Here is a 56,115-nt window from a genome sequence, read left to right as displayed (position 1 = left end):
CCGGGCGACCGGTTCGATGATGCGCAGGTTGGCCTGGTGCAGGACGACGGCGGCCAGGTCCTCCGGGGTGAGGCCCGCCCTCTCGCACACCTTGCGGGCGATGGGCGGCAGCTGGGTCGTGGCCCAGCGGTAGACGGACTGGCCCTCCTGCGCGAAGCGCGGCGGTGTCCCCTCGATGCGGACGGCGTCCCCCATGGCGGGGACCGACCCCCAGAGCACCGGGCCGATGCCGGGGCGCTCCGTACCGGGCGGGTCGGCGACGACGACGGCGGCACCGGCACCGTCCCCCATCAGCACGCAGCTGGAACGATCCGTCCAGTCGACGATGTCGCCCATCTTGTCGGCGCCGATGACCAGGGCGCGGGTGGCGGCTCCGGCCCGCAGCGCGTGGTCGGCGGTGGCGAGGGCGTGGGTGAAGCCGGAGCAGACCACGTTGATGTCCATGACCGCGGGCGCCTCCATGCCGAGCCGGGCGGCGACCCGGGCCGACATGCTCGGGGAGCGGTCGATCGCGGTGGACGTGGCGACCAGCACCAGGTCGATGTCGGACGGCTGGAGCCCGGCCGAGGCGAGGGCCTTGGCCGCCGCGTGCGCGGCCAGCTCGTCCACCGGTTCGTCGGGGCCGCCGATGTGGCGGGTCCTGATGCCGACGCGGCTGGTGATCCACTCGTCACTGGTGTCGACCATGGCCGCCAGGTCATGGTTGGTGAGCACCTTGGCGGGCTGGTAGTGGCCGAGCGCCACGACACGTGAGCCGGTCATAAACAAAGGTCCCCTCGCTCCATCTGTCAGGAACCAACCAGTCTTGGTCGCTACCGCCCGGTACGGGGGCAGGTGATCCCACAGGAATACCGGCCCCGGCTTGGAGGGCTCGTCAGCAGCCCCCGGTGGCCCGGGACCCGGCCATGCGGTTGCGACGCCGTACAGCCGGTGCAGGACAATGGCAGCGTCGGGGCGCACCGAGGCCCCCTCACCTAGAGAAATCAGGTCCAACGTTCATGGGACGGGTCACCGAGCGCCGCCGCACCATCCGCATCCGGGACGGAGCAGTCTCCACGCGTCCCGACACCCTCGTCGCCGAGGAGCCCCTGGAGATCCGGCTGAACGGGAAGCCGCTCGCCATCACGATGCGCACCCCGGGCGACGACTTCGCACTGGCGGCGGGCTTCCTGGTCAGCGAGGGCGTGATCGGCGGCCAGGGCGATGTGGCGTCGATCGTGTACTGCGCGGGCGCGACCGCCGACGGGGTCAACACGTACAACGTGGTGGACGTGCGGCTCGCGCCGGAGGTCGAGGTCCCCGACATCACGCTGGAACGCAACGTCTACACCACGTCGTCCTGCGGGCTGTGCGGCAAGGCCAGCCTGGACGCCGTCCGCACCACGACCCGGCACCCCGTCGCCGACGCTCCCCCGCTGCTGCTGGCCCCCGCGCTGCTGGCCGGGCTGCCCGACCGGCTGCGGGCCGCCCAGCGGGTCTTCGACCGGACCGGGGGCCTGCACGCGGCGGCGCTGTTCTCGGAGACCGGCGAGCTGATGGACGTACGGGAGGACGTCGGGCGGCACAACGCGGTCGACAAGCTGGTGGGCCGGGCGCTGACGGACGGGCGGCTGCCGCTGTCCCGGTCGGTCCTGCTGGTGTCGGGGCGGGCCTCGTTCGAGCTGGCGCAGAAGGCGGTGATGGCCGGGATCCCGGTGCTGGCGGCCGTCTCGGCGCCCTCGTCCCTCGCCGTCGACCTGGCCGCCGAAACGGGCCTGACCCTGGTCGGCTTCCTGCGGGGGCCCTCGATGAACGTGTACGCGGGAGAGCACCGCATCGCGCTGGACGCGGGTCAGCCCACGGATACGGCCTCCGGCGACGCCTCCACCTGAGCGTCGCGGGCGCGCCGCTTGGCGATCACCGCGCACACCATCAGCTGCATCTGGTGGAAGAGCATCAGCGGCAGCACCGCCAGGCTCGCCTGGGCGCCGAACAGGACGCTGGCCATGGGCAGCCCGGAGGCCAGGCTCTTCTTGGACCCGGCGAACTGGATCGCGACGCGGTCCGCCCGGCCGAAGCCGAGGCGCTTCGCGCCGTGCCAGGTCACCGTGAGCATCAGGGCGAGCAGGACCGCCTCGGCGCCGAGGAGCGCGCCGAGCCGGGCCGGGGTCACCTGGTGCCAGACGCCGGCGACCATGCCCTCGCTGAACGCGGTGTAGACCACGAGCAGGATCGAGCCCCGGTCGACCAGGCCGAGGACCTTGCGGTGGCGGGCGACGAAGCCTCCGATGCGGCGGCGCAGCAGCTGGCCCGCGACGAACGGCAGCAGCAGCTGGACGCCGATCTTCAGCAGGGCGTCACCGGAGAACCCGCCCCCGCTGCCGCCGAGCAGCGCGGCGGCGAGGAGCGGGGTGAGGAAGATCCCGGCGATCGAGGAGAAGGACCCCGCGCAGATCGCGGCGGGGACGTTGCCCCGGGCGATCGAGGTGAAGGCGATCGAGGACTGGATGGTCGAGGGGACGAGGCACAGGAAGAGGAAGCCGCTCTGCAACTGCGGCGACAGGACGTACGGCACCAGGCCCGCGCTCGCCAGGCCCAGCAGCGGGAAGACGACGAAGGTGCAGGCCAGGACCGTCAGGTGGAGCCGCCAGTGGCGCAGCCCCTCCAGCGCCTCGGCCGTGGACAGGCGCGCCCCGTACAGGAAGAAGAGGAGCGCGACCGCACCCGTGGAGGCCTGGCCTGCCACCTCGGCGGCCGGGCCCGAGGCCGGCAGCAGCACCGCGAGGACGACGGTGCCGATCAGCGCCGCTATGTACGGGTCGACCGGCAGCCAGGACGGCGGCTGCGGGATGCGGCGGCGGCTCATCTGCTCCACGTTTTCTCTCGATCAGGGCCGGGCAGCCCTCGGGGCGTGCCCGGGAACCATCCTGCTCGGACGCCCTCCGATCGGGAAACCCGTACACCGCTCTGACTGTCATCACGATCCGCGATAGCCTGCCGGCCATGTACGACCCCGCACAGCTGCGTACCTTTCTGGCCGTCGCCCAGACCCTGTCCTTCACCGCCGCCGCCCGCCGGCTCGGGGTGCGGCAGTCCACGGTCAGCCAGCATGTGCGGCGGCTGGAGGACGCGACCGGGCGGCAGCTGTTCGCCCGGGACACCCACCGCGTCGATCTCACGGCGGACGGCGAGGCGATGCTCGGCTTCGCCCGGACCATCCTGGAGGCGCACGAGCGGGCGTCGGCTTACTTCACCGGGACGCGGCTGCGCGGGCGGCTGCGGTTCGGCGCCTCGGAGGACTTCGTGCAGACCCGGCTGCCGGAGATCCTCCAGACGTTCCGGCGCGACCATCCGGAGGTCGAGCTGGAGCTCACCGTGGAGCTGTCCGGGACCCTGCACCGGCAGCTGGAGGCGGGCCGACTGGACCTGGTGCTGGCCAAGCGGCGGGCCGGGGACACCCACGGGCAGCTGGTCTGGCAGGACGCCCTGGTCTGGATCGGCGCTCCGGGGCTCCGGCTCGACCCGGACCGCCCGGTGCCGCTGGTCGTCTTCCCGCCGCCGGGCATCACACGGGCCCGGGCGCTTGAGGTGCTGGAGGAGCAGGGCCGCTCCTGGCGGATCGCGTGCACGAGCGGCAGCCTCAGCGGCCTGGTGGCGGCCGCCCACGCGGGGCTCGGCGTGATGGCGCACACCCGGGGCCTGGTGCCGCCGGGCCTGGAAGCGGTGCCGGTCCGGGCGGGCCTGCCGGAGCTGGGCGCGGTGGACTTCGTGCTGCTGCACGGCAGGCGCCGGGGCGGTGCGCAGCAGGCGGCGGACGCGCTGGCGACGGCGATCCTGGCGGGCGGTGACCGGCTGATCCGCGGAGTTCGTGGGCGTGAGCCGGCATGACCGGGGACCGCGAGGGGGAGAATGCCCGGGACGCGACCGCCGGTGCCGGGTATGGCCGATCCCACCGGACCGGCCATACCGGGGCAGAGCCGCCCACACCGGCAGTGATCGCGGCGTACAGATTCGGTGGAGATTCCCGCGCGAGCCGCTTACCCCGCGGTCCCAAGCGCGCCCGAGCCTTGCCCATCTGGCCGGATTTCGGCCCCTGACCTGTGCATATACCAAGCGGTACGGCCCCTTCCGGCCCCTCCCGCGCCGACGCCCGTTGGGGTAGCGTCGCGGCGCTGTGCGGAGCACCCCAAGGAGCAGGTCATTGCGCGAATTCACGGTCCCACCCATGACGGCCGCGCCCCTCGTGGGCGGCCTCGCCGACGTCGTGTTCGACCACGCCGACGAGGAGCCGCACCGGGTCGCGCTCGGCCGCAAGGACGCGGCCGGAAACTGGCAGGACGTGACGTCGGCCGCGTTCCGTGACGAGGTGCTCGCACTGGCCAAGGGGCTGATCGCGCACGGAGTGCGGTTCGGCGACCGGGTCGCCCTGATGTCGCGTACGCGCTACGAGTGGACCCTGTTCGACTTCGCGCTGTGGGCGGTGGGCGCCCAGTCGGTGCCGGTCTATCCGACGTCGTCGGCCGAGCAGGTGCTGTGGATGCTGCACGACGCCGAAGTGTCGGCGGTGATGGTGGAGCACGAGGACCACGCGATGACGGTGGCCTCGGTGATCGACCGGCTGCCGCAGCTGAAGCGGCTGTGGCAGCTGGACGCGGGCGCGGTGGCGGAGCTGGTCGAGGCGGGTGCGCACGTCGAGGACGAGGTGGTGCACCGGCACCGGCGGGCGGTGACCCCGGAGTCGGTGGCCACCGTCATCTACACCTCGGGCACCACGGGGCGCCCCAAGGGCTGCGTCCTCACCCACGCCAATTTCATGTTCGAGGCGGACACCATGGCCTCGCGCTGGGAGTCGGTGTTCCACTCCAGACCGGGCGACGAGGCGGTGACGCTGCTCTTCCTGCCGCTGGCGCACGTCTTCGGCCGGATGGTGGAGGTCACCGCGATCCGGGGCCGGGTCAAGCTGGGGCACCAGCCGGAGCTGTCGGCCAAGGCGCTGATGCCGGACCTGGTCTCCTTCCGGCCGACGTTCATCCTGGCGGTCCCGTACATCTTCGAGAAGGTCTTCAACGCGGCCCGGCGCAAGGCGGAGGCGGAGGGCAGGGCGGGGCCGTTCGACAAGGCCGTGGACATCGCGGTGAAGTACGCGGAGGCGATGGAGGCCCGGGCCTTCGGCACCGGCCCGGGGCCCTCGGCCGGACTGCGGATGCAGCACCAGTTCTTCGACAAGGTCGTGTACAAGAAGGTCCGCGAGGCGATGGGCGGCCGCATCCGGCACGCCATGTCGGGCGGCTCGGGCATGGAGCGCGGCCTCGGCCTGTTCTTCGCGGGCGCCGGAGTGACGGTGTACGAGGGCTACGGGCTGACCGAGACGACCGCCGCGGCCACCGCCAATCCCCCGGAGCGGACCCGGTACGGCACGGTCGGGCAGCCGATCCCCGGCAGCACGGTGCACATCGCGGAGGACGGGGAGGTGTGGGTGCACGGGAACCATGTGTTCGGCGGGTATCTCGGCGACCCGAAGGCGACCGACGCGGTGCTCCACGACGGCTGGCTGGCCACCGGGGACCTGGGGGCGCTGGACGAGGACGGCTATCTGACGATCACCGGGCGGAAGAAGGAGATCCTGGTGACGTCCGGCGGTAAGAGCGTGTCCCCGGCAGCCCTGGAGGAGCGGGTCCGGGCGCATCCGCTGGTGGCGCAGTGCATCGTCGTCGGCAACGACCGGCCCTATGTGGCGGCGCTGGTCACCGTCGACCAGGAGGCCGTGGAGCACTGGCTGGCGATGCAGGGGCGGCAGCAGCTGGCCCCGGGCGAGCTGGTGCGCGACCCGGACCTGGAGATGGAGGTGCGCCGCGCGGTGGTGGCGGCGAACACCGCGGTCTCGCAGGCGGAGTCCATCCGTACGTTCCGCATCCTGGCGCACCAGTTCAGCGAGCAGCACGGGCTGCTCACCCCGTCGCTGAAGCTGAAGCGCAAGGCGATCGAGGCGGCGTACGAGTCCGAGGTGGACGCGCTGTACCGCTGAGCGGGAGCGGATCGGGGCGGCCGGGAATGCGTGGGCGTCCTTGATCGTTGACCCTGGGAAGTCCCACCCCTCAACGTAAGGATCCTCAGCTCGTGAGCCAGGTCCCCTCCCTCACCCTCAACAACGGCGTCGAGATGCCCCAGCTCGGGTTCGGAGTCTGGCAGGTGCCGGACGACGAGGCGACGAAGGCGGTCGCCACCGCCATCGAGTCCGGGTACCGCAGCATCGACACCGCCGCGATCTACCAGAACGAGGCGGGCACGGGCAAGGCCATCGCCGCCTCAGGTGTCGCACGCGACGAGCTGTTCGTGACCACCAAGCTGTGGAACAGCGAGCAGGGCTACGACTCGACGCTGCGCGCCTTCGACGCCTCGCTGGAGAAGCTGGGCCTCGACTACGTCGACCTGTATCTGATCCACTGGCCGGTGCCGGCCAAGGACGCGTACGTCGACACCTACCGGGCGTTCGAGAAGATCTACGCCGACGGCCGCGCCAAGGCCATCGGTGTGTCGAACTTCCTCCCGGAGCACCTGGAGCGGCTGCTCGGCGAGACCTCCGTGGTCCCGGTGCTCAACCAGATCGAGCTGCACCCGCAGCTCCAGCAGGCCGAGTCCCGCGCCCTGCACGCCAAGCACGGCATCCTCACCGAGGCGTGGTCGCCGCTCGGTTCCGGCAAGGGCCTGCTGGAGGTCCCGACGGTCCTCGCGGTCGCCCGCAAGCACGGCCGCACGCCCGCCCAGGCGGTGCTGCGCTGGCACCTCCAGACGGGGAACGTCGTGATCCCGAAGTCCGTGACGCCGTCGCGGATCGCGGAGAACATCGACGTGTTCGACTTCGAGCTGGACGCCGACGACCTGGCCGCCTTCGCGGCGCTGGACGAGGGCAAGCGGCTCGGCCCGAACCCGGGCGAGTTCAACCTCGGCGCCTGACCGCCCCGGCTCCACGGAACCGCCGCCCCCGCTCGTACGCGAGCCGGGGCGGCGGTTCCGCTGTCGCACGGGGACGGGTCAGGCGTCGCGCCGGCCCAGGTGGAGGGTGCGGGCCAGGAGCAGGAAGGCGTCCGGGCGGCGGTGCAGCGATGCCGCGTCCGCGGGGTCGAGGAGCCGGTCGAGCACGGCGTTGTCCTCGGCGTCGAGGTGGTCCCGCAGCCCGTCACGGCGGCGGGTGAAGTCCGCGACGACCTGTTCGCGGGCCGCGTCGCCGAGGGGCGCGGGCAGGTCGAGCAGGAAGCTGCGGGTGCCCTGCGGGGTGAGGCCGGCCGCGCCGAACAGGGCCGCCCAGTCCTCGACCTCGCGCCGGGCGTCGGGCAGCTCGGCACGCATCTCCTGGAAGAGCTCCGCCTCGGCGGCCTCCATCCGGGCTTCGATCCCGGGCCTCCCGAAGCCCAGGTCGCGCGGGAGCTGCCGGGCCTGGAGCCCGCCCTCGACCAGGGCGACGGTGCCGCCGGGGCGCAGCAGCGCGCCGAATCCGGCGAGCACGGCGCGCTGGTCACCCATGTGGTGCAGGGTGTTCCCGGCCCAGATCAGGTCGGCCTCGCCCAGGGCGGACAGCTCTTCGGGGAGGGTGGCGTGCAGGGTGGTGACGCGGCCGTCGAGCCCGAGCCGCCGCGCCCGGTCCCGGGTGCGCTCCAGGAGGGCGGGGGTGCCGTCGACGGCGACGACCTCGGCGTCCGGGAAGACCTCGGCGAGCAGGCAGGCGACCACCCCGGGGCCGGCGCCGACATCGAGGACCCGGCGGACCTTCGGGGCGGTGGGCAGGGCGGCGATCCAGCGGGCCGCCTCGGTGTACTGCGCGCTGCTGAGCTCGGCGTTGCGCTCCAGGAGCGGGGCCATGACGTCCCAGTCGGGTTCGGACCCGCCGTGGTGGTGCCCGTGCGCGGAAGGCTCGTGGTGCAGGCCCTGGTGGCCCTCGTCGTGGTGGCCGTGGCCGGAGTGGTTGCTCATGGCACCAGGGTCACCACGCCCCGCCGTTCAGGCAAACATCCTTGCCGTTCCGGCAAGCCGTTCGGCTGGGCTACCCGCGCCGGAAGGCCAGCAGCCGGTACTCCGGGTCGGCGCGCCGTCGCTCCTGGTCCGGCAGGGAGGCCAGACTCCGGACGAGCTGTTCGGCGGCGTCTCCCGGCAGGGCCAGGCGGGAGGTGTAGTAGCCCCGGCGGACCCCGCGTGCGGCGCTCACCGGCGACCGGCCCTGCCCGTGCCCGGTGAAGAACGCGTCCCCCGCCACTTCGAGGCCGCCCGCCGCCGCATGGGCGTCGGCCGGGGTCGGCGCCAGATACGGGGCGAACACCGCGTCGATGTCGCTGCCCACGTCGTGCGCGGCGTCCTTGTCGACGGTGGTGACGAACACCCCGCCCGGCCGCAGCACGCGGGCCGCCTCGGCCACCACCGCCCGGACCGCGCCCGGCTCGCGCAGCAGATGCAGCAGCCAGACGGCGGTGACCGCGTCGACCGCCGCGTCGGGCAGGGGCAGCCGGCGGGCGTCGGCGAGCACGACGGCACCGACGCGCTGCCGGGCGACGGCGGCCATGCCGTGCGCGGCGTCGGAGCCGGTGACCCGCAGCCCGGGCCGGCCCGCGGCGAGCCGCCCGGTGACCAGACCCGTACCGCAGCCGATGTCCAGCAGGGAGCGTGCCGCGTCAGGCACCAGACCGAGCACCGCGGCGGCCGCCGCCCCGGCACGCGGCAGCCCGCCACGCGTGGCGTCGTAGACCGCGGCCTCTTGGTTGTAATCGAGCATCGGGAGGCGACTCTAGGCCATGACCGCCGCTCCTGGGGGCAAACCAGAGGTCTGAACCACCGACGTATTGCCGTGTGGCCACGGTGGCCATAACGTGCGGTGATGGAGCTGGAGTTGCGCCATCTGCGAACCGTACGTGCCATCGCCGACACCGGCAGCCTGACCAAGGCCGCCACCGCGCTGGGCCTCGCGCAGCCGGCCCTCAGCGCACAGCTGCGGCGGATCGAGAAGGCGCTCGGCGGCCCGCTGTTCGACCGCGACCACACCGGGGCGCGGGCGACGCCCCTGGGCGAACTGGTCCTGGAGCGGGCGAGGGTCGTGCTGCCCGCCGTCAGCGAACTCCAGGAGGAGGCCGTCCGGTTCGCCAACGCGATGGGGACCATGGAGCGGTTCCGGCTGGGCGGCACGCACGGCCCGCTGCTCGGCGGCCTCGTGGACCGACTGGCCGCCGCGCACCCGACGGCGCCGGTGTCCACGTACACCTCCTGGTCGGTGGCCGAGATCGCCTCGCAACTGGTGGACGGTCGGCTCGACTTCGCGCTCATCGGTACCTGCGGCGAGAGCGCCCCGCCGGACGCGGAGCGGCTGGAGTGGCAGGTCGTCGGGGTCGATCCGGTCTTCGTCATGCTGCCGGAGACCCATCCGCTGTCCGGCCGGGGCGAGTTGGAGCTGTCCGAGCTGGCGGACGAGTGCTGGGCGGACGTGCCGGGCGACGGCTGCTTCGCCGACTGCTTCGTGGCGGCGTGCGCGCGGGCCGGCTTCCGCCCGGTGTCGGTGTACGAGACGGACACCTCGTCCGTCGTCCATCTCGTCCAGGTGGGGCGCGCGGTGGGGCTGTGCCGGGCGACGTTCCCGCCGACGCCGGGGGTGGTGACGGTCCCGGTCGCCGGGTCGCCGCTCAGCTGGCGCCATCTGCTGGGCTGGCATCCGCGCTCGGCCGCGGCGTCGGCGGCGGCCGGTGCGGTGAGCGGACACACCCGGGCGGCGTACGCCCAGGCGGTGGAGCGCAGCGAGAGCTACTCCCGCTGGCTCGCCACCCACCCCGGGTTCGGCGCCGCGGTCTGAGGACTACTCCGCCCCGTGGCCGGGTGCCACCGCGGCGACCCGGGCGGCGAGCCCGAGGTCCTTGTCGGTGACCTTGCCGCCCGCGTCGTGCGAGTTCACGGAGAGGGCGACCGTGTTGTAGCCGAGCGTCAGATCGCTGTGGTGGTTCAGCTCGTCCTGGATCGCCGCGACGTGCATCACGAGCGCGGCGGCGGCGACGTGCGAGGGCAACCGGTAGGTGCGGGTGATCCGGTCGCCCTCCAGGGACCAGCCGGGCAGCTCGCGCAGCCGGTTCTCGATCTCGTTCCGCGACAGCGGTGCGGCGGGCATGGGGCGGCTCCCTCACTGGTGGTCGATGCCGGTCGGCGGTGCCGGTGACGTTACGGTCTCGGTATGACAACTGTCGCGCTCGACACGGGGGTAGGGCCGCTGCTGCGCAGCTGGCGGGAGCGGCGCCGGGTCAGTCAGCTGGAGCTCGCGTTGCGGGCCGGCTCCTCGGCCCGGCACATCTCGTTCATCGAAACGGGGCGATCGCGTCCCAGCGAGGAGATGGTGCTGAGGCTCGCCGAGCACCTGGACGTTCCGGTGCGGGAGCGCAACGCCCTGCTGGTGATGGCGGGTTACGCCCCGCACTACACGGAGACGGCGCTCGACGACCCGGCGATGGGGGCGCTCCGGGACGGCCTCGACCGGCTGCTGCGGGGCTACGACCCGTATCCGGCGTTCGTCGTGGACGGGACCTACACCGTGGTGGCGGCCAACCAGGGGATGACCCGGCTGCTCGACGGCGTCCCGGAACACCTCCTGGCCCCGCCGCTGAACGCGATGCGGCTCACCCTGCACCCGGAGGGCCTGGCCCCGCGCATCCGGAACCTCCGCGAGTGGCGCGGGGACCTGCTGGCCCAGATGGAACGCCAGATCGCGCTGGTCCGTTCGCCGGAGCTGCGCGAGCTGTACGAGGAGGTGGCGGGCTACCCGCTGCCGGCGGGCCCGGGCGTCGACGAGGACTGGCAGCCGCCTTCCTCGTCGGTGCCGTTCGCCCTGCCGCTGGTCATCGAGCACGAGGGGCACGTGCTGTCGTTCGTCGCCTCGATCGCCACGTTCAACACGCCGATGGACGTGACGGTGGCGGAGCTGGCCATCGAGACGCTGCTCCCGGCCGACGCGGACACCGCCGCGTATCTGCGCTCGCTGGTGGTCTGAGGGCGGAGCGGGCCCGTGTCCGCCGGTACCGGTGACACGGGCCCGTGCGCGCTACACCCGCGCCCCGTTGTCGTGCGGGTCGCGGCGTCCGGCGCGCTGCCGGGCGCGCGGGGCCCGGGTGCGGGCGGGCGGCGGGACCTTGCTGGTGCGTTCCAGCAGCAGCGCGGCCGGTACGGCGGTCATCACCGAGGAGTATGTCCCCACGACGATGCCGACCAGCAGGGCGAGCGCGAAGTCCGCCAGCGAGTCGCCGCCGAGCACGGCGAGTGCGGTGAGGATGAACAACGCGCCCATCCCGGTGTTCACCGTCCGGGGCACGGTCTGCAGGACCGCCCGGTTCGCGACCTCCGCCAGGGGTTTGCGGCGGGCCTTCGTCCACAGCTCCCGGACCCGGTCGAAGACCACGACCGAGTCGTTGACCGAGTACCCGATGACGGTGAGGAGCGCGGCCAGGAAGATGCCGTCGACGGTGCGTCCCAGCCAGGCGAACACCCCGATCAGGATGATCACGTCGTGCACGAGCGCCCCGACGGAGGCGACGGCGAACGTCCAGCGGAACCGGACCGCCAGATAGGCCAGCTGCACGAGCACGGCGATGGCCAGGGCGATCAGGGCGTTGCGCCGCAGTTCGTCGCCGAGGCTGGGGCCGATGAGCTCGTCGCGGACCTTGATGGTCTCGCCGCCCTCGGCTGCCAGGGCGGCCCGCAGCGCGTGTTCGCCGTCGTTGTCGAGCTCCCCGGTGCGCACGGAGATGTCACCCGCACCGGCCGTGGTGACCTCAGCGCCCCCGAACCCGGCGTCCGCCAGGGCGGTTCGCGCGGTCTCGACGTCCACGGGGCGGCTGGTGGAGTACTCGACCAGCCGGCCGCCGGTGAACTCGACGCCCAGGTTCACCCCGCGCACCAGGATGCCCGCGACGGCCACCGCGACCAGGACGGCGGAGACCGTCAGCCAGCGGCGCGGGAAGCGCATCACCTGCGGGTCGCGCCGGGTGATCCAGGTCCGCACCCGGCCCGGGATCGCGATGCCGTTGACGCCCCGGTAGTCCGCGACGAACCGCGAGCGCGCCGCGATCTCGGTGAGGGCGCGGGCGATGACCAGCGCGGAGAACATCGACGCCAGGACACCGATGGCGAGCGTGACCCCGAAGCCCTTGACCGGTCCGGAGCCGAGGAAGAACAGCAGTCCGGCCGCGATGAGCGTCGTCACGTTGGAGTCGGCGACGGCGGTCCAGGCTCCCTTGAACCCGGCGGCGAGCGAGGCCCGCAAGCTCTTCCCGGGCCGGCCGGCGTACTCCTCCCGGGCCCGCTCGAAGACCAGGACGTTCGCGTCGACCGCCATGCCGATCGCCAGCACGAAACCGGCGAGCCCGGGCAGCGTCAGCGTGACGCCCAGGGCGACGAGGGCCGCGTACGAGATCACTCCGTACGCCGCGAGCGCCACGGCGGCGAGGGCGCCGAAGAGGCGGTAGATCACGATGATGAACAGGGCGGTGGCCGCCGCGCCGATCAGGGCGGCCCGCGCGCTGGCGTCGATGGCGGCGGCGCCGAGCGTCGGGCCGACCGTCCGCTGCTCCACGATCTCGACGGGCACGGGCAGGGCGCCGCCCTCGATCAGCAGGGCGAGTTCGCGGGCCTCGTCCGCGCTGAACGAGCCGGTGATCTGGGTGGAGCCGGAGGGCAGGCCCGAACCGCAGGAGACGGTCGGCGAGACCTGGGGCGAGGAGATCACCCGCTTGTCGAGCACGATGGCGACCCTGCGCCGCTCGTCCTGCACCGGGTGGCAGGCGGCCTCGCCGGTCAGCCGGGTCCAGTCCCGGCCGGCGTCCTTGTGGAAGTCGAGCGCCACGGTCCAGCCGGCCCCCTGCTGGGCGTCGAAGGACGCGGACGCCTCCTTCACGCCGGCGCCGGAGAACGCGGCGGGGCCGAGGGCCAGTTCGCGGCCCTGCTCGTCGGGCAGGGTCAGCCCCTTGCCGTCCTCGGCCGCTCCGCCCGGGCCCTGGACGGCGTGGAAGGTGAGCTGGGCGGTCTTGCCGATGACATCGGCGGCCTTGCGCGGGTCCTGGACGTCCGGGAGCTCCACGATGATCCGGTCCTCACCGGACCGGGTGAGGACCGGCTCCGTCACCCCGAGCGAGTCGATGCGCCGCCGCAGCACCTCCAGGGTGCGGTCGGTGCTCTCGCGGTCGGCCTTCGCGGTGTCGGAGTCCTCGGCCTGGAGCACCATGCGGGTGCCGCCCTGGAGATCCAGGCCGAGTCTGGGTGACATGGTCAGCGTGATGAGCACGGAGACGAGCAGCACGGCCGCAGCCAGAACCGCCCGCACCGTGGTGGCGCGCGTCATTGCGGGTTTCCTCCGAGGGGGCGCCGGGCACGCCCCTCACCCGGTCAGGACGGCGGGAACGGCACGGCGTTGATGGATTGCGGGACCGGCAGGCGGCCCCCGGGCCGGTGGGCACCGGCACCAGGGCCTGTATCGAGTTCCCCGTCGTCCGCCCGAAGGGCGGGCGCAGCGGCGGCTGGTGCGTGCGATCGCAAGGCGGAGGGTCGCCCCGATACTGGTTGTACCGGGGTGAACCCGACAACGCAGCGAGCGTGCGTGCCAGGCGTCGCCGGACAGGCGGGACTTTCGATACACGCCCTGGGAGGCCCGCGCACCCCCGGCAGCGCCACGCGCGGGCGCGGGACGGCGGAGGCGGGGGCGGTACGGACGGACCAGGGGACGGAACGGGGAAGCGGGGCCCGCGCGGGGCACGGCACGAGCCCGCCGGAGCCGGGCGGGGGCAGCTGGTGCGCGGTACGGGGGTGCTCGGCGGCGGCCCACGGCGTGGCGTCCGGGCCCCGGTCGACGGTGGCGGGCGGCGCAGCGGGCGGGGCGGTCGTGGACGCCCCGGCGGTCGCGTGTCGTACGGGGAGGCTGAGGGCGGCCGGTGCGGAGGCGGTGGGCGACGCGGAAAGGGCCGCCGCCGCCCGCGCAGGAAGGTCCGTCGCGCCCGCCGCAGGCGCCCCGGCCGCGCCGCCCACGAGGGCGAGCAGGGCGAGCAGCAGCGCGAGCAGGCACCGCCGCGCGGCGGACGACCGGCCCGGGTGCGCGTTCCCCGGGGGCGGCCCCGGGAGGGGGGTCACCGGGGGCGGCCGGGCAGGGCGGGCGCCGGGGCGTGGCGGAGGACGGAGCTGAGGACCCGTCCGGCTCCGCGCACGACCGTGGTCGCCGGGTCGTCCGTGCGCCGGACCGGGACGCCGAGGCGGACCGCTATCCGGTTGGTGACGTCGGGGCGCAGCGCACCGCCTCCGGCGAGCAGCGGGCCCCTGCGCAGGGCGCCGAGCAGCGCGCCGTGCGGGTCCTGCCGCCACATGGCCATGACCATGTCCAGGACGGCGCGGACGGCGGCGGTGGGCGGTTCGCCCGGCTCCAGGTCGCTGAGCCCGGTCTCGGCGAGGCGGGCGTCGCGCACCAGGCCGTCCACGAGCAGGGTCGCCTCGGTCAGCTCGGCACCGATGTCGAGGACGAGGAGGGGGCCGCCGTCGCCCGCCCCGGCGCACGCGGCGGCGGCGCGGGCGCTGTCCAGGACGATGACGTCGGAGGGGCCGAGCGCGCGCAGCAGGTCGCGGGCGGCGTCCCGGTGTCCGGGACCGGCGAGCACAGGGTGGCTGAGCACGATGACCGCGTCCTCGCGGCGCTCGCCCAGGGCCCGGTCGGCGATACGGGCCAGCATCCGGCCGCACGAGTCCGGGTCCACGATGCGGCCGCGCCGGACGGGCCGGCCGGAGCCGTGCTCACCGGTCCCGTGGACGGTGTCCGCGATGACGCCCTGGCCGGGAACCCAGGCCCGGGTGCGGGAGCTTCCGACGTCGAGGGCCAGCCCGCGGGTGGCGCCCCGGAAGTGCCGGTGGACGGAGCGGTCGTGCCGCCGTCCGTCGCGCAAAGAACGCATCGCCCCTCACCCCCGGCACGCAGCCGCGGCCGTACACACACCCAGTGACCCGCTGATCGCGAGGCATGGCCGAGCCCTCACTATGCAATAGGGAGGCAAAGAAAGCCACTCCCCGGCAAAATCGAAGGACCCGACCTGCCCCTCTTCACGACCCACCCCTCACGGCCCGCCCGCACGACCGGCAGCGCATGCCACGCGCACGCCCGGCGCGGTCACGCGCGTCATCCGCGTCACGCGTCGACCGGCAGGAACTCCGCGATCAGCTCCGCGAACTCCTCCGGCGTCGCGATCCGCACCCCCAGCTCCTCCGCCTTGGACCGCTTGGAGCCCGCCTTCTCACCGGCCACGAGCAGCGTCGTGCGCTTCGAGACGCTGGAGGAGGACTTGCCCCCGGCCCGTTCGACCAGCTCGTTCATCTGGTTGCGCGACAGCTTCTCCAGCGCGCCGGTCATGGCCCCGGTGACCACCACGGTCATCCCGGCCAGCGGAGCGCCCTCGGCGGCGGCCGCCTCCCCGTCGGCCTCCTCGCCCGGTGCGGGCGGCGGGGTCGCGCCCGGTTCGGTCATGTTCAGCCCGGCGGCGACCAGCTTGTCGATGAGCGGGGCGAGCTCGGCCAGCTCCGCGACCACACCGGCCGCCTTCTCCTTGCCGATGCCGTCGACCCGCTGCAACTCCTCCTCGTCGGCGGCCCTGATCCGGTCCATGTCCGCGAAGTAGCGGGCGATCCGGCGGGACATGGAGCGTCCGGTGCCGCGCACGCCGAGGGCACAGAAGACCCGGGAGAGCGGCTGCGAGCGTGCGGCGTCGATCGCGGCCAGCAGATTGTCGGTGCTGGTCTCCCCCATCCGGTCCAGCGTGAGCAGCTGTTCGCGCTCCAGCATGAACAGGTCGGCGAAGTCGGTGACGAGACCGGCGTCGACCAGCTGGACGACGCGGGTCGTGCCGAGCCCTTCGATGTCGAGCTGGTCGCGCCCGGCGGCGTACGAGACGGAGGCGACGAGACGGCAGTCGCGGCCCCGCACACAGCGCCAGCGCTGCTCGCTGCTGTCGATCTCCGAACCGCACTGGGGGCATGCCTCGGGGAAGTCGATGGGCTGTTCGTCGCCGGTGCGCAGATGGGCGACGGGCGCCTCGATGCGGGGGATGATGTCGCCCGCCTTGTAGACCATCACGTGGTCGCCGATGCGCAGGTCCCGGCGGGTGATGTCGGCCGGGTTGTGCAACGTGGCGTAACCGACCGTCGAGCCGTCGATCTCGACGGGCTCCAGCACGGCGCGCGGCGCGATGATGCCGGTGCGGCCCACGTTCCACTCGACGCCGAGGAGGCGGGTGACCTTCTCGACGGCGGGCAGCTTGTAGGCGATGGCCCAGCGCGGGGCGCGGGAACCGGAACCGGCGTCGCGCCGGTCGGCCGCCAGGTCCGCCTTGATGACGATGCCGTCGATCCCGAACGGCAACGCGGCCCGCAGCGCGGCGACTTCCTCGACCCGGGCCTGGACCTCCTCGACGGTGGCGGCGGTCAGCGGCGCGACCTCCGTGTCCGCGGCGGTGTGCACGCCGAGCTCCGCGACCCGGGCGAGCACCCGGCTGTGCTCCAGCTCGGCCAGCTCGGCGGCGGTATCGCCGGAGTCGGGCAGCGGCAGGGCACCGTATGCAAAGAACGTCATCTCCACTGTGTAGGCACGGTCCTTGGCGCGCAGGGTGCCCGCCGCGCCGTTGCGCGCGTTGGCGAAGGGGGCGCCGCCGTGCTCAGTGCGGACCGTGTTGGCCTGCTCGAACTGCTCGGTGGTCATCAGGATTTCGCCGCGTATCTCGATCGTGACCGGCTCCGCGAGCCGCGCGGGGAGGCCGACGACGGTCCCGATGGCGTGGGAGACGTCCTCACCGGCGGTCCCGTCGCCCCGGGTGATCAGCCGTTCCAGACGGCCCTCGCGGTACCGCGCGGCGACCGCGAGCCCGTCGAGCTTCGGCTCGACGCTCCACGCGGTGACGGGCCGTCCGATCCGGCGTTCCAGCGAGGCGGTCCAGGTGGCGAACTGCTCGGCCGAGAAGACGTTGTCGAGGGAGAGCATCGGCACCGTGTGAGGCACGTCGCCGACGGCCGCGCCGCCCGCCACCTTGCCGGTCGGCGAGGCAGCCAGCACCTCCTGCGGATGCTCGTCCTCGTACGCGGCGATGCCGCGCGCCAGGCGGTCGTAGGCGTCGTCGTCGAGCGTGCTCTCGCCCGTGGCGTAGTACGCGGCGGCGGCCTGTGCGGCCTCCTCGACGGCGGCGGCGTAGGAGGCATGGTCGGCGAGCACGACTGCTGAGTTCGTCATGGCCTCCATCCTGCCGCCCACCACTGACAACGCCCCGGCCGAAGCGGCCCGGAGAGCGCTCTCCTCGATCGCCCGCACGGGGTTCCGGTCAACGGATACCCAAGAGAGCGCTCTCCCGGCCTTCGCGGCCCGAACCACCCTCGCGAGGGCGGGAATCGAAGGTTCGCCGGCTGTATTGACATGCCCCTAACACGCTCCTACGTTCCCCGGCAGAGAGCGCTCTCTCGCCTGATCAGGCCGCCCATGATCAGGGCACAGCCCCCACCACTTCCCCGAAAAGGAGTGCCGTGCTCTTCTTCCGTCACCGACGCAGCGGCGAGGACAGCCACCGCGCGACCCCACCACCCCGGCGCTACCGCACCGCGGCGCTCGCCGCCGCCGCGCTCGCCCTGACCCTCCTTCAGGCCACCACCGGCAGCGCGTCCGCCGGGACGTCGGCCCCCGCCCCCAAGGCGGCGGCCGACGTGGTCCGGGTGGCCGAATTCCTCGCCGAGTGCCCGTACACCCACCGGGCGCCCGACGACCCGATCGTCTTCCCGGGCCTGCCCGGCGCCTCGCACATGCACAGCTTCTTCGGCAACGACTCCACGAACGGCCACTCCGACCTGGCCTCGCTGGAGAAGGCCAGGAGCACCTGCTCTCCCGACATCGACCTCTCGTCGTACTGGGTGCCGACCCTGTACGACGGGGACAAGGAGGTGGAGCCCACCGGCACCACGTTCTACTACCTGGGCGAGGGCGTCCGGGACGACGTCATCCGGCAGATCCAGCCCTTCCCCCGGGGTCTGAGGATCGTCGCGGGCAACGCCAAGGCGACCGGGCCGAACGACAACACCATCTCGCGCTGGTCCTGTCTGCACCACGGCGAGGTCAACCCGTCGCACGACTTCGTCAACTGCCCTTCCGACGGGATGCTGGAGTCGTACCTCGACTTCCCGCAGTGCTGGAACGGCAAGGACCTCGACTCGCCCGACCACAAGAGCCACATGTCGTACCCGGTCGACGGCGCGTGCCCGGCCACTCACCCGGTGCCGGTGCCCAAGCTCCGCCAGGTGCTGCGGTACCCGGTCAGCGGTGACCCGTCCAGGTTCCGCCTGGCGTCCGGTCCCGGCTACACGATGCACGGCGACTTCTTCAACGTGTGGCCCGAGGCGGAGATGGCGCAGCGCGTGCGCGACTGCATCAACGCCATCATCAAGTGCGGGGCCGACGGCACCCCCTGACGCGCGCCCCCGTCCCCACCCGCCCGTCCGGGGCCCCGCGCCCCGGACGGGCCTTCCCCCGAGGGAGCCCGCGATGAAGGCGGTCCGCCGCGCGGCGACGCTCACCCTGATTCTTCTCCTGGCCGGCTGCGGCACCCCGGCGGCCGATACGGAGACCGGTCCTCCGTCCGTCCCGTCCGCCACAGGCGCCCCCGCCGATCCGACGGACGCCGCCTGGGCGCAGCTGATGACCCCGATGAACGAGTCGGCCGTGGCGCTCCTCTCGCTCGCCGCCGACCGTGCCGACGACGCCTCGGTGCGGCGCTGGGCGGCGGAGCTGCGCACCTCGCAGGACGGTGAACTGGCCCGGCTGCGCCCGCTGCTGGCCCGGATGGGGCTGCCGGACACCAATGTGCACGAGGGCCACCGCATGCCGGGCATGGTGACGGCCGACGACCTGGCGCGGGCCCGCACGCTGAAGGGCTCGGCCTTCGACCGGTTCCTGGTGGACCGGATCGGCGGCCATCTGCGCCAGACCGCCCAGGTGTCGCGCTCCGAGACCGGGGCGGGCACCCGGCCGGACGCCAAGCGGCTCGCAGCCGCCCTGGTCTCCGCCCGCCGGGCCGAGATCGCCCGGCTGCCCGCCCTGCCCGGCGCTCCCGGCTGAGGGCCGGGTCAACGTAATCCCAAGGCGGCCAGGGCTGTTGCCCCACTTGTCGTACCACCCGGTATAAAGACTGCATGCCTGCCGACGCCCCGCCGCCCGCCCGCCCCGTGACCTTGGAGGACGTCGCAGGAGTGGCCGGGGTGTCACGGGCGACGGTGTCCCGGGTGATCAACGGGGCGACCACGGTGGACCCGGCGCTGCGGCGGACGGTGGAGGCGGCGGTGGACGCCACCGGTTACGTCCCCAACCGCGCGGCCCGGTCGCTGGTGACCCGGCGGACCGACTCGATCGCGCTGGTCGTCTCGGAGCGGGAGCGGCGCACCGTGCCCGAGCCGTTCGTCGGCCGGATGTTCTCCGATCCGTACTTCGGGCGGGTGGTGGCCGGTCTCCTGGAGGTGCTGCGCCCTGCGGGCATCCAGCTGGTCCTGATGCTGGCCGACGACCAGAAGTCCCGCGACCAGCTCCTTTCGTACCTGCGCCACGGGCACGTGGACGGGGTGGTGCTGATCTCGTCGCACGCGGAGGACCCGTTGCCGGGGCTGCTGCACGGGACCCGGCTGCCCGCCGTGCTCGCCGGCCAGCCGCGCCGGCCGACCCCGCTCACCTATGTGGAGGCGGACCAGCGGGCCGGGGCACGGCTGGCCGCCGACCATCTGGCCGCGCTGGGCCGCCGCCGCATCGGCACGGTGTCGGGCCCGCAGGACATGCCGGCCGGCCAGGCGCGGCTCTCCGGGTTCCTGGACGCAGCTGCGGCGCACGGCATCCGCGACGTGGTGACCGCCGAGGGCGACTTCACCCATGCCGGGGGCGCGGCGGCGATGCGGCGGCTGCTGGCGGAGCGTCCGGATCTGGACGCGGTGTTCATCGCGTCGGACCTGATGGCGCTCGGGGCCGTGCCAGTTCTGTTGCGGGCCGGGAAGGAGGTCCCGGACGACGTCGCGCTGGTCGGTTTCGACGACAGCAGTGCGGCGCTGGCCTGTGATCCGCCGCTGACGACGGTCCGGCAGCCGGTGGAGGAGATGTCGGCGGAGATGGCCCGGCTGCTGCTCAAACAGATCGGCAAGCCGGCGGACCCGCCGCCGTCGGTGATCTTCCACCCGACGCTCGTACGGCGGCAGTCGGCCTGATCAGGCTTGGCCGGGCCGCTCGTCCGGGGCCAGCGGCACCTGGGGCCCGGACGCCTCCTGGAGCCAGCGTCCGAGGACCCGGTGCACGGCCTCGGCCCCGACGAGTTCGTCCGGGCGTTCCCCGTCCTCGCCGGTGACGGCGTCCAGCGGGTCCGTCAGCTCGCGCGGCCACAGCAGGAACGGCCGGGACTGTTCGCCGCCCAGGCCGCCGTGCGAGCCGATCTGCTCCTCGAAGGCGTGCACGGTGCCGGTGCCGGGGTCGTACATGGAGTTGACCATCACGTCGGCGACGTGCGGGAAGGTGTCGGTCCGCCGGATCGCGTCCGCGGCGCCGGGACCGTGGACGGCGAGCGGCCCCTCTCCGTCGGCCAGCTCCGCGACGGGCACCCGGAGGCCGTCGCGGGCCAGCACCACCGAGCCGTGGCGCTCACTGCGGACGAGCAGGAAGCCGACGCCCGGGTGGTTCGCGAGCGTGGAGAGCAGCGCGGGGTGGCGGCGCTCCAGCTGCTCCTGGGAGGCGCGGCCCTCGATGTCCGGGAAGGAGATCAGGCCCAGGTTGCCGGAGGCGAGGACTATCGGGTCGGAGGGCTTCGCGACGTGCTCCTCCGGTCGCTCGGCGACCGGCCGGTGCAGGGCGATGCGGACCGCGTCGCGCGCCTCGGAGGCACTGCGGGTGCGCTGTGCGCGCCGGGGCACGGGCAGTCCGCTGCCGGCCCGGACGAGGTCCTTGAGAGTCAGCCCGTACACCCCGGCGAAGGTGTCCCCGGGGCTCTGGCCGTGGTCGGACAGGAGCACGATCCGGTAGGTGCGGGGCGCCTGCTCGGCGACCTTGGCGATCAGGGCGAGCGCCCGGTCGAGGCGGGCGAGCACCTTCTCCGCGTCGCGGCTGCGCGGTCCGGAGTGGTGCGCCACTTCGTCGTACGCGACGAGGTCGGCGTAGACCGCGGTCCGGCCGGCGAACATGTCGCCGATGACGGCGGCGACGACCACATCGCGTTCGACCACGGTGGCGAAGGCGCGGATGAAGGGGTACAGGCCGCCGCGCTTGATGCGGGGCGTCTCCTTGCGGAGGCGGGAGCGGGTCGACTGGGCGATCTCCCGGCACACCTCGGCGGCGAAGGAGCCGGCCGTGCGGACGGCGTTGGCCGGGTCGGAGAAGTAGGCGAAGTACCCGGCCCGGGAGCGGCGGCCCTTGCCGCGTCGGGCGGCCATCGAGAGGACGAGCGCGAGCTGGGTGGCGCCGCCGCTGAAGAGGTTGCCCCGGCTGGCGCCGTCGAGGGTGAGCAGTCCGCCGTCCCGGGTGCGGGCGATGGCCCGGCGCTGGAGTTCCAGGGCGCTCGCGGGCTTGCTGGAGACCATGACGAGGCCGGTCTCCTTCTCGTACCAGCGGAAGGCGGGCACGTCGTGGTTGCTGCCGTGCAGGATGCCGAGCTGGCTGGCGCCGGTCTGGCTGGACCAGTCGGTGCGCCAGGGCATGAGGCGGTGTCCCCCGGCCAGCCAGTGGGCGACGGTCGGCATGACGCCCCCGGCGGCCGCCGCGACGAGGGCGTCGTGGCCGACGCCGTCGAGCTGGATGAAGACGGTGCCGGGCGGGCCCCCGCGCGCGTCGCCCGTGCCGGTGCGCCGGCGGCGCCGGTCGGCCAGGCGGGAGAGGCGGCGGCGGTAGGCGTTGTCGTCGCGCACGGCGAGGGCGGTGGAGGTCGCTGAGGCGACGGCGGACATCACGGCCGCGACGGCGACGGCGGTCTCCGGGGCCGCGGCGCCCCGGCCGTCCGGGATGAGTCGCAGCGCGATCAGCAGCAGGGAGCCGTTGAGGAAGAAGACGAGCGCGCCGAGGACGAGGGCCGGGACGATGAGCAGGGCCCTCACGAGTACGGGCCAGACCAGCGCGGAGAGCAGTCCGAAGGCGCCGGCGCCCCAGGCCGCGGTGAAGGCGGTCTTGGTGATGCTGTCGCCGTCGGGCGCCTGGAGCCGGAAGTCGGGGAGGATGCCCGCGAGCGCGAGCATGGTGAGCGTCGAGACGGCCCAGACCGCGATCACTCGCATCAGGGCGCTGCCGGCTCGCCGCCATCGCCTGTCGCCCACGCCGTCTTCACCTCACGTCCGGGCCCTGCCGTTCCGGGCCCTTTTCCCAGCCTTTCACAGCGGGTCCGGCGGTCTCTCGGCCGGTCAGCAGCCGTCGTACCCGGCGGTCGGCATGGAGAGGCGGCGGTGCACTCCGGCCTTGCCGTCCGCGGTGTAGGACGGCTCGGCCAGCCCGGCGATCTCCAGGCGGACGCCGCGCCGACGGCACTCCGCGGTGAAGTCGGGCACCGAGGCCAGGGCGCGGGCGAGGACCCGTTCGCAGGGGGCGACGAAGAGCTCCGCCTCGCCGCTGTCGATGGCGTCCCAGAGCGCGGGGTGGTCGGGGCGCAGCCCGTAGAGGCGCAGTTGACGCGTGACGACGTAGCCCTGGTCTGCGGCCCAGCGGGCGCACATGGCGTGCTGGCCGCGGGTGTCCACGAGGAACGGATCGCTGTCCAGCTCCTCCAGCGGCGTCAGGCTGGCGATGGCCGCCACGCGTACGTCCCCCATGCCCCGTCTTCTCCCCGTGCTCGTCGTTCTCCGACCCTATGCGCCCGTCCGCGAAGGCCGAGGGAGCGTTCCGGGGCGGCGAGGGGGCGCACGGGCGCACGGGTCCGGACCGGTGATCATCGGGTGCGCCGGGGTGCGCCGACCGCCCGGGCGGGACTGGCCGTAGGCTCGTCGGGCAGGTGTGGTGGGGTCCGGAGGGCTCCGGTGAGCAGGAGGAGGCGGCGCGTGCCGGTGGAGATCACCTGGTGGGGTCATGCCACGTGCACGATCGAGGACTCCGGGGTCCGCCTCCTGACCGATCCCCTGTTCGTGCGGCGCTTCGCGCATCTGCGGCGGCGCCGGGGCGAGCTGCCCGGTCCGGACGCGGCCGTGGCCGATGTGGTCCTCATCTCGCATCTGCACTCCGACCATCTGCACCTCCCGTCGCTGGCGCGCGTCGCGCCGGGGGCGCGGGTGGTGGTGCCGCGCGGTTCGGTGCGGTCGGTGCCGGGGCTGCGGCTGCTGCGCCGGGCGCGCGGGCTGCGGATCACCGAGGTGGCCGCGGGCGACGAGGTGCGCGTGGGCGGGGTGCGGGTCCGGGCCGTCCCGGCGCTGCACGACGGCCGGCGCCTGCCGCTGGGCCCGCACCGCTCCCCCGCGCTCGGTTACGTGGTGGAGGGCGCCGCTCGTACGTATTTCGCCGGGGACACCGGGCTCTTCGACGACATGGCGCGGGCGGTCGGCCCGGTGGACGTGGCGCTGCTGCCGGTCGGCGGCTGGGGGCCGTATCTGGGCCACGGGCACCTGGACGCGGGGCGGGCGGCGCAGGCGCTGACCCGGCTGCGGCCGCGCGCGGCGGTGCCGGTGCACTACGGCACGTACTGGCCGATCGGGATGGACGGGGTCCGGCCGCACGAGTTCCACGCGCCGGGCGAGGAGTTCGCGCGGAAGGCGGCGATGGTGGCGCCGGAGGTCGTCGTGCACCGGCTGGCGCACGGCGAGCGGGTGCGGCCGGAGGGCCGCGCGTGATCGAGTTCCTGCGCCAGACGGCGCAGCTGCCCACCGAGTCGACGCAGCAGGCGGTCGGCTATCCGTCGCTCTTCCTGCTGGTGGCGCTGGGGGCGCTGGTGCCGGTGGTGCCGACGGGCGCGCTGGTGAGTTCGGCGGCCGTGGTGGCGTTCCACCAGTCGTCGCCGTTCGCGCTGCTGGTGGTGTTCGCGGTGGCGTCGTCGGCGGCGTTCCTCGGGGACATGTCCTTGTACTGGCTGGGGCAGCGCGGGGTGCGGTCGAAGAACGGGTCGCGGTGGCTGCGGACGATCCGGGACCGGGCGGCGCCGGAGCGCCTTGAGCAGGCGCAGCGGAAGCTGGACGAGCACGGGGCCGCGGTCCTGGTGCTGTCCCGGCTGGTCCCGGCCGGGCGGATCCCGGTCATGCTGGCGTGCCTGCTGGGCCGGATGGAGCTGCGGCGGTTCGCCCGGGGCGACATACCGGCGTGTCTGGCGTGGGCGGCGACGTATCAGCTGATCGGGATCCTGGGCGGTTCGCTGTTCCCGGAGCCGTGGCAGGGGGTGGTCGCGGCGGTAGGGCTGACGCTGCTGATCAGCGGGGCGCCCGCGGTGTGGCGCCGGACGCGGACGTGGTGGGCGCGGTGACGCCGTCCGGCCGGGGCGCCAGCAGGCGGGAGCCGCCGATGGGCAGGTCCCAGAGCCGGTCGCGGGGGTGTCCGGCGCGCTGCCAGGCGGTACGCAGCCGGGTGAGCGGTTCGAGGACCGGTTCGGCGGAGAGCAGGAAGGTCGCCCAGTGCATGGGCGCCATCGCGTGGGCGCCGAGGTCTTCGTACGCCTGCACCGCCTCCTCCGGGTCGGTGTGGACGTCGCCGAGCCACCAGCGGGGCTCGTACGCGCCGATCGGCAGCAGGGCGAGGTCGATGCCGGGGTGGCGGCGGCCGATCTCGGCGAACCAGTGGCCGTATCCGGTGTCGCCGGCGAAGTAGATCCGGGCGCCGCCGCCCGCGCGGGTGGTGTCCTGGAGGACCCAGCCGCCCCACAGTGAGCGGCAGGTGTCGGTGAGGGTGCGCCGGGACCAGTGGTGGGCGGGCACGAAGTCGAAGCGGACGCCGTCCAGCTCGGCCGATTCCCACCAGTCGAGTTCGGTGACCGTGCCGAAGCCCCGGCGGCGGCACCACTGGCCGAGTCCGGCCGGGACGAACAGCGGGGTGTCCCGGGGCAGCCGGCGCAGGGTGGGGGCGTCCAGGTGGTCGTAGTGGTTGTGGCTGATGACGACCGCGTCGACGGGCGGCAGCTCCTCCCAGCGGACCCCGACGGGCGTGATCCGGGCCGGGGTGCCGAGGATGCGGCGGGACCAGACCGGGTCGGCGAGGACGGTGAGGCCGCCGGTGCGGATGATCCAGCTGGCGTGCCCGGCCCAGGTGACGCACGCGGTGCCCGCCGGGACGGGCGGCAGCGGCTCGGGGGCGTACGGCAGGCGGTGGATGTGGCGCAGGCCCTCCGCGTTGGGCCGGATGGCGTGCTCGCGGGCCAGCCGGGGCATGCTCCGGACGCCGGGGAGCGGGGCGGTGAGCCGGTCCGCGAAGCTCCGGGGCCAGGTGCGCACCTCGCCGAGGGGGCGCGGGGTGACGACGTCGCCGCAGACCACAGGGGGTGCGACCGGGGTCTCGGTCTGGTCCGTCATCGGGGCTCCCGTCCAGGAGGGCGCCGGCGCGGTGGGTCAGCGCGGTGCGTCGAGGGCTGCTCGGAAAATGCTCAGCGCTGCCGCGATGTGCGGCAATTCGAGCGGGTCCGGGGCGGTGAGCGCCTCTGCCTGGCGCTCCGGGTCCGTGCCGAGGAGCGAGCCGGTGCCCAGCCGGACCCGGAGCGCGCCGAGTTCGTCGCCGAAGCGGTGGCCGCCGGGGGCGGGGGTGCCGAGCCGGGCGGACAGGAACTCCTCCAGTTCGAGCGAGTCGGTGACGCCCCGGGAGGCGAGCCGGGAGCGGAGCGGGCCGAGGTCCGCGTAGAGGTGGCGGCCGGCCTGCGGGGGGCGGGCGAGGGCGCCCCAGCCGAGGACGGCGCGGTGCGCCCCGGTGGCGAGCCGGGCGTGCAGGGCGGCGGAGCGCCGGGCCCGCCCGGTGATGGCGTCCGGTTCGTACAGCGCGTGGGCGGCGGCCGCGGCGACCGGACCGGCGACCGAGGCGCCGAGCGCGGTGAGGACGTCGAGCGTGCGGGCGTGGCGGGCGGCGGAGCGGGCGGTGTCGGGGAACCGGGCGACGGCGACCGGCCAGGCGGCCGGGGTCAGCGCGCCGTACAGGCCGGAGACCACCGTGACGTCGTCGGGGCACATCTCGGCCGGGCTCACCAGGACCGTGTCGTGGGGGTGGTGGAGGGTGTCGCGCCAGGTCTCGTCGCTGACGATGTGCAGCCCCTGGTCCACGGCGGCCTCGCACGCCTCGCGCACGAGTTCCGGCGGGGCGACCGTGGCGGTGGGGTCGTCGGCCACCGAGAGCAGCAGCAGCCTGGGCCGGCCGCCCTCCACGCGCACCCGCCGCACGGTTTCGAGGAGGGCGTACGGGTCGGGCACACCGCCGCACTCGGCGGGGGTGGGCACCTGGTAGGCGGGCCGGCCGAGCAGCCTGGCCTGCGGGATCCAGGAGGCGGGACAGGGGCGCGGCAGCAGCACGTCGCCGCCGTGCGCGGCGATCAGGGCGAGCAGCAGGGGCGCGGTGCCGGGGGCGGCGGCGACGCGGTCGGGGCCGCCGCGCAGTCCGCGCCGGTCCCAGTAGGCGCAGGCGGCTTCGCGCAGGGCGGGCGATCCGCCGGCGGGTTCGGGGGCTGCACGGGCGGCGGAGGCCAGCACTTCGGCCAGTTCCGGCAGGACGGGCAGGCCCGGCCAGGGGGCCGGCGGCCCGTACCGTACGGGGCCCCGGTCCTCCCGGACCGTGTCCGTGCCGCGCTCGTGCCGCCCGGTGCGCTCCCGGCCCATCGGGCCTCCTTCGCCGTCCGCCCCTCGGGACCCTTTATACGAGGGATCGGGGCGGGGCGCCTTCCCTGAGCGGCTTCACACCATGTTCCGGTCGTGTCCGAGGCAGCCCGACAGCTCGTCGGCGGCCTCGACGGCGAGGGCGGCGAGTTCCCGCTCGCGTTCTTCGGTCCAGCGGATCATCGGGACCGATACGGAGAGGGCGGCGACGACCCGCCCCGACCGGTCGCGCACGGGGGCGGCGACACAGCTGACGCCGGGGCCGGACTCCTGGTGCTCCGTCGCGACGCCGCGTTCCCGTACGGCGTCGAGCGCGGCCCGCAGCTCGCGCTCGCCGGTGAGGGTGTGCGGGGTCAGGGCGGCCGGTTCGAGGCCGTCGAGCCGGGCGTCGAGCTCCTGGGCGGGCAGCGAGGCGAGGAGCATCTTGCCGGCGGACGTGCAGTGGGCGGGCAGCCGGTGGCCGGCCGCCGATACCGTGCGGACGGCGTGGGTGGAGTCGGCCTGGGCCACGCAGACGGCGTCGGTGCCGTCCAGGATCGCCACGTGCACGGACTCGCCGCAGCGCTCGGCGAGGCGGCGGGCGACCTGGCGGCCCTCGGCGGCGAGGTCGAGCTGTTCGGCATACCGGCTGCCGAGCTGGTAGGTGCGCACGCCCAGCCGGTAGCGTCCGGGCCGCTCGGGGTCGGTGACCAGGTACGAACGGGCGGCGAGTGTGGTGAGCAGTTCGTGGACGGTGGTCCGGGGCAGTTGGAGCTTGCGGGTCACCTCGGGGGCGGAGAGCGTGCCGTCGCCGTGGAGGAAGAGTTCGAGGACGTCGAACGCCCTGGTCACCGCTGGCACGAGTCGCCCCATGGCCCCGCATTCCCCCTTGTTCGGTTTCCCGGCCGGCGACCGGTGTGACGAACCTCAGGCTACCTTCGGCGTGGCTGCTGGTTCGGTGTGGCGATGCGGGGTATCCGCTGTCGCATGTCGTCAGCGAGCAATGCTTCCGTTCCGTCCCGGATCGCCGGGCTGCGTGACCGGTTCCACCGGCGCGATCTCGCCGTGTTCCAGAGTCTGGCCCAGCGGCACTGGCCGGCCGCGGGCCCGGTGCTGCCCCGCCTGAGCCGCAGCGCCAATCACGGACTCCTTTGGTTCGGGGCCGCGGCCGGCATGGCCGCCTTCGGGGGCAGTGCCCGGGCCCGGCGGGCCGCGCTGCGGGGGGTCGCCTCGCTCGCGGTGGCGTCGGCCGCGATCAACACGGTGGGCAAGGGGGCCGTTCGCAGGGAGCGGCCGATGCTGGACGCCGTGCCGGTGATACGGCGGCTGAAGCGGCAGCCGGTGACCACGTCGTTCCCGTCCGGGCACGCCGCGTCGGCCGCCGCCTTCGCCACCGGGGTCGCCCTGGAGTCGCGGGGCTGGGGGGCGGTCGTGGCGCCCCTGGCGCTGTCGGTGGCGGCGTCCCGCGTGTACACCGGGGTGCACTACCCGAGCGATGTGCTGGCCGGGGCGGCGCTCGGCGTGGGGGCGGCGTTCGCCCTGCGGGGGGTGATACCGACGAGGGGTCAGCTTCCCGCGCCGGGACGGCCGCCGGCCGACGCGCCCGCCCTGCCGGAGGGCCGGGGACTCGTGGTGGTGGCCAACCAGGAGTCGGGGACGGCGACCGCGACGGCCTCGCTGATCCGGAACGCGCTGCCGGAGGCGGAGATCGTGGAGTGCGCGCCCGGCCGGCTCGCCACGGAGCTGGCGCAGGCGGCCGGCCGGTGCACGGCGCTGGGGGTGTGCGGCGGTGACGGCACGGTCAACCTGGCGGCGTCCGTGGCGGTGGAGCACGAGGTGCCGCTCGCGGTGTTCCCGGGCGGGACCCTCAACCACTTCGCGTACGACCTGGGCATCGAGACCGTCGCCGACGCCTGCTCCGCGCTCGTCGCCGGGAGCGCGGTGCGAGCGGACCTGGGCCGGTTCCGGCCGGGGCCGGACGGCGCCGACGGCTACTTCCTGAACGCCTTCAGCCTTGGCGTGTATCCGGAGCTGGTGCGGATGCGGGAGCGCTGGTCTCCCCGGATCGGCGGCTGGCCGGCGGGGGTGCTCGCCGCCCTGCACGTCCTGCGCGGCGAACGCCCCCTGGAGGCCGAACTCCAGGGCCGGTGCCGCCCGTTGTGGCTGCTGTTCGTCGGGAACGGCCTGTTCCAGCGGGTGGGCCCGGCGCCGGGGCGGCGGCACAACCTCGCGGACGGGCTGCTGGACGTCCGCGTGGTGCACGGCGGCCGGACCCCCGGCCTGAGGCTGCTCGCGGCAGCGGTCGCGGGGCCGCTGACCCGCTCCCCCATGCACGCGGCGGTCCGCCGGCAGCGGGTGCGGATCTCCGGCCTGAAGCCGGGGACGCCGTACGCGTACGACGGTGAAGTGGCGAACAGCGAGACCGAGTTGACGATCGACAAGCTGCCGGAGGCGCTGACGGTGTACTGCCCGAGGCCGGCGTAGGGGGGCCGGGCTCAGGGACCGGCAAGGGGCGGCCGACGCGGAGTCGGCCGCCTCTTTCGCGCACCCACTGCTGTCCATATAGCAAGATACCCATCTCATTATTCGGCAACAGGGCCTACGGTGGTCCTACCGATCAGCGCTTTCGCGGTTCGCGTTTCGAGAGAGGATGCACGGCCATGTCGAAGGAGACCGCCGTCTACACCCACGGCCACCACGAGTCGGTGCTGCGCTCGCACCGGTGGCGCACCGCCGCCAACTCCGCCGCCTACCTCGTGGGCGAACTGCGCCCGGGCCTGGACGTGCTGGACGTCGGCTGCGGCCCCGGCACCATCACCGCGGACCTGGCCGCGCTGGTCACCCCGGGCCGGGTGACCGCCGTCGACACCACCGACGAGATCCTGGCCCAGGCCGCCGCGGTCGCCGCCGAACGCGGCGTGGACAACGTGGAGTTCGCCGTCGCGGACGTCCACGCCCTGGATTACCCGGACGACTCCTTCGACGTGGTCCACGCCCATCAGGTCCTCCAGCACGTGGGCGATCCGGTGCGGGCACTGCGCGAGATGCGCCGGGTGTGCCGCCCCGGGGGCGTCGTCGCGGCGCGCGACAGCGACTACGCGGCGATGACCTGGTATCCCGAGTCGCCGGGCATGGACCGCTGGGCGGACCTGTACGGCCGGGTGGCCCGCGCCAACGGCGGCGAGCCGGACGCCGGACGCCGGCTGCTGTCCTGGGCCCAGCAGGCCGGGTTCACCGACATCACGCCCACGGCGGGCTCGTGGTGTTACGCGACGCCGGAGAACCGGGCCTGGTGGAGCGGGCTGTGGGCCGACCGCACCGTCGACTCGGCCTACGCGAAGCTCGCGGTGGACGGCGGGCACGCCACGGCGGAAGAGCTGGCGGAGATCGCCGGGGCATGGCGCACATGGGGCGCGCAGGACGACGGCTGGTTCATGGTGCCGCACGGCGAGGTGCTCTGCCGGGTCTGAGCGCACGGCCGGGCCGAACGGATCACATGGCGGCGGCAGGCCCCCCTATCCTTGCCGCCATGGAGATCCTGGGAACCACGCTGCGTATCTGCGTCGACGACCTGGAGGGGGCGGTGGCCTTCTACGAGCAACTGACCGGCGCTCGGGCCCTCCGCTTCGAGCGCGGCGGGGTGTCCGTCGCCGCGATCAGCTGCTTCCTGCTGATGAGCGGCCCCGAAACGGAGCTGGAGATCCTGCGCAAGGTCACCGCGACCATCGCCGTGAAGGACGTGGACGAGGCCCACGCGTCCCTGGCCCGGGTCGGCGCCCGCGTCATCGCGGGCCCGGTCCCGACCCCGGCCGGCCGCAACCTGATCGCGGTGCACCCGGACGGCTCGGTCTTCGAGTACGTCGACCGCAACGTGCCGGTCTAACAGAGACCGGTCCGCTCCAGCACCAGGCGGGCCAGCTCGTCGGTCGGCAGCTCGCCGTCCAGCACGACGGTGTCCTCGCGCAGGCTGCCCACCGCCGCCACGCACTCGGCGATCCGCGCCTTCCCCCAGCGCCGCGCCGCCTCGTCGCGCTCCGGGTCGTCAGGCATCAGCACCCGCTCGTGCAGCCGCTGTTCGAGGACGGCGGCGGAGACGTCGAGGAAGAAGTGGTGGACCGGGACGCCCGCCTTCTCCAGGGCCCCGAAGACCTCGTCGGCGTACTGCCTGCGGACCACGGTCATGGGCGCCAGGACCGGCCGGCCGTACTCCTCGACCAGCCCCTGGGCCAGGGACGCCACCTGCTTACGCCACAGCGGGATGTTCTGGAAGTCGCCGCCCGGCACCTCCACGATCTCGCGCAGCAGGAAGCCGACGTACTCCGGGTCGAAGACGAGGGCGTCCGGCAGTCTGCGGTGGAGTTCGCCGACCAGGGTGGTCTTGCCGCTGCCGAAGGCCCCGTTGATCCAGATGATCATGAAGTGCTTCTCCTGCTCAGGCGCGCGGGCGCATCCGGTAGTCGTACGCGGCGGGCAGCGGTTCGTCCGTGAGCCGCTGCCACACCTCCTCGAGGATCTCAGCGCCCTCGCGCAGATCGGCCACCTCGAAGCCCGCGTCGAACACGGCCTTCGCGGCGTCGGGACGGCCCTCCGCGAGCAGCAGCTGGGCTTCCAGCAGCCGGAACCGGCCGCGCGCACGGGCCTCCGGGGGCAGCCCCTGCCACACCGTGCGGGCGGCCTCGGTGCGCCCCGCCGGCAGCAGCGCCTCGATCGCCTCCCGGCCCAGCGCGTCGGTGGCAGCCGTCCACGGCTCGTCGCCCTCGCGGCGCTCCGCGCACAGCCCGTCGAACGCCTCCGCGTAGTACTCGGCGGCCAGTTCGCGCTGGCCGCTCACCAGGGCGGCCACGGCCAGGCAGCGCAGCAGCGGCCAGCGGGAGGCGGCCGTGGGCAGACCGCGTTCCCAGCTGCGGACCGCCTGGGCGCGGTCGTCGGCGTGCCACTGCGCGATGCCGAGGTGGTATTCGGTGAGCGGTTCGGCGGGGGCCGTCTCCAGCATGTCCCGCCAGTGCCGGGAGACCAGGGTGGGCCCGGGGACCGTCCCCTCGGCACCGGAGAACGTCCCCTGGTCCAGCAGTCCGAGCCAGGGGGCCTGCTCCTCGCCCAGCATGTCGTCGGTGAACGGCGTGCCGGGCAGCTCGTACCGGCCGCGCCGCACCTCCAGGGCGCCCCAGCCGGAGCCGGTGGCGAGCCGTTCGCCCGGTTCGGCGTCGGCGTGGGCGCGCCAGGCGGTGTACGCCGCGTCCACGTCGGCACGCGGCAGGGCGTCCGCGAGCCGCCGCTCGGTCTCGGCGCGGGCCGCCGCCCAGTCGTCGCCGTGGACGGCGGAGGGATCGGCGGCGAGCGGCCCGTACGACTCCAGCCAGCTGAACTCGCCGCCCGGTTCCAGCGGTATGTGCTCCAGCTGGGTGCGGGCCAGTCCGGCCTGGATCTCCGCGTAGCCGCCGGTGCCGGGCTCGGTGAGCCATTGCTGCCAGCGCCGCCCGCCGGACCCGCTGCCCCAGAGGAACAGCTTGCGGCCCCGGAGCAGATCCGTGGAGGTCTGGACGAGTCCGTGGCCCTGCTCGTCCAGGGCGGCGATCCAGCGGCGGGCGCCGTCGGGCACCTCGTAGAAGTAGTCGGCGGGGTATTCGCTGCGCAGCGGGTAGGTGCGGTCGGCACCGCCGCTCTCGGGGACCGGGACCCGGGTCAGGCTGCGCTCGTAGCCGAAGTGCCACGCCTCGTCGGCCGGGGCGATCACCCGGGTGCGCGCGTCCTCGGGGACGGCGGTGTTGGACCACCAGTAGACCGGCGCGGGCTGCTCGTGCGGGTTGCGTATCCGTACGCCGACGTGCAGGAACGCGGAGTCGGCGGGGAGCCACAGGTCCACCTGGAAGGGCAGGTCGCGCAGCCGCTCCCACTCCCAGAGCCGGACCATTTCGCCGCCGTCGGGAGCCGGGACGAGCGCCGCGTGCACCGGGGCGCAGGAGAGCGTGGTGTGCCCGGTCGCGCCGATGTTCCACTCGATGCCGCCGGAGAACCAGGCGCCGTTGAGCGCGAAGTCGGCGGGCTGGAGGACCGGGTTGGCGTAGACGAGGTCGCGGCCGGCCGGCTTGTGGACGAGCGAGTGGATACGGCCGCCCAGGCCGGGCAGCACGGTGACGCGCAGGTGATCGTTCTCGATGACGATCGCGTCGAGGTCCGTGGGGACGCGGTCGCGTCCGTAGCCGTCGAGGAGGCGGACGGGCAGCACGGTGGTCAGCGGGGCGTGGCCGAGCTGGCGGGCCATGTCGCGCGGGAGCCCCGACCGGTCCCGGTCCTCGATGACGTGCGTCTCGTCCAGCGGCCGCAGCGCGGGCAGCGGGTTCTCCGGCCCGGTCGCCGCCGCGGGCAGGGTCAGGACGGCACGTCGTACGGTGGTGGCCACGGCAACCTCGCTTCTCGCGCGGGCCGCCACAGGTCCGGGCGCCCCCCGATGACCATGGAACACGCCGGTCGCCGCCCCGACAAGGGGCGTCTCGGCGCACGGAATTCCGTTTCCGTCCCGCTCACCGCCCCGTACGCTCGCTGCGGACACCGGACACAGCGGGCGAGAGGGACAGCGCGACAGATGAGTACGCAGCACACCTACCGGGTGATCGTGCGCGGCACGTTCCAGGATCTGACGGACGCGGCACACGAGCGGCTGCTGGCCGAGGTCGAGGAGCACGGGCTCGCCGCGATGCAGTTCACCGAGGAGGGCTCACTCACCTACGACCGCGTCCTCAAGCACTTCAGCTTCCGCTTCGTGGTCGAGTCGGACGCCGAGGACGGCGAGGAGATGGCCGGTGCCATCGCCGAGGACCGGGCGCAGACGACGCTGCGCGAGGCGGGGTACGGCCACGGCGAGCTGCGGTCCACGGCGACGGACATGGACACGATGAAGATCAACTACAAGCGGCGGTGACTCCTGGGGCCGTGCGGCCGGGGGCCCCGGCCGCACGGCCCACCGCGCCTACCGGGGTGCCCGTGCCGTGGAGCCCCTGGGCGTCAGGGACGGGGTCGGCACCTGGAGGGAGCCGCTGTGCTTCCCCTCCGTCAGGGCGAACAGCGTGCGGGCCACCTCGGCACCGAAGTGGTGTACGTCGTGGCTCATCGCCGACAGGGTGGGATGGGTGATCCGGCACAGCTGGGAGTCGTCCCACGCCAGCAGGGACACGTCGTCCGGGACGACGAACCCCATCTCCGCCGCGACACCGGCCCCCGCCACCGCCATGATGTCGTTGTCGTAGACGATCGCGGTCGGCCGGTTGCCCGCCAGGAGCAGGGAGCGCGTCGCCCGGGCGCCTTCCCGCTCGTCGAAGCCCGTCGCGATCTGGGTTCCCTGTTCCAGGCCGAGTTCCCGGACCGTGGCATCGAAAGCCTGAGCGCGGATCGCGCTGTGTCCGAATCCGGCCGGACCCCCTACCCGCGCCAGCCGCCGGTGTCCGAGGGCGGCCAGATAGCGGACGGCCTCCGCCGTCGCCGTGGCGTCGTCGGTCCACACCGCGGGGAACGAGCCGGTGAGCGACGGGTGGCCGACGGCGACCGCCGGCAGTCCGATGGCTTCCAGCGCCGGGACCCGCGGATCGTCGGCCCGGAAGTCCACGAGGACCGCGCCGGCGATGGTCTGGCTGCGCCACCAGGTCCGGTACAGCTCGATCTCCTCGTCGACGTCACGCACCAGGCGCAGGAGCAGGGAGCAGGACCGTTCGGCGAGTACGGCCTCGATGCCCGAGATGAAGTCCATGTAGAAGGGCTCCAGGCCGAGCAGGCGGGCCGGGCGGCACAGCACGAGGCCGATGATGTCGGCGCGCCGGCCCGAGAGACTGCGCGCCGTCTGGTTCGGCGCCCAGCCCAGCTCCCGGGCGGCCGCGAAGATGCGCTCCCGGGTCGCGTCCGAGACGCCGGGCTTCTGGTTGAACGCCAGGGAGACGGCACCCTTGGAGACGCCCGCCCGGGCGGCGACGTCCTTGATGGTCACGCGGGCCGGAGCGCTCACCGCTCGCCCACGCAGAACAGGGCTGCCCGGACCTCGTCCGCGGTGACGTCGCCGCACCCGTCGACCCGGATGCGGACCTGCTCGCCGGCCAGCAGGGTGGTGAGACCCCGGTCGGCCGTGGCACCCGGGGCGAGGCGGTCCGCCTGAAGGAGAAGATCCCTGATGAGGGTGTGTGCTATGACCACCACGTGGACGTTACCACTGCCGTCCGGGCCGGGCTCCACGACGACGTCGAAGGCCGGCGCCGCGTAGCCGAACTCCTTGTCGGGGACGGGGAAGAAGGTGGCGCGCAGTCCGTCGGCGTCGGCGACGAGGAACTCCTTGGTGCTGAGTCCGGCGGGCACCAGGCCGGGGGGGACGGGGAGCCGGACCACCGAACGGGCGGCCACCGCCACCTCCTGCACGCCCCGGCCCGTGGTCGCCCCGTCGGCCTCGACGCGGCGCAGGGCCACCTCCGTGCGCCAAGGCGTCGCCGACTGGTTGACCACGGCGAGCACCGGCCCCTGGTCACCGGGTTGCAGGGTCAGCAGGCGGTCGGCGTAGACCCGGCGCAGCTCGTGGTGGAGCGGCTTGAGGCGGCCGTCCCCGTCGACGGCGGACCAGGAGCTGACCGGCCAGCAGTCGTTGAGCTGCCAGACGACGGTGCCGGCGCAGACCGGCCAGTGGGAACGCCAGTGCTCGATGCCGGCGGCGACGGCTCGGGCCTGCACGACCTGGGTCAGGTAGTGCCAGCGGTCGAAGTCCCCGTCGGGCAGGTCGAAGTGGCGGGCGACTCCCCGGTCCAGCTTGCCGTTTCCGTCCTCGGCCTTCTGGTGGTGGAGCATGCCGGGCGAGTCGGGCGCCAGTTCCTCGCCGGGCAGGGCGCGCCGGAGCGTGGCCAGCGCGGGCGGGGCCTGCCAGCCGAACTCCGAGACGAACCGGGGGACGTTCGCCCGGTACTCGGCGTAGTCCTGACGGTTCCATACCTCCCATGAGTGGTACGTGCCGTGGGCCGGGTCGTTGGGGTGGTGGTCCCACGATCCCGACCAGGGGCTGCCCGCGCTGTAGGGACGGGTGGGGTCGAGTTCGGCCACCAGGCGGGGCAGCAGGCCGAGGTAGTAGCCCTCACCCCAGGAGTCACCGGCGAGTCCGGGCTCCCAGTCCCAGTCGCGGAAGCCCCAGAGGTTCTCGTTGTTCCCGTTCCACAGGACCAGGCTGGCGTGCGGCATGAGGCGGACAACGTTGTCACGTGCCTCGGCCTCGACCTCGCCCCGCAGGGGCTGCTCCTCCGGGTAGGCGGCGCAGGCGAAGAGGAAGTCCTGCCAGACCATCAGCCCCAGCTCGTCGCAGGCGTCGTAGAACGCCTCGTCCTCGTAGATGCCGCCTCCCCAGATGCGCACCAGGTCGACGTTGGCGTCGGCCGCCTGTCGCAGCCGGGCGCGGTAGCGCTCGGGAGTGATGCGTGAGGGGAAGACGTCGTCCGGGATCCAGTTGACGCCCCGGGCGAAGATGCGTTCACCGTTGACGACGAGGGTGAAGCCGGTGCCGTGCTCGTCGGGTGCGCGGTCCAGTTCGACGGTGCGGAAGCCGATCCGCCGCTGCCACGTGTCCAGCGCCCCCTCCTCGTCGTACAGGGTGACTTCCAGGTCGTGCAGTGGCTGTTCCCCGTAGCCGCGCGGCCACCAGAGCCGGGGCCGGTCGACGGTCAGCCGCAGCACGGCCTCATCGCCCTCGAACCGGAGCTCCGCCTCCTCGCCGGCCACCGCGGCCCGCGCCCGCAGCGGGGCGGAGGCACCGGACTCCGTGCGCTCCACCCGCAGCCTCACCTCCACGGACCCCCGGTCCCCGTCGACGGTGACGAGCGGGCGAACAGTGGCGAGGCGGGCGGTCGACCAGTGCTCCAGCCGTACGGGCCGCCAGATGCCGGCGGTGACCAGGGTCGGCCCCCAGTCCCAGCCGAAGCCGCACGCCATCTTCCGTATGTACTGGAACGGCTCGGTATACACGTTGGGCCGGTCGCCGGTGACGGCACGCACGGATTCGGCCTCCTCGTACGCGGAGGCGAAGCACACTTCCAGACGGCCCGTCAGTCCAGTGGCGTCGAACCGGTAGCCGCGGTGCATGTTCCGGGTGGACCCGAGTTCCCGCCCCGCGAAGGTGATCCGCGCGGCGGTGTCGAGACCTTCGAAGACGAGGTCGGTGCGCTCGTGCGGGCTGCTGTGGGAGACGTCGGTCTCGTACGTCCAGGCCCGTCGGCCGATCCAGGCGACCTCGGTCTCGTTCCGTTCGAGGAAGGGGTCCGGAATGAGGCCCGCGGCAAGCAGGTCGGTGTGGACGCAGCCGGGGACCCGGGCGGGCAGCAGCGCCTCGTCATGGCGCAGATTCCAGCCTTCGGTGAGCGGGGTGATGTCCTTCATGGTGCGGCTCCAATCGGCCCAGTGCGCACGCTGACAGATGTTCGACGCCGCACAACCTAACCCGCCGATCGATCACTGTCCATAAACCGGTCTAGTCACAGGACGGCAACGTGTCCGCCGCAAGACACGCCATCTCACCTGCACTAACTCGAACGTTGGTAACGATTAGGCATCGCAGGGGAAACAAACGCTTTACCGGTTCACCTTCGCCCTGCCATAGTGCCGACATCCGGCGCAGACCCGAGCCGCCGTCCGAAGGAGTTGGGCACATGGGGAAGACCAGGACACTCACAGGTGCGTTTCTGGCCATCGCGACACTCACCGCCACGGGCTGCAGTGGCAGCGGTACGCCGTCGACCGAGACAGCCTCCGCACCGGCGGACGCGAGCAGCGCGAGCGGCACGATCACGGTCCTGACACAGCGGACGGACCTGATCAAGAGCGGCGCGATGAAGGCCTACGCGGCGGAGTTCAACAAGGTCTACCCCAAGATCAAGGTGAAGTTCGAGGGCCTCACCGATTACGAGGGCGAAGTCAAGATCCGGATGAACACGGACAAGTACGGCGACGTCCTGATGATCCCGGCAGCGGTCGCCAAGAACGACTACCCCAAGTTCTTCGCGCCGCTGGGTTCCTCCATAGAAATGGCGAGCAAGTACCGCTTCAGCGACAAGTCGGAGGTCAACGGCAAGACCTACGGCATCGCGCAGTTCGGCACGGCCAACGGCTTCGTCTACAACAAGGCCCTCTGGAAGAAGGCCGGGATCACCGCCTGGCCGAACTCTCCGGAGGAGTTCATCGCGGACCTCAGGACGGTCAAGGCGAAGACGGGGGCGACCCCCTACTACACCAACTTCAAGGACGGCTGGCCGCTGGTCCAGTGGTCCGCCAACATCGGCTCCGTCAGCTGCGACCAGGAGGCCAACAACAAGCTGGCCGGTGCCGTCTCGCCCTGGAAGACCGGCAGCGAACTCCAAGTGGTCGACTCCCTGCTCTACAACATCGTCAAGGGCGGGCTCTCGGAGAAGGACCCCAGCACCACCAACTGGGAAGCGTCCAAGAGCAAGCTCGCCAAGGGCGAGATCGGCTCCATGATGGTCGGCTCCTGGGCGATCACGCAGATGCGCGACGCCGCCCGGACGGCCGGCGGGAATCCCGACGACATCGGCTACATGCCCGTCCCCGTCCAGCAGGACGAAGGGCAGCAGTGCGCGACGCTCGTCTCGGACTACCAGCAGGCCGTCAACATCCACTCGGACCACAAGGAAGCGGCCCGGGCCTGGATCGACTGGTTCACGGAGAAGTCCGGCTACTCCGCCAAGGAGGGGGCCGTTCCCACCCTGAAGACGTCCCCCATGCCCGACACCCTCAAGGAATTCGTTGACAACGATGTCACCTTCGTCGAGCGCTCCGAGCGCAAGACGGGCGCGGTGAACGACATCGACAACGCCGCCGAGATCGGCCTCAACAAGCCCGACTACCGGCAGAAGCTGATCGACATCGCGCGCGGGGCGCAGAAGGGCAACGCCGAGAGCTACTTCGGCGAGCTGAACAAGAAGTGGAACGACGCCGCGAGGACCGCCGGTTCCTGACCCGGTGCGGGACCCGGCCGGGGAGACCGGCCGGGTCCCGTCCCGCGTACACCGCATGACCGACGCGGACGACGAAAGGCCCGACATGACCGAGACGACCGGGGCGGTGAGCGTGAAAACGCACCGTGCGACGCCCCACCGGCGCGGCACCTCCCCCACGGGCGGCAGCCCTCGCGAGCGCAGGCCCCGGGGCCGGTCGCTCCGCCGCGCCACGCCGTGGCTGTTCCTGCTGGCGCCGCTGGCCCTGCTGATCACGTTCACCTACGTACCGGTGGGGAACATGATCTATTACAGCTTCACGGACTGGGACGGGATCAGCCCCGACCGGAACTTCACGGGCATGGACAACTACGTCCAGATCTTCACCCGGCCCGAGCTCTTCCGAGTCTTCTTCGTGAGCTTCTACTACCTCGCGGCGTCCGTGGTGCAGATCGTGATCGCGCTGTACTTCGCCACGGTGCTCAGCTTCGACCTGCGGTTCCGCAACCTGTTCAAGGGGCTGCTCTTCTTCCCTTACCTCATCAACGGCGTGGCCATCGGTTTCGTCTTCCTGTATTTCTTCCAGGACGGCGGCACCCTGGACACGGTGCTGTCCTGGTTCGGCCAGAGCCCCGACCACGCGTGGCTGGGCGACCCCGCCTCGGCCAACACCTCGCTCGCCGGCGTCTCGGTGTGGCGCTTCACGGGCCTCAACTTCGTCCTGTTCCTCGGCGCCATCCAGTCCATTCCCGGCGAGCTGTACGAGGCAGCGCAACTGGACGGCGCGAACAAGTGGGAGCAGTTCCGGCACATCATCGCCCCGAGCATCCGGCCCGTGCTGAGCCTGAGCGTCATCCTCGCGATCTCGGGGTCGCTCGCCGTATTCGAGATTCCCTGGATCATGACCGGGGGCGCGACCGGCACCTCCACGTTCGTCATCCAGACCGTGAAGCTCGCGTTCCAGTTCAACAAGACCGGGCTGGCTTCGGCGGCCGCCGTGGTGCTGCTGCTGATCATCCTGCTGATCACCTGGATCCAGCGCCGACTCGTGCCCGACGAAAAGGTGGACCTCGTATGACCACGGCCCCGCAGACCGCGGACCCGAAGACCGCGGGCCGCCCCCGCACCGCACCCCGCCGGCGACGCGTCCGCGTGCGCGGCGGAATCGGGCAGACACTCGTCTACGCATCGCTCGTCGTGGCCTCGCTGGTGGTGGTCCTCCCGCTCGCGGTCGTCTTCCTCACCTCGCTGAAGACCTCGTCGGAGGCCACCGACGGCGGAGCCCTGTCGCTCCCGGGCAACTGGCTGAACTTCGACAACTACGCGACCGCGTTCTCCGACGGCCAGATGCTGACGGCCTTCGGCAACACCGCGTTCATCCTGCTGTTCTCCATCACCGGCACCGTGCTCATCGGCTCGATGACGGCCTACGCCATCGACCGGTTCCAGTTCCGGGCGAAGAAGCTCGTGATGGCGCTCTTCTTGATCGCCACCCTCGTGCCCGGGGTCACCACACAGGTCGCGACCTTCCAGGTCGTCAACAGCTTCGGCCTGTTCGACACCCGCTGGGCCCCGATCCTGCTGTACATGGGCACGGACATCGTCTCGATCTACATCTTCCTGCAGTTCATCCGCGGCATCCCTGTCTCGCTGGACGAAGCCGCGCGACTGGATGGAGCGAACTCGTTCACGATCTACCGCAAGGTCATCTTCCCGCTGCTCAAGCCGGCGATCGCGACCGTGGTGATCATCAAGGGGATCACCGTCTACAACGACTTCTACATCCCCTTCCTGTACATGCCCTCGCCGGAGCTCGGCACGGTGTCCACCGCTCTGTTCCGCTTCAAGGGTCCGTTCGGAGCCCACTGGGAGAACATCTCCGCGGGCGCCGTCCTCGTCATCGTCCCGACGCTGATCGCCTTCCTCTTCCTCCAGCGCTACATCTACAACGGCTTCGCACAAGGCGCGACGAAGTAGCGCTCCGCACACACCGACTCGCCGGCCCAGCGCCAGGAACGTTGCTGAGCCGGCGAGTTTCTGCGCTCTCATCGACCGCTGCCGGGGTCGACATGCGTGACCTGCTCTCTTCCTCGCCGTCCCGATAAAGCGGGACGCACGAGGAAGGCAATTCACGAAACCGGTTGAGTCCCGGGGCTACCGGATGCGTACGAATCGGGGCAGCGACGCGGGGCCCGTGGAGCGGCGGTGCCGACAGCGGCCCGGCAGAGCTCCCCGCTCCCCGGCGGGGGGCGTCCACCGAGCCGCCCGGACTCAGCCGTACGACACCCTGCGGACCGCCCGGGCGCAGGTCGTCGCGCGCGCAGACGAGGATGTGCGGTGCCGTCGCCTCCAGGACCGCGGCAGGGCCGCCCTCCACCACCCGGAGGCGCGAGAGCCGGAAATCGTCCACCGGCGCCGGGTACACCTCCTCCGGCCCGTCCGGCGCCGGACTCAGAACGCGTACGGGCGGAACGTCGAACAGCGGATGGTGCTGACAAGAGGTTCCACGTCCACTTGCTTACGGCTTCGCCAGTGACGGCCGTGCCCCGGCCGGGATCAGGAACGCAGAGCGGGCACGAGCCCGGAGTCCGGGGCCGACGCGGCGACGGCCGCGGCCCCGACGAGCCCCGCGTCCAGGGCCAGGCCGGCGGTGACCACGGGGATGTCCCGCACGAAGTCCAGGACGGCGTAGTCGGCCAGGCGGCGCCGCAGCGGGGCGAACAGGACCTCCCCCGCCTGCGCCACCCCGCCGCCGATGACCACGCGCTCCAGCTCCACGAGTGCCGCCGTCGCGGCGATCGCGGCGGCCAGGGCACGCGCCGCGCGTTCGTAGGCCGCGCACGCCCGGCCGTCGCCGCCGCGGGCCGCCTCCGCGACCGCCGCAGCAGTCGGCGCCACGCCGGGCGGCGCGGTCCAGCCGAGGGCCCGGGCATGGGCCGCGATGGCCGTGCCGCTGGCGTAGGTCTCCACGCAGCCCGGAGCACCGCAGGGGCAACGGGGGCCGTCGAGATCGACCGTGATGTGCCCGATGTGCCCGGCGTTGCCCGTCCGGCCGCCGTGCACCCGGCCGTCGAGGACCAGGCCGCCTCCGACGCCCGTGGAGACCACCATGCACAGGGCGTTGTCGACACCGCGCGCGGCGCCGAGCCAGTGTTCGGCGGCGGTCATGGCCACGGCGTCCCCCACGAGGACGGGCTCGATGCCCGCCGGGGTCTCCGGATGGCCGCGGACGAGCTCGACCAGCGGGTACTCCCGCCACGCCGGGATGTTCACCGGGCTCACGGTGCCACGGGCGGTGTCGACCGGCCCCGCGCTGGCGACACCGAGGCAGGTGACGCCGGCCCACGCCGGATGGGCCGCGAGTTCGTCCTGCACCGCCACCACTGCGGCGGCCAGCTCCTCGGCGGGGCGCCGGGCGGGGGTGGGCCGCTGGACGCGTGCGAGCAGGCGCCCGTCCCCGTCCACGAGCGCCCCGGCGATCTTGGTCCCGCCTATGTCAAGTGCTCCGTACACCATTACGTGTTCCGCCCTTCCGTGCCGGGACGCACATCGCCCCCAGCCGTACTCTGCCCGCCCTTGACAACGTTGTCTAGCCCCGTTGACTCAGTTGAGCAATGGTTTAGCAAATTCCGCACTTTCGAGCGACCTCGGGACACCTCCCGAATGCACCTCCAGCAGCCCGAATTTCCCCCACCCGCGTCATGGCGCGGAAGTCATGAATGAAATACGAGCGACACGTGTATTGACATGATTGGAACATCCAGTGCCTCATATGAGGGCAACGCCGGGCCGGCGCCGGACACTGCGCGGCGGCCCCGATTCCCCCTCCGCTCAAGCAGGTTGACCACCCATCAGCCATACGCCCGGATGCCACGCCTGACAACGTTGTCCCAACCATGGCGTGCGCCGGGTCCCCATCGAGCGGCCGCGGACCTCTCACCCATGCCCCCTTGAGGAGAGCCCATGAAGAAACCCCCCGGAAGCTTCCTGCTCACGACGGTCACGGCGCTGGCCACCGGCGTGGCCGGCGCCTTGTTGTCCGTCCTCGGTCCCGCCGGTGCCGCACAGGCCGCGGACACGGGACTCCATGTCGGCGACGGCCGGCTGTACGAGGCCAACGGCAACGAGTTCGTGATGCGCGGTGTCAACCACGCGTACGCCTGGTATCCCGAGCAGACCACCGCCATCTCCGACATCGCCGCCAGGGGAGCCAACACGGTCCGCGTCGTCCTGGGCAGCGGCGACCGCTGGACGAAGACCACGACGTCCGAGGTGTCCTCTCTCATCGCGCAATGCAAGGCCGCCAAGGTGATCTGCGTGCTGGAGGCGCACGACACCACCGGCTACGGCGAGGACTCCGCCGCCACGTCGCTGGACAAGGCGGCCGACTACTGGATCAGCGTGAAGAGCGCGCTGGAGGGCCAGGAGGACTACGTCGTCGTCAACATCGGGAACGAACCGTTCGGCAACACCGGCTACACGGGGTGGACGTCGGCCACCAAGGACGCCATCGGCAAGCTGCGCGCCGCCGGGCTGCGGCACGCCCTGATGGTGGACGCTCCGAACTGGGGCCAGGACTGGTCCGGCACCATGCGGGACAACGCCGCCTCGGTCTTCGCCGCCGACCCGGACCGCAACACCGTCTTCTCCATCCACATGTACGGGGTCTACGACACGGCCACCGAGGTGCGGGACTATCTGAACCACTTCGTGGACAACGGGCTCCCCGTCGTGGTGGGCGAGTTCGGCAACGCGCACAGCGACGGAAACCCGGACGAGGACGCGATCATGGCCACCGCCCAGTCGCTGCGGCTCGGCTACATAGGCTGGTCGTGGAGCGGCAACGGCGGTGGAGTCGAGTACCTCGACCTCGTCAACGGATTCGACCCGGACTCGCTCACCAGCTGGGGCGACCGCCTCTTCAACGGCAGCAACGGCATCACCGCCACCTCCGTCCGCGCCACGGTCTACGGCGGCGGTTCGAGCGGCGGCGACGGAGGCACCGGCACGGGTACGGCCCCGAACGGATACCCGTACTGCGCCAACGCCTCCTCCGACCCCGACGGCGACGGCTGGGGCTGGGAGAACAGCCGCTCCTGCGTCGTACGGGGCAGCGCACCGGACACGGGTTCCGGCACGGGTACGGCCCCGAACGGATACCCGTACTGCGCCAACGCCTCCTCCGACCCCGACGGCGACGGCTGGGGCTGGGAAAGCAGCCGCTCCTGCGTCGTACGGGGCAGCCGCGCCGACGCCTGACGGGCGGGGCCTGCCGCCCGGCGCGGAGGCGTCGGGCGGCAGGCCCCGCGGCGCAAACGAGGGCAACCTTCTCCCGGAAGGTGATGGACCGCGACGATTCGGGAACCCGTTCCGTCGTCCCGCCCTCACGCGAAAGGTCCGGCCCATGACCAGCGAACAGACCAGCACGCTCGGCCCCGACAGTGATCTGACCCAGGTCTTCGAGCTCGCCCAGCAACTGCGGGTGGACTCGGTGCGCGCCAGCACGTCGGCGGGGTCCGGGCACCCCACGTCCAGCCTGTCGGCGGCCGATCTGATGGCGGTCCTCATGACCCGGCATCTGCGGTACGACTGGGACGCGCCCGAGAACCCCGCCGGTGACCACCTCGTGTTCTCCAAGGGCCACGCCTCGCCGCTCCTGTACGCCATGTTCAAGGCCGCCGGTGCCGTCACCGACGAGGAGCTGATGACGACGTACCGCCGCTTCGGCCACCGGCTGCAGGGCCACCCCACGCCCGAGCTGCCCTGGGTGGACGTGGCGACCGGCTCGCTGGGGCAGGGCATCGCGTACGGCGTGGGCATCGCGCTCGCCGGGCGGGACCTGGAGAAGCAGCCGTACCGGGTGTGGGTGCTGTGCGGGGACAGCGAGATGGCCGAGGGGTCCGTCTGGGAGGCCCTGGACAAGGCGGGCCAGCACAAGCTGGGCAACTTCGTCGCGATCATCGACGTCAACCGCCTCGGCCAGTCCGGCCCCACCGAACTCCAGTGGGACACCGGCACCTACGCGCGCCGCGTCGAGGCGTTCGGCTGCCGCGCCCTCGTGGTCGACGGGCACGACCTGACCGAGGTCGACCGGGCCCTGAAGACGGCGGCGGACGGCAGCGCCCCCACGGTGATCGTCGCGAAGACGGTCAAGGGGCGCGGGGTCGGCGAGGTCGCCGACAAGGAGGGCTGGCACGGCAAGCCGCTGCCCGAGGACCTGGCCGAGCGCGCGGTCGAGGAGCTGGGCGGCGTCCGCGACCTGCGGGTGAAGGGCCCCCGGCCGCCGAAGGCCGCGCCCGCCGCCGAGCGCTCCGGAGGCACCGTGGAGCTGCCGCGCTTCGAGAAGGGCGACGAGGTCGCGACCCGGGTCGCCTTCGGCAAGGCCCTGGTGGCACTCGGGGCACGGCCCGAGGTCGTCGCCCTGGACGCCGAGGTCGGGAACTCCACGCACTCGGAGGACTTCAAGAAGGCGTACCCGGACCGCTTCTTCCAGACGTACATCGCGGAGCAGCAGATGGTCGCCGAGGCCGTCGGCATGGCCGTGCGCGGCTTCCGCCCGTACGCGACCACCTTCGCGGCGTTCCTCACCCGGGCGCACGACTTCATCCGCATGGCGGCCGTCTCGGACATCACGATGGCACTCTGCGGTACGCACAGCGGGGTGGAGATCGGGGCGGACGGGCCCTCGCAGATGGGGGTCGAGGACCTGGCGATGATGCGCGCGGTGCGCGGTTCGACCGTGTTCTACCCGAGCGACGCGACCTCGGCGGCGGCTCTGACCGCGGCCATGGCGGACATCGACGGGATCTCGTACCTGCGCACCACGCGCGGCGCCTACCCGGTGCTGTACGGGAGCGAGGAGACGTTCCCCGTGGGCGGCTCGAAGACGCTGCGCCACGGCGACGACGACCAGGTCACCCTGGTCGGCGCGGGGGTCACGCTGCACGAGTGCCTGGCCGCCGCCGAGCTGCTGGCCGGGGACGGCGTGCGGGCACGGGTCATCGACCTCTACTCGGTCAAGCCGCTCGACGCCGGCGCGCTGGCTCTCGCGGCCCGGGAGACCGGGGCCCTGGTCGTGGTCGAGGACCACCACCCGGAGGGCGGCATCGGCGAGGCGGTCCTGTCGTCGCTGGCGGAGTCCGGCAGCCACCCGCGCTTCGTCCACCTCGCCGGGAGCAACCTGCCCGGGTCCGGCACCACGGCGGAGCTGCTCGACGCGGCGGGGATCTCCCGCACGCACATCGCGGACGCGGCGCGGGGCCTCGTCAAGTAGCCGGCGTCAGGCGGGGCGGCGCATCTCCGCGGTGATCGCCCAGCGTTCGTGGTCGCGCCAGGCGCCGTCGATGTGCAGGAAGTCCGGCGAGTAGCCTTCGAGCCGGAAACCCGCCCGGCGCACCAGCCCGATCGACCCCGCGTTGTCCGGCTGGATGTTGGCCTCCAGGCGGTGCAGGGCGAGCGGCCCGAAGGCGTGGTCCAGGACGAGTCCCAGCCCTTCGCCCATGAGGCCGCGCCCGGCCGCGTGCGCGAACGCGCCGTAGCCGAGGGCGCCGCAGCGGAAGGCCCCGGCGACGATGTTGTTGATGTTGATGAACCCGGCGATCGGCCCGGCCCCGCCCGCCGCGTCCCGCTCGCACACCAGGAACCCCGCCTTCGTCGGGTCCCCGATGAGGGCGCCCGCGTAGCCGGCGTACGCCTCGGGCGTGGCGGGCGGGAACAGCCAGGGCCGGTGCAGGGCGGCGCTCTCCCGGGCCCGGGCGGTGAACTCGTCGGCGTCGCCGTGGGTGAAGGGGCGGATCGCCGTGCGCGGCCCCTCGGCGAGACAGCGGGTGTCGGACATCGCCCCAGCTTAGGACGGCCGTAGGGGGCGGGCTCGGTGAGCCCGCCCCCTACGGCCGTGGTCCGCGGTCCTACTTGGGCCGCCTGCGGAAGACGTACGCACCGCACGCCATGCCGGCCGCGAACATCACGACCAGCCACACGTAGAGCGGCGCCGTCACCAGCGGGACGATGAGGCGGACCTCGACGTCCTTGGTGTTCTCGGCGATGAACACGATCGACAGGACCGCGATCACGAGGACCAGGATGCGGGCGGGGGTGAAGGCCCCGCTGCCGCTCTTCCCGCTGCTCGACACGTCCTTCGGGCTCATGAAAGCCCCTTTCCCGGCCCTGGTACGGCCGTCGCCCCGGGGCTCCAGCATGGCTCCGCCCCCGTCCCCGCCGGACGAGATGTTCGGCCATCCGGGTGACGGGGGCGGAGCGCCCGGCAGGTCAGAGCAGTGCGGGCACCTCGACGGTGAGGGTGGCCGGGCCGCCGTCCGCCGGGGCGTCGAGCACCGCGGGCACCCCGAGCGGGATCGTCAGCCCGGTGGGCCCGTGCCCGAAGCCCAGCTCCTCCACGACCGGGACGCCCAGCCCGCCCAGCCGGTCCGCGAGCACCGCCCGCACCTGTTCGTACGGCCCGCACCCCGCCCAGGATCCGCAGGCCACTCCGGCGACCCCGTCGAGCGCCCCGGCCCGCAGCAGCTGCGTGAGGATGCGGTCCAGGCTGTACGGGTCCTCCGTGGTGTCCTCGATGACGAGCAGCCCGCCCCGGGCCGAGCGGCGGGCGTGCGGGGTGCCGAGGTCGGCGGCGAGCAGGCTGACGCAGCCGCCGTAGGTGATGCCGCGCGCCCGGCCCGGGACCAGGGCCCGCGCCTCCTCAAGCCCCAGGGTCAGATGCGTCCCCGGGTCGAAGAGCGTGGCCCGCAGGGACTCCTGGGTGCGGGGGTCCTTGAGGAACGTCTCGGTCCCCACCATGGGCCCGTGCAGGGTGGCGAAGCCGGTCCGCAGCGCGAACGCCTCGTGGAGCACGGTGACATCGCTGTAGCCGACGAACACCTTGGGCCCGGCCGCGCGCACCGCCGCCCAGTCCACCAGGTCCACCATGCGGTGCGCCCCGTATCCGCCGCGCGCGCAGATCACCGCGTCCACGGAAGGGTCGCACCACGCGTCCCGGAGGTCGCGGGCCCGGGCCTCGTCCGTACCGGCGAGGTAGTCCAGGTCCCGGTGCACGTCCAGCACATGGGGCATGGGCACGGGGTCGAGGCCCCAGCCGCGCAGGATGTCCAGGCCGGGTTCCAGCCGGTCGGCGGGGACCGGCCCGCACGGGGAGACGACGGCGACCTTCGCCCCGGGGCGGAGCCGGGCGGGGCGGGTGAGCGGGGTGAGGGTCACCGCTTCAGCTCCAGGGTGGCCACATCGGACCTCTCGAAGCGGAACACCTGGGCGTACAGGGAGAGTTCGGACTCCAGCGCGTCGATCATCGTGCCGGCGCGGCGGAAGCCGTGGCCCTCCCCCGGGTAGGTGCGGTACGCGTGCGGGATGCCGCGTCCCTCGACGGCGGCGAGGAAGCGCTCGCACTGCACGGGCGGGCAGATGGGGTCGTCCTCGCCCTGGAGGAGCAGGAACGGCACGGTGAGCCGGTCGGTGCGGCCGACCGGTGATCGTTCCCGGTAGCGCTCGGGGACCTCGGCGAGGGGGCCGACCAGCGATTCCAGGTACTGGGACTCGAAGTCGTGGGTCTCGTCGGTGCCCCACCCCGCGAGGTCGAGGATCGGGTAGATGATGGTGCCGCAGGCGTAGACGCCGGTGCCGGTCAGCGAGGCGGCGGTGGTCCAGCCTCCGGCGCTGCCGCCCCGGATGGCGAGCCGGTCCGGGTCGGCGGTGCCCTCGGCGGCGAGCGTCCCGGCGACGGCGGCGCAGTCCTCCACGTCCACGACGCCCCACTGCTCGCGCAGCCGGTTGCGGTAGGCGCGGCCGTATCCGGCGGACCCCCCGTAGTTGACCTCGGCGACGCCGATGCCGCGCGAGGTGAAGTAGGCGATCTCCAGGTCCAGGACGAGGGCGGCGTGGCCGGTGGGACCGCCGTGGGCCCACACCACGTACGGCGGCAGCTCGCCCTCGGGGCCGGTGTGTCCGGGGTTGCGCGGCGGGTAGATCTGGGCGTGGATCTCGCGTCCGCCGGGTCCGGTGAAGGTGCGCAGGACGGGTTCCGGGTAGTACGCGGGGTCGACGGCGTCCTCGTGCGGGGTGCCGGTGATCCGGGTGTGCCCGGTCGCGGTGTCCAGCTCCACGATCTCGTAGCCGCTGTGCGGGCTCGCGGCGACGCCGGTGACCCGGGAGCCGCGCACGGTGAGTGTCGCCACCCACTCGGTCCAGGGTCCCGCGATGTCGACGAGGTCGCCGGTCTCCGGGTCGAGTATGCCGAGGGTGGTGGTGCCCTTGCCGTGCAGGACGGCGATCAGCCCGTTGTCGAGGGGGCGGAACCAGACGAGCCCGATCTTCCACAGCGGCCCGGCGAACTCCTCCTCGCGCGGGCACAGTTCCCGGGTCGCGCCGGTGTCCGGGTCGAGCCGGTACAGGTTCCACCAGCCGCTGCGGTCGCTCGCCAGGAGCAGCTGCCCGTCGGCGGTCCACTGGACCTGGGGCACGGATTCCTCGGGTCCGCCGGCGACGGCCCGGGCGTTCCGGAAGGTGCCGTCGTCGCCGATGTCCGCGACCAGCACCTCGGTGCCGTCCCAGGGCATGCGCGGGTGGTCCCAGCCGATCCAGGCGGCGCGCCGCCCGTCCGGCGAGACCTCGGGGCCGGTGACGAACCGGTGCCGCTCGTGCTCGAGTTCGCGCACGGCGGACCGGTCACCGGCCGCCGATCCGTCCAGCGGCACTGCGGCGAGGACCCGGCGCAGCGCGGTGGGCGCCTCGCCGGTGAACTCCTCCAGGACGCACCACACCTCGCCCGCCGGGCCCCGGTCCGGGTGGAGGCGCGGGTCGGCCCAGCGCAGTCCGCCGCCGACGGCGGAGACCGGGGTGAGCGGCCACGGTTCGCGGTCGCCGTCGGGCTCGTAGGCGTACAGCCGCTGGTCGGCGAAGTGGACGAAGACGACCAGCGGGCCGCCCTCCGTCCGCTCGGCGCCGGCCCAGGGCTGGCCGCCGTACTCGATGACCCGGCTGCGGACGTCCCAGGGGGCGGGCAGTTCGGTGGTGGTGCCGTCGGCGGTGCGGCGGACCAGGGCGCGCCGGCCGGCTTCGGCGGGGCGCGGTTCGGTCCACCACAGCTCGTCGCCGACCGCGCCGGTGTACTCGGGCCGTCCGTCGTGGGAGGCGGCCAGTGCGGCGTCGATCGGTGAGGGCCAGCTGCCGTGGGACTGTGCGGTGGGCATGGGTGTCGGTCTCCCCCGAATGGTTCAGGCGGTGCGCAGGTAGTGGTCCAGGACCCGGACGCCGAAGTGCAGCGCGTCGACGGGGACGCGTTCGTCCACGCCGTGGAAGAGGGCCTGGTAGTCGAAGCCGACGGGCAGCTTCAGCGGCGAGAAGCCGTAGCCGGTGATGCCGAGCCGGGAGAACTGCTTGGCGTCGGTGCCACCGGACATGCAGTACGGCACGACGTGCCCGTCGGGGTCGAACCGCTCGATGGCGGCGCGGAGCCTGCCGTACGTGGGTGAGTCGACCGGGGCCTGGAGGGCGACCTCGCGGTGGGCGAACTCCCAGTCGACCGAGGAACCGGTGAGCCGGTCCATCGTCGTGTGGAACTCCTCGTCGCCGCCGGGGACGGTCCGGCCGTCGATGTAGGCGGTGGCGTGGCCGGGGATGACGTTGACCTTGTAACCGGCGTCCAACATCGTCGGGTTGGAGCTGTTGCGGACGGTCGGGGCGACGAGGGCCGCGGCCGGTCCGATCTTGCCGAGGAGTTCGTCCACGTCGAAGCCGGGGGCGTCGAGGTCCGGGTGGATGCCGTGGAGCGCGGCGAGCTCGGTGAGCGCGGCGCGGACCGTCGGGGTGAGCCGGACCGGCCACTCGTGTTCGCCGATGCGGGTGACGGCGGCGGCGAGCGCGGTGACGGCGTTGGCCCGGTTGACCTTGGAGCCGTGGCCGGCCTTGCCGTGGGCGGTGAGCTTCAGCCAGCCGGTGCCGCGTTCGCCCGCCCCGATGGGGTAGAGCGGCATGTTCGGCCCGGCGTGGAAGGTGAAGGCGCCGGACTCGCTGATGCCCTCCGTGCAGCCGTCGAAGAGGGCGGCGTGCCGGTCGGCGAGGAAGCCGGAGCCGTCCTCGGCGCTGGCTTCCTCGTCGGCGGTGTACGCGATGACGATGTCGCGGCGGGGGCGGATTCCGGCCCGGGCCCAGAACCGGACGACGGCCAGGACCATCGCGTCCATGTTCTTCATGTCGATGGCGCCGCGCCCCCACACGGTCCCGTCGCGGACCTCGCCCGAGAAGGGGTGCACGGTCCAGTCGGAGGCCTCGGCCGGGACCACGTCGAGGTGGCCGTGGACGAGGAGGGCGGGGGCGGACGGGTCGGTGCCGGGAATCCGGGCGACCACGTTGGTGCGGCCGGGGGTGCGTTCCAGGAGCGCGGGCTCCAGGCCGGTGGCGGCCAGGCGCTCGGCGACGTACTCGGCTGCGGGGCGTTCGCGGCAGTCGCCGTCGCCCCGGTTGGTGGTGTCGATGCGGATCAGTTCGGAGGTGAACGTCACCGATTCGTCGAGCGCCAGGGCGTCGACGGAGTCCTGGGGGGCGGTCGCCTCAGCCATACTGCTCCTCCACGGCGGACGAGACGATCGTCGTCACCGCCTTGAACGTGCGGATACCTTCGTACATCGTCGCGCTGGTGTAGGAGACCCGCCTCTCGCCGCTCGGCGCCACACCGGGTACCACGGTGGCCGCCGCGGCCAGGTGCTCGGCGTCGAATTCCAGCTCCACGGTGAACGGGCCGCCCTCGACCGGGGTGTACCGCCCGGCCAGGGGGACGGCCCGGGCGGCGGCCGCCCGGATGTCGGCGGCGGTACGGGCCGGGGTGCGGCAGACGGCGGCGTACCGCGACACGTAGTCCTTGACGGCCACCTTCTCCGCGCCGGGGGCGTATCCCCCGGCGTCCACGCAGGTCAGGTCGTCGCCGGTGACGAGGACGACGGGGACTCCGTACTCGGCGGCGACGTGCGCGTTGAGCAGGCCCTCGCTGGCCCGGACGCCGTTCAGCCAGACGCCGGTGATGGAGTTGGCGAGGTAGGTGTGGGCGAGGACGCCCTCCGTACCGGCGCCCGTGTGGTAGCCGACGAAGGCGACCGCGTCGACGTCGCCGTGCTGGATGCCCTCGACCATGCTGAGCGATTTGTGCTTGCCGGTGAGCATCTGGACGCGGTCGTCCAGTCTCTCCAGGAGCAGGTTGCGCATGGTCCAGTGGGCCTCGTTGATCAGCACCTCGTCCGCTCCCCCGTCGTAGAAGCCGAGGGCGGCGGCGTTGACGTCGGAGGTGAACAGGGAGCGGCACCGCTCCCACTGCGGCGTGCCGGGCAGCACGTCGGCCGGCCAGGTCACGCCGGTGGCGCCTTCCATGTCGGCGCTGACGAGGATCTTCATGCGGCCACACGGTACGCGCCGATGAACGCCCAGGCCAGGGCCGCCGAGCACGCCACAGGTCCAATCCAATGACACCCCGGCGGCCGGTGCGGGCCGCCGGGGGCCGGGGGCCGTCAGCCGCGCTTGGCGCCCTTCAGCAGCTTCTCGATCCGGGCGAGTTCCTTGTCGGTGAAGTCCAGGTTCCGCACCGTCTCGACGTTGTTCTCCAGCTGCGCGACGCTGCTCGCGCCGACCACGGCGGAGGTGACGCGCCCGCCGCGCAGCACCCAGGCCAGGGCCAGCTGGGCGAGCGACTGGCCGCGCGCGGCGGCGAGTTCGTTCAGCTCGCGGAGCCGGGACACCAGGTCCGGGGTGACCGCCTCGGCCGACAGGAAGGGGCTGCTGCCCGCGGCGCGGGAGCCCTCCGGGATGCCGTTGAGGTAGCGGTCGGAGAGGATGCCCTGTTCCAGCGGCGAGTAGGCGATGGAGCCGACGCCCAGCTCGTCCAGGGCGGTGAGCAGTCCGTCCTCGGGGCGGCGGTCGAGCATGGAGTAGCGCGGCTGGTGGATCAGGAGCGGGGTGCCGAGCCCCTTCAGAATGCGGGCGGCCTCGCGGGTCTGCTCGGGTGAGTAGTTGGAGACGCCGACGTAGAGCGCCTTGCCCTGGCGCACCGCCGCGTCGAGCGCGCCCATGGTCTCTTCGAGCGGGGTGTCGGGGTCGGGCCGGTGCGAGTAGAAGATGTCGACGTAGTCCAGGCCGAGCCGGGTGAGGCTCTGGTCCAGCGAGGCGAGCAGGTTCTTGCGCGAACCCCACTCGCCGTACGGACCGTCCCACATCAGGTAGCCGGCCTTGGTGGAGACGATGATCTCGTCCCGGTGGGCGGCGAAGTCCGTGGCCAGCGCCTTGCCCATCGCGGTCTCGGCGGAGCCGGGCGGCGGGCCGTAGTTGTTGGCCAGGTCGAAGTGGGTGATGCCGAGATCGAAGGCGCGGCGCAGGATCTCGCCCTGGGTCTGCGGTGTCCGGTCCCCGCCGAAGTTGTGCCACAGGCCGAGCGAGAGGGCGGGCAGCTTCAGGCCGCTGCGCCCGGTGCGCCGGTAGGGCATGTGCGCGTAGCGGTCGGCGGACGGGATGTACATGCGGGGCTCCTGGGAGAGGTGTTCCGGCCATGACCGGCAGGACTCCCCCAGGCTGTCCCACTTCGATCCAGTAGTCCAACAGGAGATTCCGCTTGGATTCAGGGCCTAGAGTTCTCAATCATGGAGTTGCGCCAGCTGGAACATTTTGTGGCCGTCGCCGAGGAACGGCATTTCACCCGCGCGGCGGAGCGGGTCGCCGTCTCGCAGTCCGGGCTCTCCGCCTCCGTACGGGCGCTGGAGCAGGAGCTGCGGACGCCACTGTTCAGCCGGACCACGCGCAGCGTACGGCTGACCGAGGCGGGGCGCGCCCTGCTGGTCGAGGCGGAACGCACCCTGGCCGGGGTGCGGGCCGCGAAGGAGGCCGTCGACGCGGTACGGGGGCTGCTGCGCGGGACCCTGTCGGTGGGGGTGGAGCAGTGCGTGGCCGGGCTGCGGCTGCCCCGGCTGCTCGCCGCCTTCCACCACGCCCACCCGCACATGGAGATCCGGCTGCGCCAGGAGGGTACGGCGAGGCTGGTCGACGGGGTGGCGGGCGGCCGGCTCGACATCGCGTTCGCCGCGACGGTGGACCCGGCGGGCTGGCGCGGGGAGCTGGTCCCGCTGGCCCGGGAACCCATGGTGCTGCTGTGCGCGCCGGGCCACCGACTGGCGGCGGCGGAGCGGGCGCCCTGGGCGGAGCTGTCCGGCGAGCCGTTCATCGACTTCCACCCGGACTTCGGGCCGCGCCGCGCGGCCGACGCCGCGTTCACGGCGGCCGGGGTGCGGCGCACGGTGGCCCTGGAGGTCACCGACGTGCACAGCCTGCTGGAGCTGGTGCACGAGCAGCTGGGCATCGCGCTCGTGCCGCACCACTTCTCCCGCAAGCCCGAGGCGCGCGGACTCGTCGCGGTGCGGCCCGAGGGCGCCGCGGAGGCGTTCTACGAGAGCGCCGTCGTGCTCCCCGAGGCGCGGGCGCTGAGCCCGGGGGCGCGGGCCCTGATGGCGCTGCTGCGGGACGGCTCCGGGAGCTGAGGCCGGGGGCCGGGCCCCCGGCGTCCCCGGCCTCAGCCCGTGGCCAGTACGGAGTTTCAGCCCGTGGCCAGTACGAACCACCTCGCCGGCAGGTCGATCCGGGTGCCGTCGGGCAGGTTCTCGGTCTGCGGCAGGACCGTGTCGCCGCTGTCCAGGACGGTCAGCCCGGCCTCCGCGAGCAGTCGAGGGACCTCCTCGTCGGTGGCGCTCGCCGGTTTCAGCCCGTGTTCGAAGACCCGGCGCAGCTTCGGGCCGGGTCCGCCCGGGCCCTGCGAGGCGCGTTGCAGGACGTCCTTGGAGGCGGGGGTCAGCTCGGCGACGAAGGCCCGGCCGCGTGCGCCGAGGAGGGTGGCGACGGCGGCGGCGACGCCCGGGCGGGCCTCGGGGTCGCTCTGGTGGATCACCGCCCGCATGTAGACGTTCACCTCGCCGATGCGCTCGTGCAGGGCGCGAACGGCGTCGGCGTCGGTGAGGTCGAGCGTTTCGTACGCGGCGATCTCCTCCGGGTCCGCCTTCCGGGCGTGCTCGATCGCCGCTTCCGAGAGGTCGACGCCGAGGGCGTGGGGGAAGAGGGTCGCCAGATGCCGGGTCTGGGTGCCGTTGCCGCAGCCGAGGTCCACGACGGGCAGGGTGGCGTCGGCGTACGGGAGGAGCAGCCGGCCGTGCGGCACGGCGCTCAGATCCGGGCCGGAGTCCCAGATGGCGTCGCCGGGTTCGTCCGACGTGGCCGCCCAGTAGCCTTCCCACGCCTCGCGGTATTCCTGTGACACACCCATGCGTACTCCCAAGTCCCGTCGTGCAGGCTCACATTGCTCAGCCAGGGACTACTGCCCAGAGGTGCCCGGGGGCAAGGGTTCGGACGCAACCTCCTTGTCAGTGAGGTCGGTTGGACCGGGGGCGCGGGACGCGGGACAGGGCGAGCTCGAACCAGACGGTCTTGCCGCGCGCGGTGCCGCTGGTGCCCCATTCCTTCGCGAGGCTGCTCACCACCACGAGCCCCCGGCCGCATTCGTCGCTGTCGGTGACACCGAGGAGCGAGGCGGGGGCCGGTTCGTCGTCACTGACCTCGCACAGCAGCGCGTCGGTGCGGACCAGCCGGAGTCCGATGTGATGGGTGCGGCCGTGCTTGTAGGCGTTGGTGACCAGCTCGCTGACCATCAGCTCGGCCGCCTCCACGGCGTCGGGCAGCTCCCAGTCGAGGAGCCGGCCGCGCACCAGGCGACGGGCCCGGGACACCTCGCGGGGGTCCAGGGCGAGCTGCCACTCGGCGACATCCTCGTCCGCGATCCCGTTGAGCCGGGCCATCAGCAGGGCGACGTCGTCCTTGCGGCTGTCCCCGGTGTTCAGGGCGCGGATGATGGTGTCGCAGGCGTCGTCCATCGAAGCGGCGGGGTGGGCGGCGGAGGCGCAGAGCGCGGCGAGCCCGGCCCCGATGTCCTGGCCGCGCACCTCGACCAGCCCGTCCGTGCACAGGACGAGACGGTCCCCGGGGCGCACCCGCACGGTGGCGGTCTCGAAGGCGACGCCGCCCACGCCGATGGGCGCCCCGGTCGGCAGGTCCAGCAGCTCGGCCCGGCCGTCCTCGGCGCGGACCAGGACGGGCGGGATGTGACCGGCGTTGGCGATCTGGAGCTCGCCGGCGATCGGGTCGTAGACCGCGTACAGGCAGGTCGCGAGGTACTGCTCGCCGAGGCGCTGGGCGAGGTCGTCCAGATTGCGCAGCAGCTGGGCGGGCGGCATCTCCATGGTGGCCATGGTCAGCACCGCGGTCCGCAACTGGCCCATCATGGCCGCCGAGTTGAGACCGTGGCCCATCACGTCGCCGACGACCAGCGCGGTGCGCGAGCCCGGGAGCTTGACCGAGTCGAACCAGTCGCCGCCGATCCGGCCGAGCCGGG

At 73.1% G+C, this 56,115-nt stretch carries 48 protein-coding genes (2 of these 48 running past the window's edge); 21 read left to right on the top strand and 27 right to left on the bottom strand.

Annotation, left to right across the window (positions count from 1 at the left end; translation table 11 throughout):
• Positions 1–762 carry the 5' portion of a beta-ketoacyl-ACP synthase III gene (locus ACZ6C6_RS28600; protein WP_469206731.1) on the bottom strand. It extends 189 nt beyond the left edge of the window, so 762 of the gene's 951 nt are visible here — the first part of the coding sequence; it begins with the start codon at positions 760–762; its stop codon lies beyond the left edge, outside the window.
• Positions 763–998: 236 nt separating this feature from the next.
• Between ACZ6C6_RS28600 and fdhD the strand changes: the two genes are divergently transcribed.
• Positions 999–1,871, top strand: coding sequence for a formate dehydrogenase accessory sulfurtransferase FdhD (gene fdhD / locus ACZ6C6_RS28595; RefSeq protein ID WP_469206729.1), 873 nt, complete (start codon positions 999–1,001; stop codon positions 1,869–1,871).
• Here fdhD and ACZ6C6_RS28590 read toward each other — a convergent pair.
• On the bottom strand, positions 1,832–2,845 hold the full coding sequence (locus tag ACZ6C6_RS28590; protein WP_469206727.1) for a bile acid:sodium symporter family protein: 1,014 nt from the start codon (positions 2,843–2,845) through the stop codon (positions 1,832–1,834). The two genes, fdhD and ACZ6C6_RS28590, sit on opposite strands and share 40 nt — an antisense overlap.
• A gap of 137 nt (positions 2,846–2,982) precedes the next feature.
• Between ACZ6C6_RS28590 and ACZ6C6_RS28585 the strand changes: the two genes are divergently transcribed.
• From ACZ6C6_RS28585 to ACZ6C6_RS28575, 3 genes are all read left to right on the top strand, one after another.
• Complete coding sequence (locus tag ACZ6C6_RS28585; protein ID WP_469206725.1) at positions 2,983–3,867, top strand: LysR family transcriptional regulator; 885 nt, start codon at positions 2,983–2,985, stop codon at positions 3,865–3,867.
• A gap of 337 nt (positions 3,868–4,204) precedes the next feature.
• Entirely contained in the window at positions 4,205–6,004 is a 1,800-nt protein-coding gene (locus ACZ6C6_RS28580; RefSeq protein ID WP_469206723.1) for an AMP-dependent synthetase/ligase, read from the top strand.
• Between the two features lie 92 nt (positions 6,005–6,096).
• Positions 6,097–6,933: an aldo/keto reductase gene (locus ACZ6C6_RS28575; RefSeq protein WP_469206721.1), complete on the top strand. Its 837-nt coding sequence runs from the start codon at positions 6,097–6,099 to the stop codon at positions 6,931–6,933.
• A gap of 78 nt (positions 6,934–7,011) precedes the next feature.
• On the opposite strand, the gene ACZ6C6_RS28570 is transcribed toward ACZ6C6_RS28575, so the two are convergent.
• The gene (locus tag ACZ6C6_RS28570) at positions 7,012–7,947 is read right to left on the bottom strand and encodes a class I SAM-dependent methyltransferase (RefSeq protein ID WP_469206719.1); all 936 of its coding nucleotides are present in this window, start codon (positions 7,945–7,947) and stop codon (positions 7,012–7,014) included.
• Positions 7,948–8,017: 70 nt separating this feature from the next.
• On the bottom strand, positions 8,018–8,740 hold the full coding sequence (locus ACZ6C6_RS28565; RefSeq protein WP_469206717.1) for a class I SAM-dependent methyltransferase: 723 nt from the start codon (positions 8,738–8,740) through the stop codon (positions 8,018–8,020).
• 102 nt (positions 8,741–8,842) lie between these two features.
• On the opposite strand from ACZ6C6_RS28565, the gene ACZ6C6_RS28560 reads away from it, so the two are divergent.
• Positions 8,843–9,805 carry a LysR family transcriptional regulator gene (locus ACZ6C6_RS28560; protein WP_469206715.1) on the top strand — a complete coding sequence of 321 codons (963 nt, stop codon included), beginning with the start codon at positions 8,843–8,845 and terminating at the stop codon, positions 9,803–9,805.
• A gap of 3 nt (positions 9,806–9,808) precedes the next feature.
• Here ACZ6C6_RS28560 and ACZ6C6_RS28555 read toward each other — a convergent pair whose 3' ends face one another.
• The gene (locus ACZ6C6_RS28555; protein WP_469206713.1) at positions 9,809–10,114 is read right to left on the bottom strand and encodes a 4a-hydroxytetrahydrobiopterin dehydratase; all 306 of its coding nucleotides are present in this window, start codon (positions 10,112–10,114) and stop codon (positions 9,809–9,811) included.
• Between the two features lie 63 nt (positions 10,115–10,177).
• On the opposite strand from ACZ6C6_RS28555, the gene ACZ6C6_RS28550 reads away from it, so the two are divergent.
• On the top strand, positions 10,178–10,987 hold the full coding sequence (locus ACZ6C6_RS28550; protein ID WP_469206711.1) for a helix-turn-helix domain-containing protein: 810 nt from the start codon (positions 10,178–10,180) through the stop codon (positions 10,985–10,987).
• Positions 10,988–11,038: 51 nt separating this feature from the next.
• Here the strand turns inward: ACZ6C6_RS28550 and secD are convergent, their stop codons facing one another.
• The 3 genes from secD to ligA all read right to left on the bottom strand — a co-directional run bounded on the left by secD (position 11,039) and on the right by ligA (position 17,248).
• Positions 11,039–13,330 (bottom strand): protein translocase subunit SecD, encoded by a 2,292-nt coding sequence (gene secD, locus ACZ6C6_RS28545; protein ID WP_469206709.1) that lies wholly within the window; start codon positions 13,328–13,330, stop codon positions 11,039–11,041.
• A gap of 778 nt (positions 13,331–14,108) precedes the next feature.
• Positions 14,109–14,921, bottom strand: a complete 813-nt coding sequence (locus ACZ6C6_RS28540) for a rod shape-determining protein (protein ID WP_469206707.1) — start codon at positions 14,919–14,921, stop codon at positions 14,109–14,111.
• A gap of 230 nt (positions 14,922–15,151) precedes the next feature.
• Positions 15,152–17,248, bottom strand: a complete 2,097-nt coding sequence (gene ligA, locus ACZ6C6_RS28535) for an NAD-dependent DNA ligase LigA (RefSeq protein WP_469206705.1) — start codon at positions 17,246–17,248, stop codon at positions 15,152–15,154.
• A 278-nt stretch (positions 17,249–17,526) separates the two neighbouring features.
• On the opposite strand from ligA, the gene ACZ6C6_RS28530 reads away from it, so the two are divergent.
• The 3 genes from ACZ6C6_RS28530 (at position 17,527) to ACZ6C6_RS28520 (ending at position 20,235) form a co-directional block, all read left to right on the top strand.
• The gene (locus ACZ6C6_RS28530) at positions 17,527–18,462 is read left to right on the top strand and encodes a DUF1996 domain-containing protein (RefSeq protein ID WP_469206703.1); all 936 of its coding nucleotides are present in this window, start codon (positions 17,527–17,529) and stop codon (positions 18,460–18,462) included.
• 73 nt (positions 18,463–18,535) lie between these two features.
• Complete coding sequence (locus ACZ6C6_RS28525; RefSeq protein WP_469206701.1) at positions 18,536–19,108, top strand: DUF305 domain-containing protein; 573 nt, start codon at positions 18,536–18,538, stop codon at positions 19,106–19,108.
• 74 nt (positions 19,109–19,182) lie between these two features.
• Entirely contained in the window at positions 19,183–20,235 is a 1,053-nt protein-coding gene (locus ACZ6C6_RS28520) for a LacI family DNA-binding transcriptional regulator (RefSeq protein ID WP_469206699.1), read from the top strand.
• Here ACZ6C6_RS28520 and ACZ6C6_RS28515 read toward each other — a convergent pair whose 3' ends face one another.
• Both ACZ6C6_RS28515 and ACZ6C6_RS28510 read right to left on the bottom strand, forming a co-directional pair.
• A complete protein-coding gene (locus ACZ6C6_RS28515; protein WP_469206697.1) occupies positions 20,236–22,320 on the bottom strand; it encodes a phage holin family protein in 2,085 nt (694 codons plus the stop codon). It abuts the gene before it with no gap.
• Positions 22,321–22,404: 84 nt separating this feature from the next.
• On the bottom strand, positions 22,405–22,809 hold the full coding sequence (locus tag ACZ6C6_RS28510) for a hypothetical protein (protein WP_469206695.1): 405 nt from the start codon (positions 22,807–22,809) through the stop codon (positions 22,405–22,407).
• A 225-nt stretch (positions 22,810–23,034) separates the two neighbouring features.
• Between ACZ6C6_RS28510 and ACZ6C6_RS28505 the strand changes: the two genes are divergently transcribed.
• Complete coding sequence (locus tag ACZ6C6_RS28505; protein WP_469206693.1) at positions 23,035–23,817, top strand: MBL fold metallo-hydrolase; 783 nt, start codon at positions 23,035–23,037, stop codon at positions 23,815–23,817.
• Positions 23,814–24,440 carry a DedA family protein gene (locus ACZ6C6_RS28500; protein ID WP_469206691.1) on the top strand — a complete coding sequence of 209 codons (627 nt, stop codon included), beginning with the start codon at positions 23,814–23,816 and terminating at the stop codon, positions 24,438–24,440. Before ACZ6C6_RS28505 ends, ACZ6C6_RS28500 begins: the two co-directional genes overlap by 4 nt.
• Here ACZ6C6_RS28500 and ACZ6C6_RS28495 read toward each other — a convergent pair.
• The 3 genes from ACZ6C6_RS28495 to ACZ6C6_RS28485 form a co-directional block, all read right to left on the bottom strand.
• Entirely contained in the window at positions 24,388–25,479 is a 1,092-nt protein-coding gene (locus ACZ6C6_RS28495) for an MBL fold metallo-hydrolase (RefSeq protein ID WP_469206689.1), read from the bottom strand. The genes ACZ6C6_RS28500 and ACZ6C6_RS28495 overlap by 53 nt on opposite strands.
• 36 nt (positions 25,480–25,515) lie before the next feature.
• Complete coding sequence (locus ACZ6C6_RS28490) at positions 25,516–26,763, bottom strand: aminotransferase class I/II-fold pyridoxal phosphate-dependent enzyme (protein WP_469206687.1); 1,248 nt, start codon at positions 26,761–26,763, stop codon at positions 25,516–25,518.
• A gap of 75 nt (positions 26,764–26,838) precedes the next feature.
• A complete protein-coding gene (locus tag ACZ6C6_RS28485) occupies positions 26,839–27,612 on the bottom strand; it encodes an IclR family transcriptional regulator (protein WP_469206685.1) in 774 nt (257 codons plus the stop codon).
• Between the two features lie 114 nt (positions 27,613–27,726).
• Here ACZ6C6_RS28485 and ACZ6C6_RS28480 point away from each other — a divergent pair, with 114 nt between their 5' ends.
• The 3 genes from ACZ6C6_RS28480 to ACZ6C6_RS28470 all read left to right on the top strand — a co-directional run bounded on the left by ACZ6C6_RS28480 (position 27,727) and on the right by ACZ6C6_RS28470 (position 30,622).
• Entirely contained in the window at positions 27,727–29,223 is a 1,497-nt protein-coding gene (locus tag ACZ6C6_RS28480; protein ID WP_469206683.1) for a phosphatase PAP2 family protein, read from the top strand.
• Positions 29,224–29,399: 176 nt separating this feature from the next.
• The gene (locus ACZ6C6_RS28475) at positions 29,400–30,209 is read left to right on the top strand and encodes a methyltransferase domain-containing protein (RefSeq protein ID WP_469206681.1); all 810 of its coding nucleotides are present in this window, start codon (positions 29,400–29,402) and stop codon (positions 30,207–30,209) included.
• A 59-nt stretch (positions 30,210–30,268) separates the two neighbouring features.
• Entirely contained in the window at positions 30,269–30,622 is a 354-nt protein-coding gene (locus ACZ6C6_RS28470; RefSeq protein WP_469206679.1) for a VOC family protein, read from the top strand.
• Here the strand turns inward: ACZ6C6_RS28470 and ACZ6C6_RS28465 are convergent.
• Both ACZ6C6_RS28465 and ACZ6C6_RS28460 read right to left on the bottom strand, forming a co-directional pair.
• Positions 30,619–31,155, bottom strand: coding sequence for a P-loop nucleotide/nucleoside kinase family protein (locus ACZ6C6_RS28465; RefSeq protein WP_469206677.1), 537 nt, complete (start codon positions 31,153–31,155; stop codon positions 30,619–30,621). The two genes, ACZ6C6_RS28470 and ACZ6C6_RS28465, sit on opposite strands and share 4 nt — an antisense overlap.
• Positions 31,156–31,171: 16 nt before the next feature.
• Entirely contained in the window at positions 31,172–33,139 is a 1,968-nt protein-coding gene (locus tag ACZ6C6_RS28460) for a DUF5107 domain-containing protein (protein ID WP_469206675.1), read from the bottom strand.
• Between the two features lie 183 nt (positions 33,140–33,322).
• On the opposite strand from ACZ6C6_RS28460, the gene ACZ6C6_RS28455 reads away from it, so the two are divergent.
• Positions 33,323–33,658, top strand: a complete 336-nt coding sequence (locus ACZ6C6_RS28455) for a DUF6204 family protein (RefSeq protein ID WP_469206673.1) — start codon at positions 33,323–33,325, stop codon at positions 33,656–33,658.
• A gap of 48 nt (positions 33,659–33,706) precedes the next feature.
• Here the strand turns inward: ACZ6C6_RS28455 and ACZ6C6_RS28450 are convergent, their stop codons facing one another.
• Together ACZ6C6_RS28450 and ACZ6C6_RS28445 are read right to left on the bottom strand one after the other, a co-directional pair.
• On the bottom strand, positions 33,707–34,732 hold the full coding sequence (locus ACZ6C6_RS28450) for a LacI family DNA-binding transcriptional regulator (RefSeq protein WP_469206671.1): 1,026 nt from the start codon (positions 34,730–34,732) through the stop codon (positions 33,707–33,709).
• Positions 34,729–37,128, bottom strand: coding sequence for a glycoside hydrolase family 2 protein (locus ACZ6C6_RS28445; protein WP_469206669.1), 2,400 nt, complete (start codon positions 37,126–37,128; stop codon positions 34,729–34,731). The genes ACZ6C6_RS28450 and ACZ6C6_RS28445 overlap by 4 nt, the downstream gene beginning before the upstream one ends.
• Positions 37,129–37,397: 269 nt before the next feature.
• Between ACZ6C6_RS28445 and ACZ6C6_RS28440 the strand changes: the two genes are divergently transcribed.
• The 3 genes from ACZ6C6_RS28440 (at position 37,398) to ACZ6C6_RS28430 (ending at position 40,676) form a co-directional block, all read left to right on the top strand.
• On the top strand, positions 37,398–38,720 hold the full coding sequence (locus ACZ6C6_RS28440; protein WP_469206667.1) for an ABC transporter substrate-binding protein: 1,323 nt from the start codon (positions 37,398–37,400) through the stop codon (positions 38,718–38,720).
• Positions 38,721–38,805: 85 nt separating this feature from the next.
• Positions 38,806–39,777, top strand: a complete 972-nt coding sequence (locus ACZ6C6_RS28435) for a carbohydrate ABC transporter permease (protein ID WP_469206906.1) — start codon at positions 38,806–38,808, stop codon at positions 39,775–39,777.
• Positions 39,774–40,676 carry a carbohydrate ABC transporter permease gene (locus tag ACZ6C6_RS28430; RefSeq protein ID WP_469206665.1) on the top strand — a complete coding sequence of 301 codons (903 nt, stop codon included), beginning with the start codon at positions 39,774–39,776 and terminating at the stop codon, positions 40,674–40,676. Before ACZ6C6_RS28435 ends, ACZ6C6_RS28430 begins: the two co-directional genes overlap by 4 nt.
• 579 nt (positions 40,677–41,255) lie before the next feature.
• Here ACZ6C6_RS28430 and ACZ6C6_RS28425 read toward each other — a convergent pair.
• On the bottom strand, positions 41,256–42,215 hold the full coding sequence (locus ACZ6C6_RS28425) for an ROK family protein (RefSeq protein ID WP_469206663.1): 960 nt from the start codon (positions 42,213–42,215) through the stop codon (positions 41,256–41,258).
• Between the two features lie 447 nt (positions 42,216–42,662).
• Between ACZ6C6_RS28425 and ACZ6C6_RS28420 the strand changes: the two genes are divergently transcribed.
• Positions 42,663–43,958, top strand: a complete 1,296-nt coding sequence (locus ACZ6C6_RS28420) for a cellulase family glycosylhydrolase (RefSeq protein ID WP_469206661.1) — start codon at positions 42,663–42,665, stop codon at positions 43,956–43,958.
• Positions 43,959–44,103: 145 nt separating this feature from the next.
• Positions 44,104–45,972: a transketolase gene (locus ACZ6C6_RS28415; RefSeq protein WP_469206659.1), complete on the top strand. Its 1,869-nt coding sequence runs from the start codon at positions 44,104–44,106 to the stop codon at positions 45,970–45,972.
• Between the two features lie 6 nt (positions 45,973–45,978).
• Here the strand turns inward: ACZ6C6_RS28415 and ACZ6C6_RS28410 are convergent, their stop codons facing one another.
• The 7 genes from ACZ6C6_RS28410 to ACZ6C6_RS28380 form a co-directional block, all read right to left on the bottom strand.
• Positions 45,979–46,536, bottom strand: a complete 558-nt coding sequence (locus tag ACZ6C6_RS28410) for a GNAT family N-acetyltransferase (RefSeq protein WP_469206657.1) — start codon at positions 46,534–46,536, stop codon at positions 45,979–45,981.
• 70 nt (positions 46,537–46,606) lie between these two features.
• Complete coding sequence (locus ACZ6C6_RS28405; RefSeq protein WP_469206655.1) at positions 46,607–46,846, bottom strand: LapA family protein; 240 nt, start codon at positions 46,844–46,846, stop codon at positions 46,607–46,609.
• Between the two features lie 121 nt (positions 46,847–46,967).
• Positions 46,968–47,912, bottom strand: coding sequence for a S66 peptidase family protein (locus ACZ6C6_RS28400; protein WP_469206653.1), 945 nt, complete (start codon positions 47,910–47,912; stop codon positions 46,968–46,970).
• The gene (locus ACZ6C6_RS28395; RefSeq protein WP_469206651.1) at positions 47,909–49,897 is read right to left on the bottom strand and encodes a S9 family peptidase; all 1,989 of its coding nucleotides are present in this window, start codon (positions 49,895–49,897) and stop codon (positions 47,909–47,911) included. The genes ACZ6C6_RS28400 and ACZ6C6_RS28395 overlap by 4 nt, the downstream gene beginning before the upstream one ends.
• 24 nt (positions 49,898–49,921) lie before the next feature.
• Positions 49,922–51,265 (bottom strand): M20/M25/M40 family metallo-hydrolase, encoded by a 1,344-nt coding sequence (locus ACZ6C6_RS28390; protein ID WP_469206649.1) that lies wholly within the window; start codon positions 51,263–51,265, stop codon positions 49,922–49,924.
• Entirely contained in the window at positions 51,258–52,091 is an 834-nt protein-coding gene (locus ACZ6C6_RS28385) for a M55 family metallopeptidase (RefSeq protein WP_469206647.1), read from the bottom strand. The genes ACZ6C6_RS28390 and ACZ6C6_RS28385 overlap by 8 nt, the downstream gene beginning before the upstream one ends.
• Positions 52,092–52,204: 113 nt before the next feature.
• Entirely contained in the window at positions 52,205–53,206 is a 1,002-nt protein-coding gene (locus ACZ6C6_RS28380) for an aldo/keto reductase (RefSeq protein WP_469206645.1), read from the bottom strand.
• 120 nt (positions 53,207–53,326) lie between these two features.
• On the opposite strand from ACZ6C6_RS28380, the gene ACZ6C6_RS28375 reads away from it, so the two are divergent.
• Positions 53,327–54,217, top strand: coding sequence for a LysR family transcriptional regulator (locus tag ACZ6C6_RS28375; RefSeq protein ID WP_469206643.1), 891 nt, complete (start codon positions 53,327–53,329; stop codon positions 54,215–54,217).
• 56 nt (positions 54,218–54,273) lie between these two features.
• Here ACZ6C6_RS28375 and ACZ6C6_RS28370 read toward each other — a convergent pair whose 3' ends face one another.
• Both ACZ6C6_RS28370 and ACZ6C6_RS28365 read right to left on the bottom strand, forming a co-directional pair.
• Positions 54,274–54,993 (bottom strand): class I SAM-dependent methyltransferase, encoded by a 720-nt coding sequence (locus ACZ6C6_RS28370; protein WP_469206641.1) that lies wholly within the window; start codon positions 54,991–54,993, stop codon positions 54,274–54,276.
• Between the two features lie 97 nt (positions 54,994–55,090).
• Positions 55,091–56,115, bottom strand: the 3' end of a protein-coding gene (locus ACZ6C6_RS28365; protein WP_469206639.1) for an ATP-binding SpoIIE family protein phosphatase. 1,417 nt of this gene lie beyond the right edge of the window; 1,025 of the gene's 2,442 nt are visible here — the last part of the coding sequence; its start codon lies beyond the right edge, outside the window — the gene reads right to left on this strand; the stop codon is at positions 55,091–55,093.

It is taken from the genome of Streptomyces sp. NPDC041814 (genome assembly GCF_055590565.1).
Note: the sequence above shows the minus strand (reverse complement) of the source record. Positions and strands in the feature narration are given on the sequence as shown.

Excerpts from the sequence above, each read along its gene's own strand:
- ACZ6C6_RS28455 (WP_469206673.1), top strand. The coding sequence starts at position 33,323 with ATGAGTACGCAGCACACCTACCGGGTGATCGTGCGCGGCACGTTCCAG.
- ACZ6C6_RS28470 (WP_469206679.1), top strand. The coding sequence starts at position 30,269 with ATGGAGATCCTGGGAACCACGCTGCGTATCTGCGTCGACGACCTGGAG.
- ACZ6C6_RS28525 (WP_469206701.1), top strand. The coding sequence starts at position 18,536 with ATGAAGGCGGTCCGCCGCGCGGCGACGCTCACCCTGATTCTTCTCCTG.
- ACZ6C6_RS28435 (WP_469206906.1), top strand. The coding sequence starts at position 38,806 with ATGACCGAGACGACCGGGGCGGTGAGCGTGAAAACGCACCGTGCGACG.
- ACZ6C6_RS28395 (WP_469206651.1), bottom strand. The coding sequence starts at position 49,897 with ATGCCCACCGCACAGTCCCACGGCAGCTGGCCCTCACCGATCGACGCC.
- fdhD (WP_469206729.1), top strand. The coding sequence starts at position 999 with ATGGGACGGGTCACCGAGCGCCGCCGCACCATCCGCATCCGGGACGGA.
- ACZ6C6_RS28380 (WP_469206645.1), bottom strand. The coding sequence starts at position 53,206 with ATGTACATCCCGTCCGCCGACCGCTACGCGCACATGCCCTACCGGCGC.
- ACZ6C6_RS28490 (WP_469206687.1), bottom strand. The coding sequence starts at position 26,763 with ATGGGCCGGGAGCGCACCGGGCGGCACGAGCGCGGCACGGACACGGTC.
- ACZ6C6_RS28445 (WP_469206669.1), bottom strand. The coding sequence starts at position 37,128 with ATGAAGGACATCACCCCGCTCACCGAAGGCTGGAATCTGCGCCATGAC.
- ACZ6C6_RS28415 (WP_469206659.1), top strand. The coding sequence starts at position 44,104 with ATGACCAGCGAACAGACCAGCACGCTCGGCCCCGACAGTGATCTGACC.
- ACZ6C6_RS28485 (WP_469206685.1), bottom strand. The coding sequence starts at position 27,612 with ATGGGGCGACTCGTGCCAGCGGTGACCAGGGCGTTCGACGTCCTCGAA.
- ACZ6C6_RS28520 (WP_469206699.1), top strand. The coding sequence starts at position 19,183 with ATGCCTGCCGACGCCCCGCCGCCCGCCCGCCCCGTGACCTTGGAGGAC.
- ACZ6C6_RS28555 (WP_469206713.1), bottom strand. The coding sequence starts at position 10,114 with ATGCCCGCCGCACCGCTGTCGCGGAACGAGATCGAGAACCGGCTGCGC.
- ACZ6C6_RS28410 (WP_469206657.1), bottom strand. The coding sequence starts at position 46,536 with ATGTCCGACACCCGCTGTCTCGCCGAGGGGCCGCGCACGGCGATCCGC.
- ACZ6C6_RS28480 (WP_469206683.1), top strand. The coding sequence starts at position 27,727 with ATGTCGTCAGCGAGCAATGCTTCCGTTCCGTCCCGGATCGCCGGGCTG.
- ACZ6C6_RS28390 (WP_469206649.1), bottom strand. The coding sequence starts at position 51,265 with ATGGCTGAGGCGACCGCCCCCCAGGACTCCGTCGACGCCCTGGCGCTC.
- ACZ6C6_RS28510 (WP_469206695.1), bottom strand. The coding sequence starts at position 22,809 with ATGGGGGACGTACGCGTGGCGGCCATCGCCAGCCTGACGCCGCTGGAG.
- ACZ6C6_RS28550 (WP_469206711.1), top strand. The coding sequence starts at position 10,178 with ATGACAACTGTCGCGCTCGACACGGGGGTAGGGCCGCTGCTGCGCAGC.
- ACZ6C6_RS28475 (WP_469206681.1), top strand. The coding sequence starts at position 29,400 with ATGTCGAAGGAGACCGCCGTCTACACCCACGGCCACCACGAGTCGGTG.
- ligA (WP_469206705.1), bottom strand. The coding sequence starts at position 17,248 with ATGGAGGCCATGACGAACTCAGCAGTCGTGCTCGCCGACCATGCCTCC.
- ACZ6C6_RS28385 (WP_469206647.1), bottom strand. The coding sequence starts at position 52,091 with ATGAAGATCCTCGTCAGCGCCGACATGGAAGGCGCCACCGGCGTGACC.
- ACZ6C6_RS28425 (WP_469206663.1), bottom strand. The coding sequence starts at position 42,215 with ATGGTGTACGGAGCACTTGACATAGGCGGGACCAAGATCGCCGGGGCG.
- ACZ6C6_RS28565 (WP_469206717.1), bottom strand. The coding sequence starts at position 8,740 with ATGCTCGATTACAACCAAGAGGCCGCGGTCTACGACGCCACGCGTGGC.
- ACZ6C6_RS28370 (WP_469206641.1), bottom strand. The coding sequence starts at position 54,993 with ATGGGTGTGTCACAGGAATACCGCGAGGCGTGGGAAGGCTACTGGGCG.
- ACZ6C6_RS28420 (WP_469206661.1), top strand. The coding sequence starts at position 42,663 with ATGAAGAAACCCCCCGGAAGCTTCCTGCTCACGACGGTCACGGCGCTG.
- ACZ6C6_RS28495 (WP_469206689.1), bottom strand. The coding sequence starts at position 25,479 with ATGACGGACCAGACCGAGACCCCGGTCGCACCCCCTGTGGTCTGCGGC.
- ACZ6C6_RS28440 (WP_469206667.1), top strand. The coding sequence starts at position 37,398 with ATGGGGAAGACCAGGACACTCACAGGTGCGTTTCTGGCCATCGCGACA.
- ACZ6C6_RS28540 (WP_469206707.1), bottom strand. The coding sequence starts at position 14,921 with ATGCGTTCTTTGCGCGACGGACGGCGGCACGACCGCTCCGTCCACCGG.
- ACZ6C6_RS28585 (WP_469206725.1), top strand. The coding sequence starts at position 2,983 with ATGTACGACCCCGCACAGCTGCGTACCTTTCTGGCCGTCGCCCAGACC.
- ACZ6C6_RS28375 (WP_469206643.1), top strand. The coding sequence starts at position 53,327 with ATGGAGTTGCGCCAGCTGGAACATTTTGTGGCCGTCGCCGAGGAACGG.
- ACZ6C6_RS28405 (WP_469206655.1), bottom strand. The coding sequence starts at position 46,846 with ATGAGCCCGAAGGACGTGTCGAGCAGCGGGAAGAGCGGCAGCGGGGCC.
- secD (WP_469206709.1), bottom strand. The coding sequence starts at position 13,330 with ATGACGCGCGCCACCACGGTGCGGGCGGTTCTGGCTGCGGCCGTGCTG.
- ACZ6C6_RS28465 (WP_469206677.1), bottom strand. The coding sequence starts at position 31,155 with ATGATCATCTGGATCAACGGGGCCTTCGGCAGCGGCAAGACCACCCTG.
- ACZ6C6_RS28580 (WP_469206723.1), top strand. The coding sequence starts at position 4,205 with ATGACGGCCGCGCCCCTCGTGGGCGGCCTCGCCGACGTCGTGTTCGAC.
- ACZ6C6_RS28570 (WP_469206719.1), bottom strand. The coding sequence starts at position 7,947 with ATGAGCAACCACTCCGGCCACGGCCACCACGACGAGGGCCACCAGGGC.
- ACZ6C6_RS28560 (WP_469206715.1), top strand. The coding sequence starts at position 8,843 with ATGGAGCTGGAGTTGCGCCATCTGCGAACCGTACGTGCCATCGCCGAC.
- ACZ6C6_RS28430 (WP_469206665.1), top strand. The coding sequence starts at position 39,774 with ATGACCACGGCCCCGCAGACCGCGGACCCGAAGACCGCGGGCCGCCCC.
- ACZ6C6_RS28590 (WP_469206727.1), bottom strand. The coding sequence starts at position 2,845 with ATGAGCCGCCGCCGCATCCCGCAGCCGCCGTCCTGGCTGCCGGTCGAC.